This is a genomic window from Streptomyces shaanxiensis (assembly GCF_039537145.1).
Taxonomy (GTDB): domain Bacteria; phylum Actinomycetota; class Actinomycetes; order Streptomycetales; family Streptomycetaceae; genus Streptomyces; species Streptomyces shaanxiensis.
This window is the reverse complement of the sequence record NZ_BAAAZY010000010.1, coordinates 225,683-280,573: the sequence shown is the minus strand read 5'-3', so window position 1 is coordinate 280,573 and position 54,891 is coordinate 225,683. Positions and strand designations below refer to the sequence as shown.

57 protein-coding genes, 1 pseudogene and 1 riboswitch (2 of these 59 only partly in view) are annotated in these 54,891 nt (G+C 71.9%); of the genes and pseudogenes, 22 read left to right on the top strand and 36 right to left on the bottom strand.

All coding sequences use genetic code 11. The features are described 5' to 3' along the window. The 3 genes from ABD932_RS15365 to ABD932_RS15355 all read right to left on the bottom strand — a co-directional run. Positions 1-350, bottom strand: partial view of an ATP-binding protein gene (locus ABD932_RS15365; RefSeq protein WP_345012878.1) — the start only. Its footprint begins 712 nt before the window's first position; 350 of the gene's 1,062 nt are visible here — the first part of the coding sequence; it begins with the start codon at positions 348-350; its stop codon lies off the left edge, out of view. Between the two features lie 80 nt (positions 351-430). After that, positions 431-2,476 carry a phage holin family protein gene (locus ABD932_RS15360; protein ID WP_345012876.1) on the bottom strand — a complete coding sequence of 682 codons (2,046 nt, stop codon included), beginning with the start codon at positions 2,474-2,476 and terminating at the stop codon, positions 431-433. Positions 2,477-2,663: 187 nt separating this feature from the next. Further along, positions 2,664-3,071, bottom strand: coding sequence for a hypothetical protein (locus tag ABD932_RS15355; protein WP_250088841.1), 408 nt, complete (start codon positions 3,069-3,071; stop codon positions 2,664-2,666). An 84-nt stretch (positions 3,072-3,155) separates the two neighbouring features. Between ABD932_RS15355 and ABD932_RS15350 the strand changes: the two genes are divergently transcribed. Continuing rightward, a complete protein-coding gene (locus tag ABD932_RS15350) occupies positions 3,156-3,929 on the top strand; it encodes an MBL fold metallo-hydrolase (RefSeq protein ID WP_345012873.1) in 774 nt (257 codons plus the stop codon). Next, the gene (locus ABD932_RS15345; protein WP_345012871.1) at positions 3,926-4,546 is read left to right on the top strand and encodes a DedA family protein; all 621 of its coding nucleotides are present in this window, start codon (positions 3,926-3,928) and stop codon (positions 4,544-4,546) included. Before ABD932_RS15350 ends, ABD932_RS15345 begins: the two co-directional genes overlap by 4 nt. An 18-nt stretch (positions 4,547-4,564) precedes the next feature. On the opposite strand, the gene ABD932_RS15340 is transcribed toward ABD932_RS15345, so the two are convergent. The 4 genes from ABD932_RS15340 to ABD932_RS15325 all read right to left on the bottom strand — a co-directional run bounded on the left by ABD932_RS15340 (position 4,565) and on the right by ABD932_RS15325 (position 9,220). Beyond that, the gene (locus ABD932_RS15340; protein ID WP_345012869.1) at positions 4,565-5,647 is read right to left on the bottom strand and encodes an MBL fold metallo-hydrolase; all 1,083 of its coding nucleotides are present in this window, start codon (positions 5,645-5,647) and stop codon (positions 4,565-4,567) included. Next, a complete protein-coding gene (locus ABD932_RS15335; protein ID WP_345012867.1) occupies positions 5,644-6,891 on the bottom strand; it encodes an aminotransferase class I/II-fold pyridoxal phosphate-dependent enzyme in 1,248 nt (415 codons plus the stop codon). Before ABD932_RS15335 ends, ABD932_RS15340 begins: the two co-directional genes overlap by 4 nt. A 284-nt stretch (positions 6,892-7,175) precedes the next feature. Beyond that, complete coding sequence (locus ABD932_RS15330) at positions 7,176-8,168, bottom strand: hypothetical protein (RefSeq protein ID WP_345014488.1); 993 nt, start codon at positions 8,166-8,168, stop codon at positions 7,176-7,178. Positions 8,169-8,503: 335 nt separating this feature from the next. Next, positions 8,504-9,220, bottom strand: a complete 717-nt coding sequence (locus ABD932_RS15325; protein ID WP_345012865.1) for an ANTAR domain-containing response regulator — start codon at positions 9,218-9,220, stop codon at positions 8,504-8,506. Positions 9,221-9,341: 121 nt separating this feature from the next. Between ABD932_RS15325 and ABD932_RS15320 the strand changes: the two genes are divergently transcribed. Continuing rightward, complete coding sequence (locus ABD932_RS15320) at positions 9,342-10,451, top strand: PAS domain-containing protein (RefSeq protein WP_345012863.1); 1,110 nt, start codon at positions 9,342-9,344, stop codon at positions 10,449-10,451. Between the two features lie 83 nt (positions 10,452-10,534). Here ABD932_RS15320 and ABD932_RS15315 read toward each other — a convergent pair whose 3' ends face one another. After that, on the bottom strand, positions 10,535-11,326 hold the full coding sequence (locus tag ABD932_RS15315) for an RNA polymerase sigma factor SigF (RefSeq protein WP_345012861.1): 792 nt from the start codon (positions 11,324-11,326) through the stop codon (positions 10,535-10,537). 193 nt (positions 11,327-11,519) lie between these two features. Further along, a complete protein-coding gene (locus ABD932_RS15310) occupies positions 11,520-11,651 on the bottom strand; it encodes a hypothetical protein (protein ID WP_345012859.1) in 132 nt (43 codons plus the stop codon). A gap of 133 nt (positions 11,652-11,784) precedes the next feature. On the opposite strand from ABD932_RS15310, the gene ABD932_RS15305 reads away from it, so the two are divergent. The 5 genes from ABD932_RS15305 to ABD932_RS15285 all read left to right on the top strand — a co-directional run bounded on the left by ABD932_RS15305 (position 11,785) and on the right by ABD932_RS15285 (position 15,949). Then, entirely contained in the window at positions 11,785-12,183 is a 399-nt protein-coding gene (locus ABD932_RS15305) for a DUF2795 domain-containing protein (protein ID WP_345012857.1), read from the top strand. Positions 12,184-12,273: 90 nt separating this feature from the next. Then, a complete protein-coding gene (locus ABD932_RS15300; protein WP_345012855.1) occupies positions 12,274-12,636 on the top strand; it encodes a CBS domain-containing protein in 363 nt (120 codons plus the stop codon). After that, positions 12,633-13,289, top strand: a complete 657-nt coding sequence (locus ABD932_RS15295; protein ID WP_345012853.1) for a diguanylate cyclase — start codon at positions 12,633-12,635, stop codon at positions 13,287-13,289. Before ABD932_RS15300 ends, ABD932_RS15295 begins: the two co-directional genes overlap by 4 nt. Positions 13,290-13,295: 6 nt before the next feature. Next, positions 13,296-13,856 (top strand): type 1 glutamine amidotransferase domain-containing protein, encoded by a 561-nt coding sequence (locus ABD932_RS15290; RefSeq protein ID WP_345012850.1) that lies wholly within the window; start codon positions 13,296-13,298, stop codon positions 13,854-13,856. Next, a complete protein-coding gene (locus ABD932_RS15285) occupies positions 13,856-15,949 on the top strand; it encodes a catalase (RefSeq protein WP_345012847.1) in 2,094 nt (697 codons plus the stop codon). Before ABD932_RS15290 ends, ABD932_RS15285 begins: the two co-directional genes overlap by 1 nt. A 199-nt stretch (positions 15,950-16,148) precedes the next feature. Here the strand turns inward: ABD932_RS15285 and ABD932_RS15280 are convergent, their stop codons facing one another. The 3 genes from ABD932_RS15280 to ABD932_RS15270 all read right to left on the bottom strand — a co-directional run bounded on the left by ABD932_RS15280 (position 16,149) and on the right by ABD932_RS15270 (position 19,118). After that, entirely contained in the window at positions 16,149-16,415 is a 267-nt protein-coding gene (locus tag ABD932_RS15280; protein ID WP_250088969.1) for a DUF6158 family protein, read from the bottom strand. Positions 16,416-16,744: 329 nt separating this feature from the next. After that, on the bottom strand, positions 16,745-18,364 hold the full coding sequence (locus ABD932_RS15275) for an ABC-F family ATP-binding cassette domain-containing protein (protein WP_345012845.1): 1,620 nt from the start codon (positions 18,362-18,364) through the stop codon (positions 16,745-16,747). Positions 18,365-18,458: 94 nt separating this feature from the next. Next, positions 18,459-19,118: a histidine phosphatase family protein gene (locus ABD932_RS15270; RefSeq protein ID WP_345012843.1), complete on the bottom strand. Its 660-nt coding sequence runs from the start codon at positions 19,116-19,118 to the stop codon at positions 18,459-18,461. Positions 19,119-19,190: 72 nt separating this feature from the next. Here ABD932_RS15270 and ABD932_RS15265 point away from each other — a divergent pair, with 72 nt between their 5' ends. From ABD932_RS15265 to ABD932_RS15255, 3 genes and pseudogenes are all read left to right on the top strand, one after another. Then, positions 19,191-20,684 carry a bifunctional phosphatase PAP2/diacylglycerol kinase family protein gene (locus tag ABD932_RS15265; RefSeq protein ID WP_345012841.1) on the top strand — a complete coding sequence of 498 codons (1,494 nt, stop codon included), beginning with the start codon at positions 19,191-19,193 and terminating at the stop codon, positions 20,682-20,684. Between the two features lie 66 nt (positions 20,685-20,750). Then, positions 20,751-21,571: pseudogene (locus ABD932_RS15260) on the top strand (methyltransferase domain-containing protein). Positions 21,572-21,613: 42 nt separating this feature from the next. Continuing rightward, entirely contained in the window at positions 21,614-21,784 is a 171-nt protein-coding gene (locus tag ABD932_RS15255) for a hydrophobic protein (RefSeq protein ID WP_126396345.1), read from the top strand. Positions 21,785-21,808: 24 nt separating this feature from the next. On the opposite strand, the gene ABD932_RS15250 is transcribed toward ABD932_RS15255, so the two are convergent. The 13 genes from ABD932_RS15250 to ABD932_RS15190 form a co-directional block, all read right to left on the bottom strand. Beyond that, positions 21,809-22,093 carry a gas vesicle protein K gene (locus ABD932_RS15250; RefSeq protein WP_345012839.1) on the bottom strand — a complete coding sequence of 95 codons (285 nt, stop codon included), beginning with the start codon at positions 22,091-22,093 and terminating at the stop codon, positions 21,809-21,811. Further along, on the bottom strand, positions 22,090-22,278 hold the full coding sequence (locus tag ABD932_RS15245) for a gas vesicle protein (protein ID WP_345012837.1): 189 nt from the start codon (positions 22,276-22,278) through the stop codon (positions 22,090-22,092). Before ABD932_RS15245 ends, ABD932_RS15250 begins: the two co-directional genes overlap by 4 nt. Beyond that, positions 22,275-23,060: a GvpL/GvpF family gas vesicle protein gene (locus tag ABD932_RS15240; protein ID WP_345012835.1), complete on the bottom strand. Its 786-nt coding sequence runs from the start codon at positions 23,058-23,060 to the stop codon at positions 22,275-22,277. Before ABD932_RS15240 ends, ABD932_RS15245 begins: the two co-directional genes overlap by 4 nt. Next, entirely contained in the window at positions 23,057-23,383 is a 327-nt protein-coding gene (locus tag ABD932_RS15235) for a gas vesicle protein (protein WP_345012833.1), read from the bottom strand. Before ABD932_RS15235 ends, ABD932_RS15240 begins: the two co-directional genes overlap by 4 nt. Next, positions 23,380-24,534, bottom strand: a complete 1,155-nt coding sequence (locus ABD932_RS15230; RefSeq protein ID WP_345012831.1) for an SRPBCC family protein — start codon at positions 24,532-24,534, stop codon at positions 23,380-23,382. The genes ABD932_RS15235 and ABD932_RS15230 overlap by 4 nt, the downstream gene beginning before the upstream one ends. Continuing rightward, positions 24,531-25,283: a DNA primase gene (locus ABD932_RS15225; RefSeq protein WP_345014405.1), complete on the bottom strand. Its 753-nt coding sequence runs from the start codon at positions 25,281-25,283 to the stop codon at positions 24,531-24,533. The genes ABD932_RS15230 and ABD932_RS15225 overlap by 4 nt, the downstream gene beginning before the upstream one ends. Then, positions 25,283-25,543 (bottom strand): gas vesicle protein GvpG, encoded by a 261-nt coding sequence (locus tag ABD932_RS15220; protein WP_345012829.1) that lies wholly within the window; start codon positions 25,541-25,543, stop codon positions 25,283-25,285. Before ABD932_RS15220 ends, ABD932_RS15225 begins: the two co-directional genes overlap by 1 nt. A 10-nt stretch (positions 25,544-25,553) precedes the next feature. Beyond that, entirely contained in the window at positions 25,554-26,324 is a 771-nt protein-coding gene (locus ABD932_RS15215) for a GvpL/GvpF family gas vesicle protein (RefSeq protein ID WP_345012827.1), read from the bottom strand. Then, the gene (locus ABD932_RS15210) at positions 26,321-26,752 is read right to left on the bottom strand and encodes a gas vesicle structural protein GvpA (RefSeq protein WP_345012825.1); all 432 of its coding nucleotides are present in this window, start codon (positions 26,750-26,752) and stop codon (positions 26,321-26,323) included. The genes ABD932_RS15215 and ABD932_RS15210 overlap by 4 nt, the downstream gene beginning before the upstream one ends. 52 nt (positions 26,753-26,804) lie before the next feature. After that, positions 26,805-27,137 carry a gas vesicle protein GvpO gene (locus tag ABD932_RS15205; RefSeq protein ID WP_345012823.1) on the bottom strand — a complete coding sequence of 111 codons (333 nt, stop codon included), beginning with the start codon at positions 27,135-27,137 and terminating at the stop codon, positions 26,805-26,807. A gap of 59 nt (positions 27,138-27,196) precedes the next feature. Continuing rightward, positions 27,197-28,126 (bottom strand): non-homologous end-joining DNA ligase, encoded by a 930-nt coding sequence (ligD, locus tag ABD932_RS15200; protein ID WP_345012821.1) that lies wholly within the window; start codon positions 28,124-28,126, stop codon positions 27,197-27,199. Beyond that, positions 28,123-29,970, bottom strand: a complete 1,848-nt coding sequence (locus ABD932_RS15195; protein WP_345012819.1) for a transketolase — start codon at positions 29,968-29,970, stop codon at positions 28,123-28,125. The genes ligD and ABD932_RS15195 overlap by 4 nt, the downstream gene beginning before the upstream one ends. 246 nt (positions 29,971-30,216) lie before the next feature. After that, complete coding sequence (locus ABD932_RS15190; protein WP_345012817.1) at positions 30,217-31,692, bottom strand: NAD(P)/FAD-dependent oxidoreductase; 1,476 nt, start codon at positions 31,690-31,692, stop codon at positions 30,217-30,219. A gap of 399 nt (positions 31,693-32,091) precedes the next feature. Here ABD932_RS15190 and ABD932_RS15185 point away from each other — a divergent pair, with 399 nt between their 5' ends. Next, positions 32,092-33,183: an enolase C-terminal domain-like protein gene (locus tag ABD932_RS15185; protein WP_345012815.1), complete on the top strand. Its 1,092-nt coding sequence runs from the start codon at positions 32,092-32,094 to the stop codon at positions 33,181-33,183. 6 nt (positions 33,184-33,189) lie between these two features. Here the strand turns inward: ABD932_RS15185 and ABD932_RS15180 are convergent, their stop codons facing one another. Then, the gene (locus ABD932_RS15180; protein ID WP_345012813.1) at positions 33,190-33,696 is read right to left on the bottom strand and encodes a phage holin family protein; all 507 of its coding nucleotides are present in this window, start codon (positions 33,694-33,696) and stop codon (positions 33,190-33,192) included. Positions 33,697-33,793: 97 nt separating this feature from the next. Between ABD932_RS15180 and ABD932_RS15175 the strand changes: the two genes are divergently transcribed. Next, complete coding sequence (locus tag ABD932_RS15175; RefSeq protein WP_345012811.1) at positions 33,794-34,141, top strand: VOC family protein; 348 nt, start codon at positions 33,794-33,796, stop codon at positions 34,139-34,141. 18 nt (positions 34,142-34,159) lie between these two features. Here the strand turns inward: ABD932_RS15175 and ABD932_RS15170 are convergent, their stop codons facing one another. Next, on the bottom strand, positions 34,160-35,110 hold the full coding sequence (locus ABD932_RS15170; protein WP_345012809.1) for an arginase family protein: 951 nt from the start codon (positions 35,108-35,110) through the stop codon (positions 34,160-34,162). A 59-nt stretch (positions 35,111-35,169) separates the two neighbouring features. On the opposite strand from ABD932_RS15170, the gene ABD932_RS15165 reads away from it, so the two are divergent. Continuing rightward, on the top strand, positions 35,170-35,517 hold the full coding sequence (locus ABD932_RS15165) for a DUF6204 family protein (RefSeq protein ID WP_345012807.1): 348 nt from the start codon (positions 35,170-35,172) through the stop codon (positions 35,515-35,517). Here the strand turns inward: ABD932_RS15165 and ABD932_RS15160 are convergent. From ABD932_RS15160 to ABD932_RS15130, 7 genes are all read right to left on the bottom strand, one after another. Further along, positions 35,489-36,043, bottom strand: coding sequence for a GNAT family N-acetyltransferase (locus ABD932_RS15160; protein WP_345012805.1), 555 nt, complete (start codon positions 36,041-36,043; stop codon positions 35,489-35,491). The two genes, ABD932_RS15165 and ABD932_RS15160, sit on opposite strands and share 29 nt — an antisense overlap. Before the next feature lie 19 nt (positions 36,044-36,062). Further along, positions 36,063-36,317, bottom strand: coding sequence for a LapA family protein (locus ABD932_RS15155; RefSeq protein ID WP_175647673.1), 255 nt, complete (start codon positions 36,315-36,317; stop codon positions 36,063-36,065). Between the two features lie 68 nt (positions 36,318-36,385). Beyond that, on the bottom strand, positions 36,386-38,149 hold the full coding sequence (locus ABD932_RS15150) for a CocE/NonD family hydrolase (protein ID WP_345012802.1): 1,764 nt from the start codon (positions 38,147-38,149) through the stop codon (positions 36,386-36,388). Between the two features lie 144 nt (positions 38,150-38,293). Continuing rightward, positions 38,294-39,253 carry a S66 peptidase family protein gene (locus ABD932_RS15145; RefSeq protein ID WP_345012800.1) on the bottom strand — a complete coding sequence of 320 codons (960 nt, stop codon included), beginning with the start codon at positions 39,251-39,253 and terminating at the stop codon, positions 38,294-38,296. Next, positions 39,250-41,214 carry a S9 family peptidase gene (locus ABD932_RS15140; protein ID WP_345012798.1) on the bottom strand — a complete coding sequence of 655 codons (1,965 nt, stop codon included), beginning with the start codon at positions 41,212-41,214 and terminating at the stop codon, positions 39,250-39,252. The genes ABD932_RS15145 and ABD932_RS15140 overlap by 4 nt, the downstream gene beginning before the upstream one ends. A gap of 5 nt (positions 41,215-41,219) precedes the next feature. Continuing rightward, positions 41,220-42,524, bottom strand: a complete 1,305-nt coding sequence (locus ABD932_RS15135; protein ID WP_345012796.1) for a M20/M25/M40 family metallo-hydrolase — start codon at positions 42,522-42,524, stop codon at positions 41,220-41,222. Then, positions 42,517-43,350 (bottom strand): M55 family metallopeptidase, encoded by an 834-nt coding sequence (locus ABD932_RS15130; RefSeq protein WP_345012794.1) that lies wholly within the window; start codon positions 43,348-43,350, stop codon positions 42,517-42,519. The genes ABD932_RS15135 and ABD932_RS15130 overlap by 8 nt, the downstream gene beginning before the upstream one ends. Positions 43,351-43,450: 100 nt before the next feature. After that, positions 43,451-43,634, top strand: a riboswitch (cobalamin riboswitch). 30 nt (positions 43,635-43,664) lie between these two features. On the opposite strand from ABD932_RS15130, the gene ABD932_RS15125 reads away from it, so the two are divergent. The 7 genes from ABD932_RS15125 to ABD932_RS15095 all read left to right on the top strand — a co-directional run bounded on the left by ABD932_RS15125 (position 43,665) and on the right by ABD932_RS15095 (position 49,992). After that, on the top strand, positions 43,665-44,366 hold the full coding sequence (locus ABD932_RS15125; RefSeq protein ID WP_345012792.1) for an energy-coupling factor ABC transporter permease: 702 nt from the start codon (positions 43,665-43,667) through the stop codon (positions 44,364-44,366). Then, positions 44,363-44,722, top strand: a complete 360-nt coding sequence (locus ABD932_RS15120) for an energy-coupling factor ABC transporter substrate-binding protein (RefSeq protein WP_345012789.1) — start codon at positions 44,363-44,365, stop codon at positions 44,720-44,722. The genes ABD932_RS15125 and ABD932_RS15120 overlap by 4 nt, the downstream gene beginning before the upstream one ends. A gap of 6 nt (positions 44,723-44,728) precedes the next feature. Beyond that, entirely contained in the window at positions 44,729-45,478 is a 750-nt protein-coding gene (gene cbiQ / locus ABD932_RS15115) for a cobalt ECF transporter T component CbiQ (protein ID WP_345012787.1), read from the top strand. Beyond that, complete coding sequence (locus ABD932_RS15110) at positions 45,475-46,341, top strand: energy-coupling factor ABC transporter ATP-binding protein (RefSeq protein ID WP_345012785.1); 867 nt, start codon at positions 45,475-45,477, stop codon at positions 46,339-46,341. The genes cbiQ and ABD932_RS15110 overlap by 4 nt, the downstream gene beginning before the upstream one ends. 150 nt (positions 46,342-46,491) lie before the next feature. Continuing rightward, positions 46,492-47,919: a rifampin monooxygenase gene (gene rox / locus ABD932_RS15105; protein WP_345012783.1), complete on the top strand. Its 1,428-nt coding sequence runs from the start codon at positions 46,492-46,494 to the stop codon at positions 47,917-47,919. Positions 47,920-48,052: 133 nt separating this feature from the next. Then, positions 48,053-49,573, top strand: coding sequence for an APC family permease (locus ABD932_RS15100; protein ID WP_345012781.1), 1,521 nt, complete (start codon positions 48,053-48,055; stop codon positions 49,571-49,573). Between the two features lie 2 nt (positions 49,574-49,575). Beyond that, positions 49,576-49,992, top strand: coding sequence for a universal stress protein (locus ABD932_RS15095; protein ID WP_345012779.1), 417 nt, complete (start codon positions 49,576-49,578; stop codon positions 49,990-49,992). Between the two features lie 95 nt (positions 49,993-50,087). On the opposite strand, the gene ABD932_RS15090 is transcribed toward ABD932_RS15095, so the two are convergent. After that, positions 50,088-51,350, bottom strand: a complete 1,263-nt coding sequence (locus ABD932_RS15090) for a DUF418 domain-containing protein (protein WP_345012777.1) — start codon at positions 51,348-51,350, stop codon at positions 50,088-50,090. A 317-nt stretch (positions 51,351-51,667) separates the two neighbouring features. On the opposite strand from ABD932_RS15090, the gene ABD932_RS15085 reads away from it, so the two are divergent. Then, positions 51,668-53,455, top strand: a complete 1,788-nt coding sequence (locus ABD932_RS15085) for an ABC transporter ATP-binding protein (RefSeq protein WP_345012775.1) — start codon at positions 51,668-51,670, stop codon at positions 53,453-53,455. A gap of 520 nt (positions 53,456-53,975) precedes the next feature. Here ABD932_RS15085 and ABD932_RS15080 read toward each other — a convergent pair. Further along, positions 53,976-54,891: the 3' portion of a sensor histidine kinase gene (locus ABD932_RS15080; protein ID WP_345012773.1), read on the bottom strand. The gene runs 197 nt beyond the window's last position; 916 of the gene's 1,113 nt are visible here — the last part of the coding sequence; its start codon lies off the right edge, out of view — the gene reads right to left on this strand; it ends in the stop codon at positions 53,976-53,978.

The window sequence follows — 54,891 nt, the reverse complement described above, 5'->3', positions numbered from 1 at the left end:
TTGCCGATACGGCGGTCCAGGATCAGCGAGTAGAACGCCTTCTGCACATCCGGTGTGGCCGCGTTCAGCTCGTCCAGGAACAGGCAGTACGGCTCGTCGCGGGCGATCGCCTCCGGCGGGCAGAACACCGAGCGCCCGTCCCGGATCTGCGGCACGCCGATCAGGTCCTCCGGCGCGAGTTGCGTACCGAGCAGGCTCACGCACTCCAGCCCCAGGGACGCGGCGAAGTCCCTGACGAGGGAGGACTTTCCGATGCCGGGGGCGCCCCAGATGAAGACCGGCCGCACGGTGGCGAGGCCGAGCAGGAGTTCGGGGATACGGGCGGGCGTGACGGTGACGGCTGCCTGCAAAGCAGGGGCTCCTTGGGGGTGTTCGACTGGTTTGCGACTCGAACAGTGTGTGCCCACGGACTCTCGGACGCAGCCGATTTTCAGGCGGCCCGTTCCTCCGGCTGCGTTTCCAAGGGCACCTGAGGGCCGTTGGTTTCGCGCAGCCAGCGGCGCAGTACGCGGTGGACGTGCTCGGCGCCGGCGAGGTCCTCCCCGTCGTCGACCGGCGCGGAGAAGGCCAGCGGCGACAGCAGGAACGGCCTGCCCTGCGCCCCGCCGAGTCCGCCGTGCGAGCCGATCTGCTCCTCGAAGGCGAGCACCTCGCCGTCGGCGGGGTCGTACGCGGAGTTGACCATGATGTCGGCGGTGTTCGGGAACGAGTGCGTACGGCGCACGGCGTCGGCGGCGCCCGGCCCGAAGGCCTCCAACGGCCCGGGATCGTCGTCCAGTCGGTCCAGCGGGATCTCGGCGCCGTACGCGCCGAGCACGACCCCGCCGTGCTCCTCGCTGCGGACGAGCAGGAAGCCGATGCCGGGGTGGTTGGCGAGCGTGGTGAGCAGCGCCGGGTGGCGGGCGTCGATCTCCTCCCTGGTCATGCGGTGCGGCACGTCCGGGAAGGAGACCAGGCCGAGGTTGCCGGAGGCCAGCACGATCGGCTCGGAGCGGCGGCGCGAGGGGCGGTGCTGCTCGCCGCCCTCCTCGACGGGCCGGCGCAGTGCCGCGCGTACCGCCGCGCGGGCCTCGGCGCCGCTGTGGGTGCGCTGCGCCCTGCGCGGCACGGGCAGTCCGCAGCCGGCCCGCACCAGGTCGCCGAGGCCCAGGCCGTAGCGCGAGCGGAAGGTCTCCCCGGGGCTCTGTCCGTGGTCCGACAGCACGACGATGCGGTACGGCCGCGGGGCGTGCTCGGCGACCTTCTCGATCAACGCGAGCGCGCGGTCCAGGCGTTCGAGGACCTTCTCGGCGTCGCGGCTCGAGGGGCCGGAGTGGTGGGCCACTTCGTCGTACGCCACGAGGTCGGCGTAGACGGCGGTGCGGCCGGCGAACATGTCGCCCATCACCGCGGCGACGACGACGTCCCGTTCCACGACGGTCGCGAAGGCGCGGACGAAGGGGTAGAGGCCGCCGCGGGAGACCCTCGGCCGGACCTTTCGGACCCGGGCCCGGATCGACTGGCCGATCTCACGGCCGACCTCGGCGATGAAGGACAGGGCGGTGCGCACGGCGTTGGCCGGATCGGAGAAGTAGGCGAAGTAGCCGGCCCGGGAGCGGTTCTCCCGGCCGCGCCGTCTGGTCGCGATGGACAGCACGAGGGCCTGTTCGTCGGCGCCGCCGCTGAAGAGGTTGCCGCGGCTGGCGCCGTCGGCGCTGAGGAGCCCGCCGTCGCCGGTGCGGTCGATGGCGCGGCGCTGGAGTTCGGCGGCGCTGGTCGGGCGGTTGCAGACCATCACCTCGCGGCCGGCCTTCTCGTACCAGCGGAACGCGGGGACGTCATGGTTGCTGCCGTGCAGGATGCCGAGCTGGCTGGCGCCGGTCTGGCTGGACCAGTCGGTGCGCCAGGGGGTGAGCCGGTGGGTGGGCGGGGCGCCGGCCTCGGCTGTGTCGTCGCTGTCGCCGTCGCCCAGCCAGCGGGCGATGGTGGGCATCAGGTCCTTGCCGACGGCGTCGAGGAGGACGTCGTGGCCGACGCCGTCGAGCTGCAGGAAGACGGTGCCGGGGCTCGCCGGGCCGGGGGGCAGGGCGCCGCGGCGGCGGTCGGCGAGACGGTACAGACGGCGCCGGTACGCGTCGTCGTCCCGTACGGCCAGGGCGGCGCCGGTGGCGGAGGCGACCGCGGACATCACGGCGGCGACGATGACGGCGGTCTCGGGAGCGGCCTCGCTGTCGCCGGAGGGGACCAGGCGCAGCGCGATGATCAGCAGCGAGCCATTGAGGAAGAACACCAGCAGGCCGAGCACGAGGGCGGGCACGAGGAGCAGGAGCCGTACGAGCAGAGGCCAGAAGATCGCCGAGAGCAGACCGAACGCACCGGCGCCCAGGGCCGCGGTGACGGCGATACGGGTGGCGCTGTCGCCGTCCGCCGACTGCAGCTGGAAGTCGGGCAGGATCCCGGCGAGCACGAGCATCGTGACGGTGGACACGGCCCACACGGCAACGCTCCGCCCGACCTGACTGGCAACCCGCCGCCAACGCCTACCACGCACGCCCAGCCCACCTCAGTTCCCGACCCGCGTCGAGGCACGGGCCCCTACGCCCCAGCCTGGCACACGCCTCCGACAACGCACGGTGCACGACCCCGGTTCCCGGGGGACCACGGTCCACCGTCGGTCGTGATCCTCAGCGGCCGTCGTAGCCGGCCGTCGGCATCGACAGCCTGCGGTGCACCCGGGCCTTCATCTGGGCGTCGTACAACGGCTCCGCGCGCCCCACCGTCTCCACCCGCACCCCGCGCCGGGCGCACTCCGCGGTGAACTCCTCGACGGACGACAAGGCGCTCTCCAGCACCCTCCGGCTGGGCGCCACGAACAGGTCGAGGCCGGGCCGGACGCCTTCCCACAGCACGCTGTGGTCGGCCCGCAGCCGTCGTACGAGGAGCTCGCGCGCGACGACGTACCCGTGCTCGGCGGCCCAGTGCGCGCACATCGCGTGCTGGCTGCGGGAGTCCACCAGGAAGGGGTCGGCGTCCAGCTCTTCGAGCGGCGTCAGACTGGCGATCGCCGTGACGCGCACTATGGATGACCCCATGGCGTCCCCCTCACCTCCGGGTTTCGCCGCCGACCCTACTCCAGCCCGTACGCTTCGGGGAGTCGCGCGAAGGAGGCAAAGAAGGTGCCGGTGGAGGTCACCTGGTGGGGTCACGCCACCTGCACGGTCGAGGATTCGAACGTGCGCGTGCTCACCGATCCCTTGTTCGCGCGCCGGCTCGCACACCTGCGCCGCCGCCGGGGCGACCTGCCACCACCCGACGCCTGGCGCGCGGACGTCGCCGTGGTCTCCCACCTGCACGCCGACCACCTGCACGTCCCGTCCCTGGCCAGGCTGGCGCAGGGCACCCGCCTGCTCGTGCCCGCAGGCGCGTCCCGCGCGGTGCCGGGGCTGCGCCGCCTCACGCAGCTGCGGGTGACCGAGATGGCGCCCGGGGACGTCACGTCGGTGGGCAGGGTGACCGTAAGGGCCGTGCCCGCGCTGCACGACGGGCGGCGACTGCCCGTCGGCCCGCACCGTTCCCCCGCCCTCGGCTACGTCATCGAGGGCGAGGGACGCACCTACTTCGCCGGGGACACCGGCCTGTTCGAGTCGATGGCGAAGGAGGTCGGTCCGGTCGACGTGACACTGCTGCCGGTGGGCGGCTGGGGGCCGTATCTCGGGGAAGGCCATCTGGACGCCGGGCGGGCGGCCGAGGCACTGGCGCGGCTCGTCCCGCGCAGTGCGGTGCCCGTGCACTACGGCACGTACTGGCCGATCGGCATGGACGCCGTACGCCCCCATGAATTCCACGCGCCCGGCGACGAGTTCGCGCGGCTCGCGGCCGAGCGCGCGCCCGGCGTGTCGGTGCACCGGCTCGCGCACGGGGAGAGCGTGCGCCTGGAGGTGGCCCGGTGACGGTGTTGGCCACCACCGCGACGGTGGTGCCGACCGAGTCGACACAGCAGGCGATCGGCTATCCGACGCTGTTCCTGCTGGTGCTGATCGGGGCCCTGGTGCCCATCGTGCCGACGGGGGCGCTGGTGAGTTCGGCGGCGGTGGTGGCGTTTCACCAGACGGCGCCGTTCTCGCTGGCCCTGGTGTTCGTGACGGCGTCGACGGCCGCGTTCCTGGGCGACGCGACGCTGTACTGGCTGGGCAGGCGCGGCATGGGTTCGAAGAACGGCTCGCGCTGGCTGGAGGCGATCCGCTCGCGCGCGCCGGAGGAGCGGCTCACTCAGGCCCAGGAGAAGCTCGCCGAGCACGGTGTGGCCGTGCTGGTGCTGTCGCGGCTGGTGCCGGCGGGGCGGCTGCCGGTGATGCTGGCGTGTCTGCTGGCGAAGTGGCCGGTGCGGCGCTTCGTCCGCGGGAACCTTCCGGCTTGCCTGGCCTGGGCCGTGACGTACCAGTTGATCGGGATCCTCGGGGGCTCGCTGTTCGCGGAGCCCTGGGAGGGCGTGGTAGCGGCGGTCGTACTCACCGTTGCGATCAGTGTGGCACCGAGTGTGTGGAGACGGGTTCGATCTGCCAGGTGATGTCTGAGGTTGCGATCCTCACCCGGCGACCTCAAGCACACGTGACCCGCCGACCGGCAGATCCCACAGGTGCTCCCGTGCCAGTCCCGCCCTCTCCCACGCCGCACGCACGCGCGTGAGCGGTTCCAGGACCGGCTCCGCCGACAGGACGAACGTCGCCCAGTGCATCGGCGCCATCCTCAGCGCGCCCAGATCCTGGGCGGCACGCACCGCCTCCTCCGGGTCGCAGTGGACGTCGCTGAGCCACCAGCGGGGGTCGTAGGCGCCGATGGGGAGCAGGGCGAGGTCGATGCCGGGGTAGCGCTCGCCGATGCGGGTGAACCAGTGGCCGTAGCCGGTGTCGCCGGCGAAGTACACGCGCTGTCCGTCGGGGGCGGTGAGCACCCAGCCGCCCCACAGGCTGCGGCAGGTGTCGATGAGGGTGCGCTTGGACCAGTGGTGGGCGGGCACGAAGTCGAAGCGGACGCCGGACAGTTCGGCCGCCTCCCACCAGTCCAGGTCGGTGACCCGCGTGAACCGGCGGCGACGGAACCAGGAGGCCAGGCCGGCCGGCGCGAACACGGGGGTGTCGCGCGGGAGTCGGCGCAGCGTGGGCGCGTCCAGGTGGTCGTAGTGGTTGTGGCTGATGACGACCGCGTCCACACGCGGCAGGGCGCTCCACGCGATGCCCACGGGGGTGATACGGGCCGGGGTGCCGAGGATGCGGCGCGACCAGACCGGGTCGGTCAGGACGGTCAGCCCGCCGATCCGGACGACCCAACTGGCGTGCCCCGCCCAGGAGACGGCGATCGTGCGCGCGTCGACACGTGGCAGCGGGCCCGGCTCGAAGGGCAGCCGCGGGATGTCGGCGAGGCCCTCGCGGCCGGGGCGTACGGCGCCCTCGCGGGCGAAGCGGGCGAGGGTCTTGATGCCGGGGAGCGGGGCGGTGAGACGGTCGTGGAAGGTGCGCGGCCACGCCCGGAGTTCGCCCAGCGGGCGGGGTGCGGCGAGCGGCGGGTACGGGGGCGCGAAGGCCGATGGGTCCGCCGGAGTGTCGGCGTCCTGCGTGGTGGTGCTCGGGTCAGTCGTACGCGTGGTGGTCGACTCGGACTGCTGCGTCATCGAGGAGGCTCCCATCGCTGAGCGTCGTCACGGAGATCGTCGAAGACCGACTTCAAGTGGATCAACGCGCGCTGCACGTGTGGCAGTTCCAACGGCGCGGGCGAGGTGATGCATTCCGCGCGTTCGCCTTCGGTGCCCGCGAGCAGCGGTCCGGTGGACAGCCGCACGCGCAGCGCCTGGAGGTCGTCGCCGAAGCGGTGCCCGCCCGGTGCCGGCATGCCGAGCCGGGCGGCGAGGAAGTCCTCCAGGTCCTGCGCGTCCCCCACGCCGTGCGAGGACAGCCCGGCGCGCAGGGGGGCGAGGTCGACGTACAGGTGCCGCCCGGCCTGCGGGGGCCGCGCGAGAGCCCCCGCACCCACGGCCGCGGCGTGCGCGGCGGCGGCCACGCGCGCGTGCAGGCGTACGGCGGCGGTGACCCGCGCCGTGACCGGCTCGGGTTCCGTGAGCGCGTACCCGGCCGCGAGGGCGACGGGGCCGGCGACGCGGGCGCCGAGCGCGGTGAGCACGTCCAGCACGCGCGCGTGGATGCCGTCGCCGTCCTCGCCCGCGGGGAACCGGGCGACCGCGGCCGGCCAGCCCGGCGGGAGGTGAGCGCCGGCCAGGTCCGTGACGACGGTGACCTGCTCGGGCAGCATCTCGGCGGGGCTGAGCAGCACGGTGTCGTGCGGGGAGTGCACGGTGTCGCGCCATGTCTCGTCGCTGACCAGGTGCAGCCCTTCCCCGGTGGCCGCCTCCAGGGTTTCGTGCAGGGTCTCGGGCGGGGCAACCGTGGCCGTGGGGTCGTCCGCGACGGACAGCACGAGCAGCCGCGGGTCACCGCCCTCGGCACGGACCCGGCGGACGGTCTCCAGCAGGGCGTACGGGTCCGGGACACCGCCGCACTCGGCCGGTGTCGGCACATGGAAGACGGGTCTGCCCAACAGGCGTGCGTACGGCGCCCACCAGGCGGCACAGGGCCGCGGCACCAGCACGTCGCCGCCGATCGCAAAGGTCAGCGCGAGCAGCAGGGCGGGGGCGCCGGGGCCGGCCACGGCCCGCTCGGGCTCGGTCGGCAGGCCACGCCGTGCCCAGTAGCCGCACGCGGCCTCCAGGAGTGCGGGGCCGCCCCCGATCGGTTCGCTCTCGGACCGCCCCGCGGCCGCGGCGAGCACGGCGGCCGACTCGGGCAGCACGGGCAGCCCGTCGTCCGGGAGCGGCGGCCCGTAACGGACGGGGCCGTGGCCTTCGGGGTCCGTCCGGCGCATCGGTGCCTCCGCGCTGTGCCTGGTGCCTGGGTGGTTCGTCGTGGTCGGCCGCTCCGTGCGGGTCGGTGTGCCGTGCCGCGCGTGGTACGGGCTCTGAGGTTCCTACGGTGCGGGGGCCGCACGGTGTGCCGTGTGCTCCTCGCGCTCTGCGTACCCATCGTCGCGCGACGCCATGGGCGCCCGCCGGGGTTTCGCCCGTCGCGGTGTCGGCTGTCGCGCTGTCGGCTGTCGCGCTGTCGGACGTCCCGGGTCGACGCGGTCGGCCAGACGCGTGGCCGTGAGGATCAGTCCTCCGTGGCGGGCGTCTTGCGGCGCAGCCGGTACACCGCGCCACCCAGGGCACCCGCGATCAGGACGCCGCCGGCGACCAGGGCGGGCACGGAGTCGGTGAAGGCACCGCCCGCACCGGCCCGCACACCCTGCTGCACGGCCTCGCTGTCACAGTCTTCCGAGTGTCCCTCGCCCTTGTCCCAGAGGGCCTCGGTCTCCTCCTCGTAGGGCTCGGTCAGATGGGGCGCGGACCCGTCCGGACGGGATTCGGCGCAGGGACGACGGTTGCCGGGGCCGGTGTCGAGGCCGGTGCCAGTGTCGGCGTCAGGGCCGGTTTCGGGGCCGGTGCCTGTGTCGTCCGTGCCGCCCTCGGTGCCCTCCTCACCGGCCTCGCTGCCGTCCGTACCTCCCTGAGAGCCTCCCTCCGCGCCGTCCTTGCCGCCCTCCGCGCCCTCCTTGCCGCCCTCGCCGCCGTCCTTGCCACCAGCGCCGTCCTTGCCGCCCCCAACGCCGCCCTCGGCGCCGTCCTTGCCGCCCTCCGCGCCGTCCTTGCCGCCACCACCGCTGTCCTTGCCACCACCGCTGTCGCGGGTCACCATGAACGTCGCGCTCCACGGCTTGCCCTCCCCTCCGGACGCCGCCGGGCAGGTTCCGTCGACCGTCCACGCGGAGTCGGATCCGACCGCGTCCGGGTCACCCTCGAAGTTCTCGGCCGGGGGGACCCGGGCGGTGCCGCTGTAGGCGGCCCCCGCCGCCTTCTCCTCGCTCCCTGAGACCCGCTTCAGCTGGACGGTGCCCTCCTCGAACGCCTGCGAGGTGGCGTCGATGGTGGCGGGCGCGTTCCCCTCGAGGGGGTCGCAGGAGACGGATACGGTGACGCTCCCGCCCGGGGAGACGGTGCCGGGGCTGACCTCCGCGGCCGGGTCCGCCAAGGCGGCCGAGGCGGCGAAACCCAGGACGACACCGATCAGAGCGGCGACGGACAGGGCACGGGCGGTGCGGCGCATGGGGTGGACTCCTTCGGCCGACGGCTGCGGGGGTACGGCGGTCGTGCCCCCGCAGCCATGACAGCCCGCCCGGCGCCCGGGCGCGCGCGGCCGGACACCATTCGCGGGACGGGGGCGGCCGAGCGGGTGACGCCGGGAGACGGGCCGAGCCGCTCCCGGCGAGTTGGGTTTCCAAACCGTTGCGACCACGGGCAGGTCCGGCTTCCGTACCGACACCGCCGCAGCGAGTCCGGTTTCCGAACCGAGTCCGCCGCAGCGAGTCCAGTTCCCGAACCGAGTCCGCCACCACGAGCCGGCCCCCGAACCAAGCCCGCTGTTCCGCCCCACCTCACCCGTCAGTTCATCAACGCCGCCAAGTCCCGCTCCAAGCCCCGCCCCCGCCTGCTGACGACGCCGGACGCGACGTCCGCCAGCTTGCGGTTGGTGCCCTGGGAGATGCGGCGCAGTACGCCGAAGGCGGCGTCGGCGTCGCAGCCGAGGACGTGCATGACGATGCCGCACGCCTGGTCGACGACGGGCCGGGAGCGCAGAGCGGTGCCGAGGTGGCCGAGCTCGGTGAGCGCGGCACGGTAGGAGCGGTCTCGGACCAGGCAGCTCGCGGCGAGGTCGCCGAGGGCCTGCACAGGCCCGTGCGAGGCGTTCTCCAGGGCGCCCGGCCGGAAGCTGTAGAGACTGAGCGTCACCGTGAGCCCGGAGCGGCGGAACGGCAGCGTGACGCTGGAGCGCACGCCCGAGTCGAGCGCCATGGCGCGGTACTCCGGCCAGCGCTCGTCGCGCAGCAGGTCGGCCGAGTCGACGGCCTCGCCACGTTCCAGCGCGTCCGGAATGGGTCCGTCCCCGGAGCGCAACTGCACGGCGACGAGCCCGGCGAGGTCGGGATGGGTGACGGCGGCGGGCCGTTCGGCTCCCGCCTCGCACACCATGCTGCTCGCCCCGCAGCAGTCGGCGGTGCAGCGCACGGCCTGCTCGACCAACTCGGACAGCCTGCGCCCGGGAAGGGCGGCTTCGGCCGACTCGTCACCCCAGCGATCCATTTGTTCATGAGCGGGCATTCTCAACTCCTCCTCTTTTGTGCGCGTGCCCCGTCCCGGGCGGGGAAAACAACGGGCGAACAGAGCAGGCCAGTTGCTCCTCGGCGCCCCGAAACGCCTTGTCACCAGCTAGGTTCGTCCCATGGCGCAGACGGACGAATTCGGTGAGGAGCTCGTGGACTTCGTGCGCCGCGTCGCGGAGCTCAAGGCGGCGCGATCCGTGTCGGAGGGGGATCTGCCGACCGTCCTCGACGCGGCCATCTTCGAACTCGACCACGTCGCCGACCAGTTGTGGCCGTGGTACGAGCGGCTGTCCTCGGGCGGGCAGCCCCGTACGACGTCCGCCGACCGCCAGGAACAGCACCTGCTGCGCGCGGTCTTCCAGCGGTTTCCGCTGCCGGTGGCGCTGGTGGACCGGGAGACGGTGGTGCGTCGGCTGAACTTCGCGGCGACGTCCTTCACGGGCGTCCGGGCGGGCTATGCGACGGGCCGCCCGCTGACCGGTTTCCTCGCCCACGCCGACCGGGTGGCGTTCCGTTCCCAGGCCGCGGCGGTGGCCCGCGGCGAGGGGGACCGCAGCCTCACCGTGCACCTCCAACAGCATCCGTCCGCACCGGTCCACGCCACCCTGACCGCCGTACGCCCGAGCGGCGAGCCGCACACCACGGTCCTGGTGGTGCTGCAACCCGGCGGACCGACCCCGGCCGCCACGCCGACGGCCCAGGTTCCCGACCTCACCGAGACGACCCGGCACGCGGCCCTGACGGACCTCCAGGACGAGATGACCACGGCCCTCCTCACGGCACCGCGCGGCGACCGCGAGGCAGTCGTCCGACAGGCGGCCAAGGTCCTGCACGGCCGCTTCGCCGACTGGGTGATCGCCGACACGGGTACCCCCCGGATGTCCCGTACGGCGGTGCTGGCCCCCTCGGAGAAGGAGGCGGCCGCGCTCACGGAACAGGACCCGGCCACCTGCCCCCTGGTCACGGAGACCACCCGCACCGGATCCCCGTCCCTCCAGGTACGCCCCGAGGACCCGGACTCCTTCGGCAGAACCACGGAAGGCGCCCCCGTCCTCGTGCAGACGAACGTGACGTCACTGCTCTGCGTGCCCCTGAGTGTCGACGGCACCGTCCAGGGCGTACTCACCCTCTTCAGATGCGGAGCCCGCCCGCCGTTCTCCATGGCGGAGGCGAAGGCCATGGACACGATGTCCCGCCACATGGCACTCGCGGTGACGGCAACGCCCTGAAGCGGCGCGGGCTGTCCGCGCGGCCGGCCACAGCGGACCGGCAGTGCGCGGACAGCCCGCACCCCTACGGCGAGACCCGACCCTCAGGCCACGTCACTCAGTACCTGCTCCCGCACCCGACTGCAGCACCGGCTGATCAGCCGGGACACATGCATCTGCGAGATTCCCAACTGCTCGGCGATGCGGCTCTGGGTCATGTCCCCGAAGAACCGCATGTACAGAATCGCCCGCTCACGCTCGGGCAGCGCGGCAAGCCGTGGCTTGACGGCCTCCCGGTCGACGACCGTGTCCAGCGCCGGGTCGGCGGAGCCCAGCGCATCGCTCAACGAGTACCCGTCATCGCTGCCGGGCAGCTCCGCGTCCAGCGACAGGGCGGTGAAACTCTCCAGCGCCTCGAGGCCGGTCCGGACGTCGGCCTCGGTCATGTCCGCGTGCTCGGCGATCTCGGCGGCGGTCGGCCGGCGACCGGAGACGGTCTGCAGGTCCTGGACGGCGAACCGGACCCGGTTGCGCAGGTCCTGCACCCGGCGCGGCACGTGCAGCGTCCACATGTGGTCGCGGAAGTGCCGCTTGATCTCGCCGGTGATGGTGGGCACGGCATAGCTCTCGAAGGCGTTGCCGCGCTCCGGGTCGTATCGGTCGACGGCCTTGACCAGCCCGAGGGCGGCGACCTGCCGCAGATCCTCGAAGCTCTCGCCGCGGCTGCGGAACCGTCCGGCGAGCCGGTCGGCCATGGGCAGCCACGATTCGACGATCCGGTCTCGGACGGTGTCGCGCTGCTGCCCCTCGGGCAGCGTGGCGAGCCTGCGGAAGTCCTCCGCGGTGTCGGGGGCGTCGTCGTGCGGGTGGTGCTTCGCGCTCACTGAAGTGGGCATGGTGCGTCGCAACTCCCTAGAATGTGCTCTGGGTTGGACGGTCACCGCGGGAGTTGAGGGCGCGTACCGGAACCGGACACACCCGTGGCGGGGAATCGCCGCTCCCACGGACGTGCCTCCTGTCCGAAGCACTGATGGTTCGCCTGCCCCCCTGCCCGCGCCGCAAACACCGTGCGGGTGGACCGACCGCTCCTCAGCGCCCCAGCGCCGCCCCCTCCGGCCCGTCGTCTTCCTGTTCCTTGGGCAGGAGCAGTTCCTCGTAGCGGCCCAGAGCCAGCACCACGCCGAGCATGAGAAGCGGGAGGAGCACAGCGATCAGTGCCATGGGACCGGTCCTTCCCCGGAACGTGCGTGGGGGGTGGTGAACGCCGGGTCACCCGGGTTCCGGGGTGCAAACCCTGTGTCGGCCCCCTGTCATCGGGTACGCGGTGCGCAGCCCCGAAGATCTGGAGGGAGTCATGCAGCGAGGCAGTGACCGGCTGAGCGTTCACCGTGACGACGAGATGAAGCACGAACTGCAGGGTCTGCTGCGGTCCGGGCACCCCACGCGGACCGAGGAGTGGCACGACCCCGAGCCGTCCGCGGAGGACGATCCGCAGGTCGCGGGCGGGCCGGTGGCACCGGGGACGTCGGCGTCCATGGAGGCGGTCCGGCTCGAACTGGCGCGGATCCTGCGCCGCGGTACCTTCCCGGCGAGCCCCCGGGAGCTGATGGGTGAGCTGCGCCGCGGGTACGCGCCCGACGCCCTTGTCGAGTCGCTGGAGCGCCTGCCGCGTTCCACGCGCTACGCCAACGTCCAGGAGCTGGCCGAGGACCTGACCGGGTCCGGGCGGTCCGCCCGGCGAAGGAACACGTGAAGGGCTCGGCCGGGCGGGTACGGCGGGCGACATCGCACCGACACGTACGTGGTACCCGCACCGGCCGGGTGAGTGCAGGAGGGGCCGGTGATGGCTGACTTCGTGAGGGACGTGATGACTCCGGGCGTGGTCGCCGTCCGCCCGGACGCCTCGCTCGTCGAGGCGGCGCGGCTCCTGGGCACGCAGGACATCGGCGATGTGGTGGTGGCCGACGGTCAACAGATCGTGGGCGTGCTCACCGACCGTGACATCACGGTGCGGGCGGTCGCGGACAGCGCCGATCCGCTCGCGCTGAGCGTCCGGTCGGCGTGCACCCGGGACCCGGTGGTGATCGGCCCGGGCGAGCGGGTGTCCGCAGCGGTCTCGCTGATGCGCGAGCACGCCGTACGGCGGCTGCCCGTCGTCGAGGACGGTCTGCCGGTCGGCGTCATCAGCCTCGGTGACCTGCCATGAGCCGCGACCAGGCCGCCCGGATCAGCCCTCCCGGTGTCACCGTCGACGTCGGCGAGGCCACGGCCCGCTACCTGCTGTACGGGCTCCTGCCGAGCTGGTTCGTACCGGGCGTGGCCGACTGGTGGATGCACCGGCGGACCCGGATCGAGGAGACGACCGGCACCAAGGAGTCGCTCATCCACGCGTTGATGATGACCGAGGTCGGCATCCCCATCGCGCTGACCCTGCGCTACGAGGTCAACCCGCTGCTGCTGACCGTGCAGCTGGGCGCGACCGCGGCGCACGAGGCGACCGCGTTGTGGGACGTACGCACGGCCGTCCACAGCGACCGCGAGGTCAAACCCGTCGAGCAGCACATCCACAGCTTCCTGGAGTCGTTGCCGTTCGGCGCGCTGGCCTCACTGATGTGTCTGCACGCCGACCAGGTGGCGTCCCTGCTGCGTGGCGGGCGCGGCACCCCCGACGCGTGGCGTCTGGTACCGCGCCGGCCGCCGCTGTCCCGCGGCTACCTGGCGGGCATCGCGGCCGCGGTCGGCACCTGCGTCGTGCTGCCCTACGGCGAGGAACTGCTGCGGTGCGTGCGCACGGGCCGGCGGGACAGGAAGCGCGCGAAGCACCACGAGGCCCGTTTCGGGACCACGAAAGGACATTGAGAAATCATGCGTATCGCTTTTCTGACCGCACCTGAGGGCGTCGAGGAGGTCGAGCTCACGGATCCCTGGCGGGCGGCGGTGGACGCCGGCCACGAGCCGGTGCTCGTGTCCACGAAGCCCGGCACGATCCAGGCGTTCCACCATCTCGACAAGGCGGACAAGTTCCCGGTCCAGGAGGTCGTGGGCGAGACGTCGGCGGACTCCTTCGGTGCGCTGGTGCTGCCCGGCGGCGTCGCCAACCCGGACTACCTGCGGACGAACCGCAAGGCCGTCGCGTTCGTGCGGGACTTCTTCGAGCAGGGCAGGCCGGTCGCCGCGATCTGTCATGCCGCGTGGACGCTGGTGGAGGCGGACGTCGTACGCGGCCGGGTGCTGACGTCCTGGCCCAGTGTGCGGACCGACATCCGCAACGCGGGCGGCACATGGGTCGACGAGCAGGTACGGATCTGCGACCACGGCCCGAACAAGCTGGTCACCAGTCGTAAGCCGGACGATCTGAAGGCTTTCTGCGAGACGTTCCTCGAGGTGTTCGCCCGGGAGTCCAGGAAGTCCGAGGAGGCCGTCTGATGGGTGACCGCAAGCAGGAGCAACGGGAGGCCTTCCGCGCGGACGACCCGGCCGCCGGGCCGCTGACCACCGACCAGGGTGTGGAGGTCGACCACACCGACGACTCGCTGGCCGCCGGCGAACGCGGGCCGACGCTGATGGAGGACTTCCACTTCCGGGAGAAGCTCACCCACTTCGACCACGAGCGGATCCCGGAACGGGTGGTGCACGCGCGGGGCGCGGGGGCGTACGGCTACTTCGAACCGTACGAGTCCTGCGCGGAGTTCACGCGTGCCGCCTTTCTCCAGGACCCGTCCGTGCAGACGCCGGTCTTCGTGCGGTTCTCCACCGTGCAGGGGCCGCGCGGCTCGGCCGACACCGTGCGGGACGTGCGCGGATTCGCTACCAAGTTCTATACGTCGGAGGGCAATTACGACCTGGTCGGGAACAACTTCCCGGTCTTCTTCATCCAGGACGGCATCAAGTTTCCCGACTTCGTGCACGCGGTGAAGCCGGAGCCGCACAACGACATCCCGACGGGTGCCTCCGCGCACGACACGCTCTGGGACTTCGTGTCGCTCCAGCCGGAGACCCTGCACGCGATCATGTGGCTGATGTCGGACCGGGCGATCCCGCGCAGCTACCGCATGATGCAGGGCTTCGGCGTGCACACCTTCCGGTTCGTGAACGCGGACGGGAAGGGCACGTTCGTGAAGTTCCACTGGAAGCCGAAGCTGGGCGTGCACTCGCTGGTGTGGGACGAGGCGCAGGAGTGCCAGGGCCGTGACCCGGACTTCAACCGGCGGGACCTGTGGGACGCCATCGAGGCGGGCGAGTACCCCGAGTGGGAACTCGGCGTCCAGCTCGTACCGGAGGAGGACGAGTTCGCCTTCGACTTCGATCTGCTCGACGCCACGAAGATCATTCCCGAGGAGCAGGTGCCGGTACGGCCGGTCGGCCGCATGGTGCTGAATCGCAACCCGGAGAATTTCTTCGCGGAGACCGAACAGGTCGCCTTCCACACCGCGAACGTCGTCCCCGGTGTCGACTTCACCAACGACCCGCTGCTCCAGGCCCGCAACTTCTCCTACCTGGACACACAGTTGATCCGACTCGGCGGCCCCAACTTCGCCCAGCTGCCGGTGAACCGTCCGGTGGCCCCCGTACGCACGAATCAACGCGACGGCTACCACCAGAGCGCGCTGCACAGCGGCACGAACTACTTCCCCAACTCCCTCGGCGGCGGCTGCCCCGCGCACGCCGGCGCCGGTGCAAACGCGTACACGCACTACGCCGAGCGCGTCGACGGCGCCAAGATCCGGCGCCGCAGCCCGAGTTTCGAGGACCACTACACCCAGCCCGCGATGTTCTGGAACAGCATGGCGGACTGGGAGAAGCGGCACATCGTCGCGGCTTTCCGGTTCGAGCTCGGCAAGGTCGGCACGATGGCGGTGCGGGCCCGGACGGTCGAGCATCTCGCCAAGGTCAACGGCGACCTGGCCGCCCAGGTGGCGCGCGGAGTCGGGGTGCCGGAGCCGTCGGGGACGGAGGCGGCGGACAAGCTCTCCTCCCCCGCGCTGAGCCTGGATTCCCTGGGCGGCGACGGCTCGGTCCGCACCCGGCAGATCGCCGTTCTCGTCGCCGACGGTGTCGACACCGCACAGGTCACGTCGGTGCGTGAGTCCCTTGCGGCCCAGGGCGCGATCGTCGAGGCCCTGGCGCCCACGGACGGTTCGGTGACGGGCGCCGACGGTGACCGGTTCGCGGTCGACCGCGCGCTGCCGACCGTCGCCTCCGTGCTCTACGACGCCGTGCTGCTGCCCGGCGGGCCCGTGGGCACCCCGGCCACGGCCGCGGACCAGGACGCGATGCGCTTCGTCCGGGACGCCTACCGGCACGGCAAGCCGGTCGGCGCGCTCGGGTCCGGGGTGGGCGTCCTGTCCGCCCTGGAGCCGGAGGGCGTACGGCTGTCCGCCGAGTTCCATCACACGGTGGCCGACCAGGGAGTGGTGACGGACACCTCACCGGGCCCGGCGAGCGAGGACTTCCTGCACGCCTTCACCGCCGCCCTGTCGGCCCACCGGCACTGGGGGCGGCCGCCGGTGCGGCACTGAGGCCGCGGGCGCCGGGCCGCGGGGACTGCGAGGCCGGGGGCGCCGGGGCCGAGGGAGCGGGTCGAAGGACCAGCGGGTGCCATGCCGCCCGGCGCGCCTTCTCGGCGCACGAGCCCAGGACGGGCCCGCCGACGGCATGCCACTCGACCCCGACGAGCGCAGCCTGCCGCCCCGCCCCGCCCTTCGCCGACCGCTCAGGTCATGCCGGGCTGCCCGTGGTGCGGTCTCGGGCGCCCTCGCGGGTACGGCCCGAGGCCACGGTGCGGCGCGGGTTGCGGCGGAGGTACTCGCCCTCCAGCTGCGCCATGCGTTCGTTGTGGGCCCGCAGCGCGTCGTTCGAGCCGTAGAGAAGCGTGTCGTGGCGCGTCCGGTGGATGGTCTCCAGCTCCTTCATGAGCTGCTGGTCGTCCAGCCGGCCGGGGTCGACTCCGGTCATGGTGGTGCCCCGCTCGTCGTGGTCGGTCATGCGGTCCGGGTACCCGCCCGTCGAGCGGGAGAGAGCCATGGATCTCGCCTTCCTGCATCCACTGTACGAACAGCCCGGCCCCTGGGCTCCGTGTGCGTCGGCGCCTCCCGGCGGCATGGTCCGAGCTGGGCGAGCTTGGGCCGCGACCACGCGACCTGCCGGGCCGTACAGGACGCGCCGGGGGAACGGGTGCCCGCCTCCGAGCCGCACGGCGCCTACGGCCTCGTGATCTTCGCCCGCGCGGGTGAGTGGTCCTGGGCTCTGCCCCCTGGACCCCCGCTCCTCAAACGCCGGAGGCGCTGAATTTGGCTGGTGGCGGGGGCGAGAACCTACCGCGCCCGCTCCACCCTCCGCTCATCCCACACCGGCTCCGGCGTCTCGCGGACCTTCCCGTCACTGCCGAAGACCAGGTACCGGTCGAAGGAGCGCGCGAACCAGCGGTCGTGGGTGACCGCCAGCACCGTGCCCTCGAACGCCTCCAGCCCCTCCTGGAGCGCCTCGGCGGATTCCAGGTCGAGGTTGTCGGTCGGCTCGTCGAGGAGCAGGGCCGTGACGCCCTCCAGCTCCAGCAGGAGGATCTGGAAGCGGGCCTGCTGGCCGCCGGAGAGCCGGTCGAACGCCTGCTCGGCCTGCTGGGTGAGCTCGTAGCGGCGCAGACGGGACATCGCCGCGCCCCGGTCCTGGGCGTGCTCCTTCCACAGAATGTCGAGGAGCGTGCGTCCGACCAGCTCGGGGTGCGCGTGCGTCTGGGCGAAGTGGCCGGGCACCACGCGCGCGCCCAGTTTCCACGCCCCCGTGTGCGCCACGTCCTCCCCCGCCAGCAGCCGCAGGAAGTGCGACTTGCCGGAGCCGTTGGAGCCGAGGACGGCGACGCGTTCGCCGTAGAAGACCTCCAGGGAGAACGGCTTCATCAGGCCCGTGAGCTCCAGCCCCTCGCAGGTGACGGCCCTCACCCCGGTGCGGCCGCCCTTCAACCGCATCCGGATGTCCTGCTCGCGCGGCGGCTCCGGCGGCGGTCCGGCCTCCTCGTACTTGCGCAGCCGGGTCTGGGCGGCCCGGTAGCGGGACGCCATGTCGGGGCTGTTCTCGGCGGCCTGACGGAGTGTCAGCACCAGCTTCTTCAGCTGGGCGTGCTTCTCGTCCCAGCGCTTGCGCAACTCCTCGAAGCGGGCGAAGCGGGCCTGCCTGGCCTCGTGGTAGGTGGCGAAGCCGCCGCCGTGCACCCAGGCGTCCGCGCCGGCGGGGGAAGGCTCCACCGACACGATCTTCTCGGCGGCACGGGCGAGGAGTTCGCGGTCGTGGGAGACGAAGAGGACCGTCTTACGGGTCTCCTTCAGCCGCTCCTCCAGCCAGCGCTTGCCGGGCACGTCGAGGTAGTTGTCCGGCTCGTCGAGCAGCAGCACCTCGTCGGTGCCGCGCAGCAGTGCCTCCAGCACCAGCCGCTTCTGCTCGCCGCCCGACAGGGTGCGCACCTGCCGCCACTGCGCCTTGTCGTACGGCACCCCGAGCGCGGCGGTCGTGCACATGTCCCACAGCGTCTCGGCCTCGTAGCCACGCGCCTCGGCCCAGTCGGCGAGCGCCTGCGCGTACTTCAGCTGGGCGGCCTCGTCGTCGACGGTCATGATGGCGTGCTCGGCGGCGTCGACGGCCTTCGCGGCCTCGCGGATACGGGGCGGCGCGACCGACACCAGCAGGTCACGTACGGTCGTCTCGTCCCGTACGGACCCCACGAACTGCCGCATCACGCCGAGACCGCCACTGACGGTGACGGTGCCGCCGTGCGGTTTCAGCTCCCCGGAGATCAGCCGCAGCAGGGTCGTCTTCCCGGCACCGTTGGGCCCGACCAGCGCCACGACGGCCCCTTCCCCCACCCGGAAGGACACGTCGCCGAGCAACGCCCTCCCGTCGGGGAGGTAGTACTCGAGGTGCGCGGCTTCCAGATGTCCCATGGGGCCGCATTCTGCGGGCTGCCGCGGAGCCCGAGCAAACCCTTATCCCAGGACCAGCCCCACTCGACCCGCACCCGGCGTCAAAGCCGCACCCCTACGGCGCGTCCCCGACCACGGGCCACCCCGCAGGCCCACCCTCCCCCGCGGGAGTCACGACCGCCCCGGCCCACGCCAGCGCCTTCCATCCATCCGCGGGCGACCCTTCGAGGATCACCACTCCCGTGTTCTCCAGCGGATGCGCCGCGGCGAACGGGACGTCGACATTGACCGCCCTGGCCGCCGTCCACACACGGATCGCGGCACCGTGGCTGACCATGGCGACGACCCGAGCGCCGCTGTCCGCGGCCTCCGCCACCACCGCGTCATACCGCGCCAGCGCCTCCGCCCCGCTCTCACCGCCCGGCATCCGCAGCTCCGTGTCGCCGGCCGCCCAGGCGAACGCGGTCTTCATGTAGAGCGCGCCCTGCTCGGTGTCACCGGGCAGCATCTCCAGGTCGCCGGCGGACAGCTCGCGGATGCCGTCGCGCACGATCACGTCGAGGCCGCGGGCGGCGGCCAGCGGGGCCGCGGTGCGCTGGGTGCGGGTCAGGGTGGAGACGTAGATCGCCTCGATGTCCTCGTCGGCGAGGGCCTCGGGGAGGGTGGCGGCCTGCCGTTCGCCGAGGTCGGTCAGGCCCGGGCCGGGGACGGCCGTGTCGAGCAGGTGGTCCAGGTTCGACGGGGTCTGGCCGTGGCGTATGAGGAGCAGGCGCATGCAGAGGTTCCTTCGTGTGTCGGTCACCGTCGGCCGGACAGCAATCGGCCACATCAGGGTACCCAGCCCTGTATGAGCCCAGACGTCGACCTCACCGTCCCCAAGCCCGGCCGGCACGCCCTGCGCGACCGGCTCCTCGCCCTCGACTCCCGGCTGTTCGAGTTCGCCGCCGAGCAGCACTGGCCGTATGCCGAGCGGGTGCTGCCCCGGCTGAGCCGGAGCGCGAACCACGGGGTGCTGTGGTTCGCGGTGGCCGCCGCCATCGCCGCCGGCCGGACTCCACGGGGCCGTCGGGCCGCGGCGCGCGGCCTAGCCTCGCTGAGCTTGGCCTCGCTGACCATCAACACGCTCGGCAAGCGGTCGGTACGTCGCCCCCGGCCCGTCCTGGACCCCGTACCGCTGGTCCGGCAGCTGAAGCGGCAGCCGATCACCACCTCGTTCCCTTCCGGGCACGCCGCGTCGGCGGCCGCGTTCGCGACCGGTGTCGCCCTGGAGTCGCCCACGTGGGGCCTGGTCGTGGCCCCGATCGCCTGGTCGGTCGCGCTGTCCCGGGTGTATACGGGCGTCCACTTCCCGAGCGACGTGCTGGCGGGCGCGGCCCTGGGCGCGGGTGCCGCGTTCGCCGTACGGGGCATGGTGCCCACCCGCGACCGGCTGATCCCGCCGGCCCGGCCGCGTACGGACGTGCCGGCGCTGCCGGACGGAGACGGCCTGGTCATGGTGGCCAACAAGGGGTCGGGCACCTCCGACCGGGTGCACGCCCTGCTGGACTCGCTGCCGCGCGCCGAGGTCGTCGAGTGCGAACCGGCCGACACCCGCGCCGAGTTGCAGAAGGCGGCGGCCCGCGCCCGGGTGCTCGGCGTGTGCGGCGGCGACGGCACGGTGAACACGGCCGCCGAGGTGGCCCTGCGGCACGGTCTGCCCCTCGCGGTGCTGCCCGGCGGCACCCTGAACCACTTCGCGCAGGACCTGGGCGTGGAGGACGAACGCGATCTGAGCCGGGCCGTCCAGCGCGGCCAGGCCGTACGCGTGGACGTGGGCCGGTTCACCTGCGACGGACGGCAGGGCCTGTTCCTCAACACCTGCAGCCTGGGCGTGTATCCGGAACTGGTGCGCCGGCGGGACCACTTCTCGCCCCGCATCGGCGCCTGGCCGGCCGGAGTGCTGGCGGCCCTGCGCGTGCTGCGCGCCGAACGCCACCCCCTGCACGCCGAAGTCGCGGGCCGCAGCCACCCGTTGTGGCTGCTGTTCGCCGGGAACGGCACCTACCACCGGGTGGGCCTCGCCCCCGCCCGGCGCCTGGACCTCGCGGACGGCGTGCTCGACGTGCGGGTCGTGCACGGCGGGCGCAGGCCCGCCCTGCGCCTTCTCGCGGCCGCCCTCGCGGGCCCGCTGACCCGCTCGCCGGCCCATGCGGCGGTCCAGGTGGCCCGGCTGCGCCTGTCGGGGGTCACGCCGGGCGCGCTCCTCGCCTACGACGGGGAAGTCACCGAGGTGGGGGGCGAGGTGACGCTGGAGAAGCTGCCGGAGGCGCTGACGGTCTACCGCCCGTTGCCCGGAAACTGATCATCCATCAGTCCACATAGCAAAACGTAGGTCTCATCATTCGACATACGCGCGTACCGTGCAGCCATGTCGAAACCACGGGAAACCGCCGTCTACACGCACGGGCACCACGAGTCCGTGCTGCGTTCGCACACCTGGCGCACCGCGGCCAACTCCGCGGCCTACCTGCTCGGTTCGCTGCAGCCGCACATGCGGATCCTGGATGTCGGCTGCGGCCCGGGCACGATCACCGCCGACCTGGCGGCCCTGGTCCCCGACGGGCACGTCACCGGTGTCGACCGGGCACCGGGGATCCTGGAGCAGGCCGGGGACACGGCCGCCGGACGCGGCCTGGCGAACGTCGAGTTCGCGTCGCGGACGTGCACGCCCTGGACTTCCCGGACGACACGTTCTGCGTCGTCCACGCCCACCAGGTGCTGCAGCACGTCGGTGATCCGGTGGCCGCCCTGCGCGAGATGCGACGGGTGACCAGGCCGGGCGGCCTCATCGCGGTGCGCGACTCGGACTACGCGGCCATGACCTGGTATCCGGCGTCCCCAGGGATGGACGACTGGCTGGATCTGTACCGCCGGGTCGCCCGCGCCAACGGCGGCGAGCCGGACGCCGGGCGCCGGCTGAAGTCCTGGGCACTGCACGCGGGGCTCACCGACATCACGGCCACGTCGAGCACCTGGACCTTCTCGGCGCCCGACGAGCGGGCCTGGTGGAGCGGTCTGTGGGCGGACCGGACGCTGGCCTCGGCGTATGCCGAGCGGGCCACGGAGGGCGGGCACGCGAGCGCGGAGCAGTTGCGGGCCGTGTCGGAGGCCTGGCGGGAATGGGGGCAGCGGGAGGACGGCTGGTTCAGCGTGCTGCACGGAGAGATTCTGTGCCGTAAGGACGCCTGAATCTCCGAATTCGGGTTACCCGGAGTGCAGGAGGTTCACATTATGGTTCCCATCCTTCTTGTCCTGCTCCTTGCACTGCTTCTCTTCGGTGCTGGATTCGCAGTCGAGCTGCTTTGGTATATCGCGATCGCAGTGCTTGTGCTGTGGTTGCTGGGATTCCTGCTGCGCGGCACCACCGCGGCCGGGAGCAGGGGCCGCTGGTACCGGTGGTAAATCGGTCCCGGTACCGGCGATGACTCACTCCCGGGGAAGCAGCGGCCCGAGCGGCCCGAGGTCCAGATTCAGGTCCTCGGGCCGCAGGCCGTAGCGCTCACGCAGCTCGGTCATGCGCTCGTCGAGCAGCATCAGGGTGAGACCGATCCGCTCCTCCTGCTCCTCGCTCAGGTCGCCCTCGTCGAAGCGGCGCAGCGCCTGTCGTTCCATGAGCTGGCGCAGCAACTCCACGACCGTCAGGACGAGTTTCACCAGGTCGCGTTCCACGGTGTCGGGTTCGAGGTCCAGTCGGCCTCGCTGTGACGTCATGTCAACTCTCTCCAGGGCGACGGGACCTGCTCGTTGACGGAGCTGATCAGCGCGTTCAGGTCGATGCGGACGAGGTCGACGTCGGCGATGCGCAGAGTGATGTCTCCCGTGACGACGACTCCCCCGGCGAGCAGCCGGTCGAGCAGGTCCACGAGGGCGATCTCGCGACGTTCGACGACGGTCACGGCTCCACCTCCGGCTCCTCCGTGAACTCCCCCGTGAAGGAATAGGCCGCCCAGGGCCCGGTGAGTTCCACCCGAATACCCGGGGAATCGTCCTTCTCCCGGTCCACAAGCTCCACGAATTCCTCGGAATCCGCGCGCGGGACCAGATAGGCGGCGTTGAGCACATTCTGCCCGGAGGCCCCGGAAAGCGCGGTGTTCTGCGGGGCGTGCAGCCGGGAATCCTCGCCGAAAGCGGAGAGCTTTTCGTGCAGTCGGCCGGCGAATGCGGCGGCCTTCTGCCATAGGTCCTCATGGGCCCGTGTCTGCATTCGGCGCTGTCGCAGATAGTCACGGCCGGACGCGACCTCGGCCCCCGCCCGGCCGGTCCTCGCAGGCTCCGCGGCCTCCGGCTCGGCGTACACCTTGACGCCCCACTCGACCCGTCCCTCCAGCCGGTCGAGCACGCGCCGGAAGGCCTCCTCGCGGGCCTCCATCATGGTCCGTACGCCACTGTCGTCCCGGAAGACGGTGGCGAGCCGCAGCGGCAGCGGGGTCGTGACGACGGTGAGCGCGTCGATGACCTGCTGGTGCGCGCGGGCCGTGGCGGTGAGCCAGTCGAGGTCCTCCAGATGGGCACGGAGCGGCTCCTCGGCGAAGTCCGCCTCCGGCACCGTACTGACGACGGCGACCAGGCCGTGGTGCGTGAGCTGTTTCGGCGGCGCCCCTGCCACCCCCGTCAGCTGGGCCTGGAGCGCGGAGCGAAAGGGGTGGCAGACGGCGTAGACGTAGCGCAGTGCGGTCATGGGGCCTCCTCCTGCTCCCGGGCGGGCTCCAGCTGGGCCAGGCGCTCGCGCAACTCGGCGTTCTCCCGGGCGAGTTCCTTGCGGCGGGCGCCGGAGGACAGCGCCGGGTCGTCCTCCCACCAGTCGATGCCCATCTCCTTCGCCTTGTCGACCGAGGCGACGATGAGACGCAGCTTGATGGTGAGGAGTTCGATGTCGAGCAGATTGATGCGGATGTCGCCCGCGATGACTATGCCCTTGTCGAGCACCCTTTCCAGGATGTCGGCGAGGTTGGCGCCGCTGCCCTGGCCGTAGGGCTCGGGCAGCCGGCTGGGCATCGTCATCGTCGGCTCCCGCCACCGGCGTACTCGGGTTCATCCTCGTCCTCGTTCTCGGGCTCCTCCTCGTACGCGTCCTCGGGTTCCTCTTCGCCCCCTCGCCCCGCGTCCCCGCCCTCGACATCTTCGTCTTCCTCTTCCTCTTCCTCTTCCTCGTACTCGCCCTCGGGCTCCTCGTCCTCGGGCTCCTCGCCCTCGGGCTCCTCGCCCTCGGGCTCCTCGTCCTCGGCGTACTCACCGTTCTCGCCCTTCTCCTCGTCCTCGTCGTACTCCTCCTCTTCCTCCTCCGCGACCGCGTCCTCATGGCTGCGCACGACCTCGCCGTCGCGGATCTCGCCGCGCCAGCCGTCCTCGGCCTCTCCCTTGAGGGTGATGAAGCGGACGTAGTTCTTCAGGTCGAGGCGCAACCGGCGGCCCTGCGAACGCCAGATGTTGCCGGTCTTCTCGAACAGGCCCGAGGGGTAGTACTCGACGACCACCAGGACACGGGTGAGGTTGTCGTCGAGCCGGTGGAAGGAGACGACGCCCTTCGTGGTGCCCTTCGCGCCCTCCGACTTCCAGGCGATCCGGTCGTCCGGCACCTGCTCGGTGGTGTGCGCCTTCCAGCTGCGGTTGGACCAGAAGACCTTGAGCTGCCAGTCGGAGGTCGTGTCGTCGGCGCGGTTCGCGCTCTTCACGCCCTTCGCGAAGGTGCTGAAGTCCTGGTACTGGGTCCACTGGTCGTACGCGGTGCGCAGCGGCACGCCGACGTCGACGTACTCGATGATGACGGTGGGCTTCTTGCCGACCGAGCCCTTGCGTTTGCCCTTGCCGCCGCCGAGGTTCTTGAACGCGCCGACCACCTTGTCCTTGACCTGGCCGGCGCCGACCTCCAAGGCGCTGCGCAGCGGGCTCTTGCCGCCGGCGAGCTTGCGGCCACCCTCGAGCGCGAGCTTGGCCAGACCCGGGCTGTTGCCCTCGGCGACGTCGTTCAGCTTGACCGTGGCCTCGCCGAGCTTGCGCCCCGCGCCGACCAGCAGCCGCTGGGTCTGCGCGGCGAGGTACTCCTGCAGCTCGGCCTTGAGCCGGTCGGCGGCCTCGCTGTGGGCCACGCCGGCGAGTGGTTGCTTCGCGGCTCCGCCGGCAGCGGAACTCGCGGATCCGAGCGTCTCGGTCATCGACCGTCACCGCCCTTCGACTGGCGCGCCCGGCCGCCGCCGGCGGATCCGCGAGCCCCGGGCGTCTTCCTGGTGGTCGACTTGCCGGTCCCGCTCCGCTTCGCCGCCGCCTTCTTGGGCGCTGTCCTGCCGGCGGTGGTCTTCTTCGCCGCCGTCTTCTTCGCGGGCGCCTTCTTGGCCGCCTTCTTGGCGGTCTTCTTCGGCGCGGCCCGCTTAGCCGTCGCCTTCCGGGACGGCTCCTCGGCCTCGGGCTCCTCGGGCTCCTCGGGCTCCTCGGGCTCCTCGTCCTCCTCGGCCTCCTCGGCCTCCTCGCGTCCCTCGGACTCCTCCGGCTCGTCGCCGTCCTCGTCCTCCGCGCGCGGCTCCTCGTCCTCGGGCTCCTCCTCGGCTTCGGCTTCCTCGTCCTCCGCGTCGAGATCCGGCGTCGGCACCGCGCCCGACAGCTGCTCGCGCACCTCTGCGGTGCGTCCGTGCAGCCGGTCGGAGAGCGCGTCGAGCTGACGCTCGACCAAGGCGCCGGAGGCCGCCTCGCCGACACCGCGCAGGTCCTCGCGCAGCTGGTCCCCGATCTCCTTGAACTGAGGGTTCTTCAGGAGCTGTTGGGACACCAGGTCCGTGACGGCCCGCGGACTCAGATGCATCCGCTTGCCGGCCACGGCACTGCCGATGGCCAACGCCAGTTTCAGTTTCTTCGTCCGTCCGAGGACGTATCCGGCCCCTATCGCGAGGCCCAGTCCCACTCGGTTCATCATGCCGTCCCGTCGCTGTTCCCGTAGTCTGCGCGCAGGCCGATCTCCAGCCGGTCGAGGAGTTCGTCCTCACGGCGGTCGAACTCCTCCTCGTCGATCTCGCCCGCCGTCAACTGCTCCTCCAGCAGCGCCAGTTCGGCCCGCACGGCGGCCGGGTCGTAGTAGATGCGCTCCGCCTCGCGCAGCACCTGTCTCATCACCCATCCGCTGCCGCGCACCGGGGCGAACGGCAGCAGCAGCACCTCTCCGATCAGTCCCACCGCCGCCACCTCACTCCTTCGCTGTTTCGCCGCCGGACATACTGTCCGCGGGCTCGGCGGGGCCGGGCTCGACGAAGCTGTACGGCGGCAGCGGGCCGTTGACCCGCACTTCGAGGTGCGGATGGCCCTCGCGGAGCTGGTCGACGGCGGTCAGGAACGTCTCGACCTCGTCGCGGCCGACCAGGAACGACACGTTGGCGAGCCAGCCGGTGGAGTCGGGGCCCACACTGACCGCGTGCGCGGCCGGTTCCAGGGTGTGCTGCACATCGGTCGCGTCCTCGGCCTCCTGGGCCTTGACCGCGGCGGCCACCATCTCGCCGAGCCGGAGCCGGTCGTCGTAGGTGCCGCCGCCGGCCTGCCGGTTGGCCTCCGTCATGGCCCGGATCTCCGGGTTCGAGGCCAGCACGTGGTGCAGCACGGCCTCCTCGGCGTGCGTGGCCTTCACGTTGTACTCGACCTTGCCGTCCAGGGCGGAGAGCCGCTCCCGGTAGTGCTCGGCGCGCTCGGCGAGTACGCCGGTGACCGTGTCGTCGTCGGGGGCGACGCTGCCGAACCTCATGGGCAGTACGCAGCCGGTGGCACCCGCCTCGGCGAGCACGTTCGAGTGGGCGAGCAGTTCCCTGCGCTTGGGACGCAGGTCCTCGGGGGCGTCGCTGACCAGGGCGGCCAGCGGCCCCGCCTTCAGGACACGCACGGGGCGCGGCGGCTCGCCCACACCGCCGACGTCCTTCGAAAGGGCGGGATGCGAGCTCGCGGTGATGCCGTACACGTACGTACTCACTCCTGCTCCTCCTTCCTGCGCGACGTGGTGGACTTGCGGGTGCGCTGCCTGGGCCGCTCCTCCTCGCTGCCTTCCTCACGTGCCTGCTTGAAGGCGCCGGAGATGGTCTCGGCGGCGCCTGACAGGGCCCCCTTGGACTTGCCGCGCGCGCCGGACTCGGTGATCTCGCCGACCAGGTCGGGCAGGCCTGGCGCCTTGCGCGGCCCGGCCTCCAGGTCGAGCCGGTTGCACGCCTCGGCGAAGCGCAGATAGGTGTCGACGCTGGCCACGACGACACGGATGTCGATCTTCAGGATCTCGATGCCGACCAGGGAAACCCGGATGAATGCGTCGATGACGAGTCCCCTGTCGAGGACGAGCTCCAGAACGTCGTAGAGGCCGCTGCTGCCGCCTCCGCCGCCGGTCTGCTGTGCCGGTACAACGGTCATGCCGGACCTTCCTCCTTTTCTCGGGACGGTGTGCCGGGCGTGGGCGGGCGGCCTACCGGCCGCCGGGCCTTCGTGCGTCGGAACGCCCTCGTTCGTAGCGGCGTACGCGCCGGTACCCCGCGAGCTGTCCTTGGGGGTCGAGATCGACCTGGTAGCTCGCCATCAGACTCATCGTGTCGGGGACGCGGGCCAGCTCCAGGACCTCTATCTCGAGCGTCCAGCCGTCCTCCGTGTGCTCGAAGGACGTCACTGTCTCCGCGTTCATGCCGGTGAGTTCGGCGAGCTGGGCCCGCGCCTGACGCAGCACCTCCATCGGGGCCGGCTGTTCTTCCGCCCCGCCCGAGTCCCGTCTGGATGACTTGGGTGTGTTCTGTGAATCATTCATGGGCGCCACCCGCGCCGAGTGACCTGGAAGGCGCCGGTCAAACACGCTGCTCGGTTTCTTCAGCCGCGCAGTGCGTCGAGCCTGCGCCTGGCCGGGCCCAGGGCGCGGCCCCGGTCCAGCAGCCCGGACCAGGGGTCGGTGCGGGCCTGCTCCACGGCGTCGGCGATGCTCCAGCGGCGGGCGTCCAGCTCCGGGTCGTCCAGTTCTGCCCAGGTCAGCGGCGTGGCGACGGAGGCGCCGGGCCGGGCCCGGACGGTGTAGGGCACGACGGCGGTCTGGGCGTAGGCGTTGCGCTGCACGTCAAGGTAGAGACGGTCGCCGCGGTCCTTCTTGCGGGCGGCCGTGGTGAACCGGTCCGGGTGGGCGGCCTCCAGCACCCCGGCGACGTCCTTGGCGAAGTCCCGGACCTCGTCGAAGTCGTGGTGCCCGTTCAGCGGTACGACGATGTGCAGCCCGCGCGAGCCGGTGGTCATCGGGGCCGAGGGCAGCCTCAGTTCGTCGAGCAGCTCGCCGAGCAGCTCGGCGGCCTCTCTGACCTGCACGAAGGAGTCATCGGCCGGGTCGAGGTCGAAGACCATCCGGTCGGGGCGGTTGATGTCATTGGTGCGGGAGAGCCAGCGGTGCAGGGTGAGGCAGGCCTGGTCGGTGAGGAAGACGAGGCCCGCGGTGTCGTCGCAGACCGTGTGACAGACGGTGCCGTCCTCCTTGGGCACCTCGAAGCGGGTGATCCAGTCCGGGTAGTGGTCCGGCGTGTTCTTCTGCATGAACCGGGGGCCGTCGAGACCGTCCGGGTACCGCTCCAGCATCAGCGGGCGGCCGCGCAGATGCGGCAGCATGAAGGCGGCGACGGACCGGTAGTACTCGACGAGGTCGCCCTTGGTGTACTCCTTCGCGCCCCCGCCGCCGGGAAAGAGCACCTTGCCGACGCGTTTGACCTCGACGCTGCGGCGCCCCGCCCGCACCTTCTTCGTATCGTCGTCGCCGCTCACCGCACGACCGCCTCCTCCACCAGCAGCTTCCCCGCGGCGGCGATGGACGCGGCGTCGATGCCCGCGGTGTGCAGCTGCTGGTCCGGCGAGGCGGATCCCGGCATCCGGCGGACGGCCAGGCGCACCAGCCGGGGCACCGGGCGCCCGTCGAGGAACGCGTCGAGGACGGCGTCGCCTATGCCACCCTCCTCACGGTGGTCCTCCACGGTGAGCAGACAGCCGGTGTCCTCGGCGGCCCGGCGCAGCGTGGACCGGTCGACGGGCTTGACCGAGTACAGATCCACGACCCGCACCTGGATCCCGTCACGGTCCAGGGCGTCGGCCGCGGCGAGCGCCTCGTGCACGGTGACGCCGGCGGCGACCACGGTCAGCCGGTCCCGGTCACTCGCGCGCAGCACCTTGCTGCCGCCGACGGGGAACTCCTCGTCGGGGCCGTAGATGACCGGGCTGTCGCCGCGCGAGGTGCGCAGATAGCGGACGCCCTCCAGGCCGGCCATGGCGGCGACGAGCTGCGCGGTCTGGTTGGCGTCGCACGGGTACAGCACGGTCGAACCGTGCACGGCCCGCATCATCGCCAGGTCCTCCAGGCCCATCTGGCTCGGCCCGTCCTGCCCGATCGCGACGCCGGCGTGCGAGCCGACGAGGTTGATGCCGGCACCGCTGACCGCCGCCATGCGCACGAAATCGTGGGCGCGGGTGAGGAAGGCGGCGAAGGTGGCGGCGTACGGCACCCAGCCGCGCGCCGCGAGCCCCACCGCGGCGGCGACCATCTGCTGCTCGGCGATGTAGCACTCGAAGTAGCGCTCCGGGTGTTCCTTGGCGAAGAACTCGGCGCGGGTGGAGTCGCCGACCTCGCCGTCGAGGGCGACGATGTCACCGCGCCCGGTGCCCAGAGCGGCAAGCGCCTCGCCGTAGGCGTTGCGCGTGGCGACCTCCTCCCCCTTCTCCCAGCGGGGCAGGTCGAGGTGCCCGGCGCGCACGGCGTGCAGCACGCGGGCGGCGGGCGGCTCATGGACGTGGATGCGGATGTCACGCTCCCCGCCGAGTTCGGCGACGGCCTCGTCGGGCTCCGGCAGGGGCTTTCCGTGCAGTCCCTCCCGGTCCTGGACGGCCTCGACACCCTTGCCCTTGAGGGTGCGGGCGAGGATCACGGTGGGCTGCCCGGCGGTCGACCTGGCCTCCGCGTACGCCCGGTCGACGGCGTCCACGTCATGCCCGTCCACCTCGACGGTGTGCCAGCCGAACGCCTGGAAGCGACGGGCGTAGGCGTCCAGGTCATGGCCGTGCCGGGTCGGGCCGCGCTGGCCCAGCCGGTTCACGTCGACGATCGCGGTGAGATTGTCCAGATGCTCGTACGCCGCGTGCTCGGCGGCCTCCCACACGGACCCTTCGGCGAGCTCGCTGTCCCCGCACAGCACCCACACCCGGTACCCGACCCGGTCGAGCCGCTTGCCGGCCAGTGCGATCCCCACCCCGATCGGCAGCCCCTGCCCCAGCGAACCGGTCGCGGTCTCCACCCACGGCACCTGGCGCGGGGTGGGGTGCCCTTCGAGCCGGCTGCCGAGCTTGCGGAAGGTGAGCAGCTCACCGTCCTCGATGGCGCCGGCCGCCTTGTAGGCGGCGTACAGCAGGGGCGAGGCGTGCCCCTTGGAGAGGACGAAGCGGTCGTTTCCGGGGTGGGCCGGCCGGTCGAAGTCGTAGCGCAGGTGGTTCGCGAGGAGTACGGCCGTCAGATCGGCCGCGGACATCGACGACGTCGGATGCCCCGACCCCGCGGCGGCGGAGGCCCGCACACTGTCCACGCGCAACTGCTGGGCCAGCTCGACGAGTTCGGAGGTGTTCATGAGGCTCCTTCCGAGGGGTGGTGAGAGTGGTGTGCGGGCTCGCCGGGGTGCGGCTTGTGGACTGCGGGGGCGTCGGCGGGCGGCTCGTGCGCGGCTCGCAGATCGGAGCGCGTGACGGGGCCGGGGGGTTCGGGGTGCCTGGCGGCGTCGGGGTCCTGAACAGGGTCGGGACGCCCGGCGGAAGCGGGTGTGTCTTCGGGTCGTTTCCTCGGGGGCTCGCCGACCGCCCGACTCTTCTCGGTCATCTCAGCCTTCTCGGATCTCGGCCTCGTGTGTCAACTCGGCCTGGTCTGTTTTCGCGGCCTGCTCTGCCCTCTCGGCCTGATCTGTCTTCGCGGGCTTGTCCGTCTTGGGCTTGTCCGTCTTGAGCTCGTCCGTCTTGGGCTCGTCCGTCGTCGCGGTCTTTGCGGAATCAGCGGCTCCCGGCCCCCGGACCAGCTCCGGCGACGCGGTGTCCAGCGGCACCGACCACGACCGTACGAGTCCCAACTGCACGGCCTGGCGCGGCAGTACGGCGTCCAGGAGCCAGTCGGCGGCGACGCGGATGCGGTTGCCGGGCATCGCGGCGAGGTGGTAGCCGCGGGTGACCGCGCCCGCCGCCACGCCGGACAGCGGGACACCGAGCGGGTTGGCGGCCGCCTTGACGCCGCCCAGGTCCACGACGAAGCCCATGTCGCGGTGGCGGTAGGGACGCCGCTCGCCGATGCCCAGGGACGCGGCGACGTTGTGGGCCACGGTCTTGCCGTGCCGCCAGGCGTGCTGGGCGGTCATCGGCGTGTACTGGCCGGGCCGCTCCAGGTCGGGCACGGCGGCCCCGTCCCCCGCGGCGAACAGCTCGGGCCGGCCCGGCACTTGGAGGTACGGGTCGACGAGCAGGCGGCCCCGCTCCAGGGGCAGCCCGAGGGACTCGGCGAGCGGATCGGGCCGTACGCCGACGCACCACACCAGCGTGCGGGTGTCGACGAACTCGCCGTCGGTCAGCAGGACCCCGCTGTGCGTGGCCTCCTTCACGGAGGTGCCCATCCGCACCTCCACGCCCCGCTGCCGCAGCACCCGGTCGGCGGTGCGCGACAGGTGCTCGCCCAGCTCGGGCAGGACGCGTTCGGCGATGTCGAGCAGCAGCCAGCGCGGCCGCATACGTGCTCGCAGCGGGTGTTTGCGCACCTGGGCGTCGGTGAACAGCTTCCCCTGCGCGGCGACCTCGGTGCCGGTGTATCCGGCGCCCACGACGACGAACGTGCACCGTGCCGCGCAGCTCTCGGGGTCGTCGGCGCCAGCCGCCAGCTCCACCTGCCGGGTCACGTGATCGCGCAGATAGAGCGCCTCGGGAAGGCCCCGGAAGCCGTGCGCGTGCTCGGCGACACCGGGAATGGGCAACAGCTTGTTGACGCTGCCCGCGGCGAGGATCAGCCGGTCGAAGGACAGGGTCCCGGCGTCGCCCTCGGGTCCGGTGTAGTGCACGGTGTGGGCGTCCAGGTCCAGGGCGTCGGCTTCGCCCAGCACGAGCCGTACGTGGGGCAGGGTGCCGGAGAGCGACACGGTCACCCGTCGTGGTTCCAGGATGCCGGCGGCGACCTGGGGCAGCAGGGGCAGATACAGGAAGTAGTCGGTCGGGTTCAGCAGGGTGATGTCGGCCTTGCCACGGGCGATCCGGGACAGCGTGCGGGCCGCCCGGTACCCGGCGAATCCGGCGCCGACGATCACGATGCGGGGTCGACTCACGGTTAGCCTCCGGGGCTGTCGCGTACCTCGGGAGCCTTCCGCGTCCCCCTGGCCAAGGCGGCCAAACGTCGACCAGGACGCCCTGGGCCTCCGGCACACGGACCCGCCCGGCCGGGGTTTCCGGCACACGGACCCCGCCCGGCCCGCGTTTCGGACACGCCGACCGACCCAGCCCGGCATCCAGCAGGCCGGCCGATCCAGCCCCCGCCCCCCCCCCTTTCCGGACGTCAACCCGCCGCCCCGGGTTTCCGGCCGGACCTCCGGGTACCCGGAACGGCGACCCGCCCCGCCGCCGACGCGGCAGCCCCGGAGGTGTCCCCCCATGCCCCAGTACGGCTCCTTCTTTCGTGCGGTCGCCGAGCGGTGTGCCTCGACGGTGACGAGGGACGGTTTCGCGCGATGAAGCTGAATCTCCCCGTAGTCTCCGTCTACACGGTGCCCACCGACGCCCCCGAGGCCGACGGCACGCTGGCCTGGAACTCCACGACCGTGGTGATCGTCGAGGTCACGGCGGGCGATGCGACCGGCACGGGCTGGACGTACGGCCCGGCGGCGATCGGCGACTTCCTGCGCGATCACCTGGCGCCGCTCGTCGTGCACCGCAGCGCCCTGGACATCCCGGCCGTGCACGACGCGATGTCCCGCGCGATCCGTGACGCGGGTCGGCCGGGCATCGCCGCGTGTGCGATCTCGGCGCTGGACATCGCCCTGTGGGACCTCAAGGCACGCCTCCTGGAACTGCCGCTGGCCCGGCTGCTGGGCACCTGCCGCGAGCGCGTCCCCGTGTACGGCAGCGGCGGCTTCACGACGTACCACGACACCCACCTGGCGGCGCAGTTGAACGGCTGGGTGCACGGTCAGCACATCCCGCGCGTGAAGATCAGGATCGGCGAGGACCGGGGCCGCGCGATCCTGCGCGACATGTCCCGCGTGCAGGCGGCACGCCAAGTGATCGGCTCCGAGGCCGAGTTGTACGTGGACGCGGGCGGCGCCTACACCCGCAAACAGGCGATCCGGGTCGGCCACGCCCTCGCCGAGCACGGCGTCGGGTGGTTCGAGGAGCCCGTGCCCTCGGACGACCTCACCGGCCTGCGACTGATCCGCGACACCCTGCCGTGCGACGTCACGGCCGGCGAATACGGCTACGACCTCCCGTACTTCGCCCGCATGATCACCGCGGGCTCGGTCGACTGCCTCCAGATCGACGCCACACGCTGCGGCGGGCTGACGGAGTTCCTCCGCGCCGCCGCCCTCGCCCAGGCCCATGGCCTGGAGGTCTCGGCACACCGCGCCCCGCACGCCCACGCCGCGGTGTCCGCCGCGATCCCCAACCTCCGCCACATCGACTGGTTCCACGACCACGTCCGCATGGAGGACATGTTCTTCGACGGTGCCCTGGACCCGACGGGCGGCACGGTCACCCCGGCGCGGGGCATCGGCCACGGGTTGACGCTGCGGACGGAGGAGGTGCGGGAGTACCGGGTGGCGTGAACGCCGTCAGGCCCGGTGGTGCGGCTGCTCGGGGTCGATGTCGTCCGGGTGCGGCGGCCGCGCGTCGGGCATGTCCGGCGCCCCCGCCTCGGGCGGGCCGGGCGGCATCGGAGGGTACGGCGTGCCGAGCCCGCTCGGCGGAGCGGCCGCAGCCGTGTCACCGACGCTGCGCCCATGGGCTGCGGCGGCCTCGGCCCGGTGCTCCGGCGTCGGCCGGGACGCCGAGGGGTGTGCCGCGCTCCGCAGCGCATACGCCACCGCGCCCAGGATCACCGCGGTGATCAGCGCGGCGGCCCAGTCCGGCAGCCCGGCCGCGAGGGCCAGCCCCAGGGCGAGAGCGAGGGCCGCACCCGCGTACAGGGCGACGGCGCCCGAGCCCGCGTACAGCATGGCCCGGCGGCGCTGCCTGCGCGTCTGCTCGCGCAGTTCGTCACGCACGGTCTCGCGCGCCACCTGCGCCAGCTCTTCGACCAAGTGCTTGTCGAGATGATCAAGGTGATCCAAGCGGTCCATGCCCGCCGAGTACCCGTACAGGGGTACGCGTAACGGGGAGTGAGGGGATCGCGTGAAACGATCTCCCTGCCCGGCCGCCTCCAACTAGGCTCTCCGCATGGACATTCTGGGAGCCACGCTGCGCGTATGCGTCGACGACCTGGAGACCGCGGTCCCCTTCTACGAACGACTCTCCGGCGCCACCGCCCTGCGCTTCGAACGCGGCGGTGTCCAGGTGGCGGCCGTCGGCTGCTTCCTGCTGATGAGCGGCCCGGAGGCCGAGCTGGAGGTGCTGCGCAAGGTCGCGGCGACGATCGCCGTCAAGGACGTCGAGGAGACCCACCAGGTGCTCAGCGAGCTGGGCGCGCACATCGTCGCGGGTCCGTTGCCGACGCCGGTGGGCCGCAATCTGATCGCGATGCATCCGGACGGCACGATCTACGAGTACGCGGACCGTCAGGCGTGATCCGTCAGGCGTGATCCGTCAGGCCGCGTCGTTCGTGGTGTCGAGGGCCGACACCACGATGTCCGTGAGCAGCGCCCCCGCCGTTCCCTCCGGGTCCAGATCGGGGTCGTAGATCGTGATGTTGAGCCCGACGCAGTGTCCCGACGCGAGCAACGGCCGTAGCAGCGCCACGAGTTCGTCGGGGGTGAGACCGTCCGGGTCCGGGCTGTCGACGGCGGGCATGACGGACGGGTCGAGGACGTCGGCGTCCAGATGCACCCAGAAGCCGTCCAGCTGGGGGATCTCGAAGGCCTGCCGGGTGACGCTCGCGAGTGCCTCCGCACCCCACTCCCGCAGGTCCCCCACGGTCACCACGGGAATCTTCAGGTCGGCGAGCTCGGCCCGGTCCTCCTCGAAGTAGTCCCGGATACCGAAGTACCGCACGTCCTCGTCCCGCAGGTAGGGCTTCAGTCCCTCCAGGTTCGTCAGGTCCTCCTGCCCCCGCCCGGTGGCGAGGGCGACCTCCTCACCGCCCGCCGCGCCGACCCTCCCCCACCCTTCGGGCGGGGGGACCCCCATCTCGCTTCGCTCGGAGTTCCCCGGATGCCGGAAGTCGGGCGAGGCGTCCAGCACGGCGAGCCCGTACCGGCCCATGCGGCGCAGCGCGAGAGCGGCGCCGAGGTTGATGGAGCAGTCGCCGCCCAGCACTACCGGGAAGTCCCCGGCGCGCACATGGTGCTCGATGCGGTCGGCGAGCTTGCGGGTGTAGGAGGCGAGAGCGGCGGCGTTGAAGACGCCGTCGCCCTCCCTCCAGTCCCCTCGGTCGTACCGCGGCGGCACCACCACCCCGCCCTCCAGCGCCCGCAGCCGCTGCACGATCCGCTGCTCACGCAGCGCACCGGCGAGCTTGTGGCAGCCGGGCACGGTGCCCGGGGCGGGCGGGCGCAGGCCCAGGTTGGAAGGGGCGTCGAGCACGACGAAATTCCGCATGCGAGTCATCCTCTCCGACGTACAGTCGGCCCTCAACGCCATTACGAGGGAGCGGGAGCATGAGCGAGCAGCACACCTACCGGGTGATCGTCCGGGGCACCTGGGACGGCCTCACCGACGAGGCCCGGGCGCGGTTGCTCGCCGAGGCCCCCGAGCACGGCATGACCAGCATGCGCTTCACCGAGGAGGGGTCGCTCTCCTACGAGCCCTCCCCGCTCAAGCACTTCTCGATGCGCTACGTGGTGGTCTCGGACGCGGCCGACGGCGAGGATATGGCCGGCGCGATCGCGGAGGACCGGGCCGAGACGGCGCTCCGGGAGCTGGGCTACGGCTTCGGCGAGCTGAGGTCGACGGTCACCGACCTCGACACGATGAAGATCAACCGGAAGTCCGCATCTCGGCGGTGATGGCCCATCGCTCGTGGTCCCGCCATGCCCCGTCGATGAAGAGCATGCTCGGCGAGAAGCCCTCCAGACGGAAGCCGCAGGCACGGGCCAGGGCGATCGAGGCGGTGTTGGCGGGCTGGACGTTGATCTCCAGCCGGTGCAGCCGCAGCGGCCCGAAGGCGTGGCCGATCACGAGGTCGAGCCCTTCCCGCATCAGGCCGCGCCCGGCAGCGTGGGCGAAGGCGCCGTAGCCGAGGGCGCCGCTCTGGAAGGCGCCCTCGACGATGTTGTTGATGTTGATGAACCCGGCGATGTCCCCGCCGTCGTCCTTCTCGCAGACCAGGAACCCCGCCTTGGTGGGGTCCTCGATCAGCCGCCCGGCGTAGGCGGAGTAGGCCGCGGCGCTGTCCGGCGGGAAGAGCCACGGGTGGTGCAGTGCCTTGCTGTCCCGGGCGCGCGCGGTGAACTCGGCGGCGTCCTGGTAGGTGAAGTGACGTATGCCCACGCGAGGGCCTTCAGCGAGGTAACGGGACGCGGGGTGAGGCATTGCGCCAGCCTACGACCCGCTAACGGCGCCGTCGCATGAAGTACGCCCCGAACAGCGCGCCGATGACACCCATGCCCAGCAGCGCCAGCCACAGCGGCATCGTCACCAGCGGGACCAGCAGCCGGATCTCGGTCTCACGGGTGTTCTCGAAGATGAAGACCAGCGCGAGGGCGACGAGCACCAGCACGGTGATCCTGGCAGGGGTCATCGCCCCGGCCAGGCCACCCCGCTTCTCGCCGGCCCTCGTGCGGCTCTCCGACGTCTTCGCGGTCATACGACAAGGATGCTCCCGAAGCCGCGATCACGCACGGTGAGCGGTCGGTGTGCCGGCCTCGCGGCCCCTCAGTCGATCACCGGGAGCCGCAGCACCCCCGTGTCCTCGGGTGTGCCGGCCACGGTCACCGGCTTGATCCCCCGGTTCCCGAAGTACGCGTCGTCACTCGCCGCGATCACGAACCGCAGCCGGTGCCCCTTCTCGTACCGGTGCACGATCCCCGGCAGCGTCACGGTGAAGGACCGCGTGACGTCCGGTACACGCACCGGCGCGACCAGCCGGTGCACCAGCGTCTGGCTGCCGTCGGGCGCGACGTCGTACAGCTTGGCGAACAGCACGAGCTTGTCGGCGGCGTCCCCGGAGTGCTGGGTCCGCTCGGCCTTCGGGGAGACGACCTTCAGGGTGGCCCGGGGCGCCCCCACCACGTCGGTGGTGCGGGCGAGCGGCTCGCTGGTCCAGCCGAGGTAGGTGCCCTTGGTGTCGTACGGCGCCGGGTCGGGGATCCCTATGGCCCCGGCCAGCGAGCTCTCCGAATGGCTCGTGGGGACGAGCCAGTTGGTGTAAGTGCGGCTGCCGCGCGCCACCTTCCGCCGGTTGTCGACGAGTTTGCCGTCGCCTGAGAGGTAGAGCGTCCGGGAGGGCTCGGGGACCCGGTCGGCGGTGGCGTAGGTGCCGCCCGGGTCGGTGATCCAGTCGCGGTAGTAGGCGAAGGCCGGTCCGGTGTCGACGTTCTGCTTGCGCAGGTAGCGGTCGAACCAGGCGAGGATGCGCCGGCCGACGTAGCTGGTCTCCAAGTTGCCCTGGCCGAGGTTGAGTTCACCGGTGGCCGGGTCGGTGAGTCCGCCGCTGTGGCCCCAGGACTGCCAGATCATCTTCGTCGGCGTCCCCTGGGCCTTGAGCGTCTTGTACGTCGCCGTCGCCTCGTTGAGGTTGAAGAGGCTGTCGGCCTGGCCCTGGACGAGGAGGGTGGGTGCCTTGACGCGGTTCAGGTACGACACCGGCGAGACACTGCGGGCGTAGGCGAGCAGTTCGGCCGTCTGTTTCGCCGGATAGCGGCCGGAGTTGAGGGTGCGGATCGTGTCGCAGGCCTTGGTGACGAAGTGCAGGCAGGCGAGGGAGTTGATGCGGGACGGGTCGAGGTTCGGTGCCAGCAGGGGCTGGCCCTCCCCTATGAGGTAGAAGCCGTTGGCCCACTGCCATTTGAAGGCGCCGGGCACGCCCGTGCTGCCGGCGGCGTTGTTCGGGTCGAGGGAGTGGACGAGGTCGTTCCAGGTGATCATCGGGACGAGCGCGTCGACCCGCTGGTCGATGGCGGCCGTGGCCAGCTGAATCGCCCCGCCGTAGGAGCCGCCCGCCATGCCGACACGCGGGTCGCCGGGGGCGTCGAGGGTGACGAAGTCGGCCTTCGTGCCGTCGTCGGCGGCGCGCCCTCCGCCGAGGAAGTCGATCAGCCGTGAGGCGGCGACGCCGTCGATGGTGGGGTCGTCGAGGGAGATCAGGCAGCCGGACCTGCCGAAGCCGAGCCCGGAGTAGATGAGGGAGACGTATCCGCGCTGTGCGAAGGCCTTGCCGATGGCGTCGGTCGAGCCGTCGGACTTGCTGCCGCCGAAGCCGTTGGTGGCGAGGACGGCGGGTGCGCGGTGAGCGCGGTCGACACCGGCAGGCCGGTACAGGTCCGCGTCCACGGTGCAGGTGCGGCCGCCGGCCTGGACGGTGAACTTCAGCGCGGTGACGGTGTACGGGCCGACCGCGGCGGCCGGGGCGGTGAGGGCGAGGGGGATGGTGAGCGTGGCGCCGAGGACGAGAGCGAGTGGGGCTCGGGATCTGGGCACACGACGGGACACAAAGACCTCCACACTGAGGGCAGCCCTGCATACCGACCAGTAAGTACTGGCCGGTTGTCATGGTGTGACACGTGTCAGGCGTGGTCAATCGACGTGACGGAGGTTTCTTGACGGAAATTCAGTGAACGCCGGTCAGGCGAGGGCGGGCTCGTCGAGAGTCAAGGTGCCCGCCTCGGCGTCGAGTTCGGCACCCACACCGAACGGAATCGTCAGCGCACCTTCACAGTGCCCGAACCCGAACTCCTCCACAACGGGCACACCGAGGCCACCCAACCGGTCCAGGAGCAGCGCACGCATCCGCTCGTACGGCTCGCACTCCTGCCACGAGCCGAGCAGCACGCCCCGCACGCCGTCGAGGAAGCCGGCGCGCAGGAGTTGGGTGAGGTAGCGGTCGAGCCGATACGTCTCCTCGCCGACGTCCTCCAGGCACAGCAGGCCGCCGCGTGCGGAGGTCCGGGCGTGCGGGGTGCCCAGCTCGGCGGCGAGCAGACAGAGGCAGCCGCCGAGGGTGACACCCCGCGCCCTGCCCGGGACCAGGGCGGACCCGGCGGAGGTGATCGTGCGCACCGACTCGGGCTCGAACAGCGTGGCTCTCAGGTGCTCCTGTGCCCGCGCGCTCTTGATGAAGTCGATGCCCGCCGCCATCGGCCCGTGCAGCGTGGCCAGGCCCAGCCGCGTGGCGAACGCCTCGTGCAGCACGGTGATGTCGCTGAAGCCGACGAACACCTTGGGCCCGGCCGCCCGCATCGCCTCCCAGTCGAGCAGGTCGACCATGCGCTGGACGCCGTATCCGCCCCGGGCGCACAGCACCGCGTCGACGGACGGATCGCACCAGGCGCGCTGGAGGTCGGCGGCCCGGTCGGCGTCCGTGCCCGCGAGATAGTCCAACTCGCCGTGGCGGTCGAGCACATGCGGGGCCACCACCGGGTCGAGATCCCAGCCGCGCAGCACGTCGAGCCCGGCCTGGAGCCGCTCCTCGGGCACGGGCCCGCTGGGCGCGACGACGGCCACGCGGGCGCCGGGGGCGAGCCGGGACGGTCGTACGAGGGGCCGTACGAGCGGCTGCGCGAGTGGCCGTACCGGCTCGGTCACTTGGTGAGCTCCAGCTTCGGGATCCCGGGCGGGTTCAGCCCGAAGACCTGGGCGTACAGGGAGAGTTCGGACTCCAGGACGCAGATCATCGTCTCCGCCCGCCTGAACCCGTGGCCCTCCCCCTCGAAGGCGATGTAGGCGTGCGGTACCGGGCGCCCCACCATGCGGGCAAGGAACCGCTCGCACTGCGCGGGCGGGCAGATCACGTCGTCCAGGCCCTGCAGCAGCAGGAAGGGCACGGTGAGGCGGTCGGCGTGCGCGGCGGGCGAGCGCTCCGCGTACCGTCCGGGCACCTCGGCGAGCGGGCCGACGAGGGTCTCCAGGTAACGGGACTCGAAGTCATGGGTCTCGCCCGAGCCCCAGCCGGCCAGGTCGAGGATGGGATAGACGATCGTGCCGCAGGCGTAGACGTCGGTCGTGGTGAGCGACGCCGCCGCGGTCCAGCCGCCCGCGCTGCCGCCCCGGACGGCGAGCCGGTCGCGGTCGGCGGTGCCCTCGTCGGCGAGGGCCAGCGCGACGGCCGCACAGTCCTCGACGTCCACCACGCCCCACTGCTCGCGCAGCCGGTTGCGGTACTCCCGCCCGTACCCGCTGGAGCCGCCGTAGTTGACCTCGGCGACACCGATGCCACGCGAGGTGAAGTAGGCGATGGCCAGGTCGAGCACGAGGGGCGCCCGGTCGGTGGGGCCGCCGTGCGCCCACACGACGTACGGCGGCGGCGTACCGCTGGGGGCCGTGCAGCCGGGGTTGTGGGGCGGGTAGATGTGCGCGTGGACGTTCTGCCCGGCGGGGCCGGTGAAGGTGCGGATCTGCGGCTCGGGGTAGTGGGCGGGGTCCACCGCGTCGTCGTGCTCGGCCCCGATCACCCGGGACCGGCCGGTCCGTGTGTCGAGTTCGACCACCTCGTAGGCGCTGCGGGGGCTCGCGCCCACGGCCACCACACGCTCCCCGTTCACCGCGAGCGTGGGCGCGAACTCGGTCCAGGGGCCGGCCGCGTCGACGATCTCGCCGGTCTCGGGATCCAGTACACCGAGGGCGGTCGAGCCACGTCCGTGCACGACGGCGATCAGCCCGCCCGCCAGCGGCGCGAACCAGCGCAGGCCGAGCTTCCACAGCGGTCCGCCGAACTCCTCCTCGCGCGGACAGAGCGGTTCGCCGTCCCGGTAGAGGTTCCACCAGCCGCTGCGGTCGCTCGCGTACAGCAGCCGGCCGTCGGCCGACCAGTCGACCTGCGCGATCGACTCCTCCGGGCCCCCGGCAACGGTCTGCGGGCGCCCGAAAGTGCCGTCGGGGCCGACATCGGCGACGAGCAGTTCCGTACCGTCCCACGGCATCCGCGGATGGTCCCAGGCGAGCCACACCGCGCGCCGCCCGTCGGGCGAGATCCGGGGGCCGGTGACGAACCGGTGCCGGTCGTCGATGAGTTCGCGTACGGCATCCCGGTCCTCGGCCGCCGAGCCGTCCAGCGGGACCGCGGCCAGGACGCGCCGCACATCGGTCGGCCCCGCCCCCGTGAACTCCTCAAGCACGCACCACACTTCACCGAGTCCGAGCCGCACCTGCGGCTCCACCCAGCGCAGTCCGCCGCCCACCGGCGACACGGGAGTGAGCGGACGCGGCTCGCCGCCCTCCTCGTACCGGTAGAGCCGCTGGTCGGCGAAGTTGACGAAGACGACGAGCCACCGGCCGTCCACCATCGCGCCCGCCCAGGGCTGTCCGCCGTACTCGACGACCCGGCTGCGCACATTCCACTCGGCGGGCAGCACCGACTCCTCGCAGCGGTCGGCCCGCCGCCGCACCAGCGTGCGCCGCCCGCCCTGCGTGGGCCGCGGCTCGGTCCACCACGCCTCGTCGCCCACGAAGCCCACATACTCGGGGCGCCCGTCGTGCGCGGCGGCGATGGCCGCGTCGATGGGCGAGGGCCAGGAACCGTACGCCAGCGTCCGCACTGTCTCCCCCAACTCTCCTAGGCCGTGCGCAGAAAACGGTCGAGAACGCGGACGCCGAAGTGCAGTGCCTCGATGGGCACCCGCTCGTCGACGCCGTGGAACATGGCCCCGTAGTCGTAGCCCTCCGGCAGCCTCAGCGGCGAGAAGCCGTAGCCGGTGATGCCGAGCCGGGAGAACTGCTTGGCGTCCGTGCCGCCCGGCATGCAGTACGGCACCACGATCCCCTCGGGCGCGAACTCCTCGACGGCGGCCCGCATACGGGCGTACGTCGGCGAGTCCACCGGCGACTGGAGGGCCACCTCGTGGTGGTGGAACTCCCAGTCCACGTCCGGCCCGGTGAGTTCATCGATGGTCGCGCGGAACTCGTCCTCGAAGCCAGGCAGATACCGGCCGTCGACGTATGCCACGGCCTCCCCCGGGATCACGTTGATCTTGTAACCGGCTTCCAGCATGGTCGGGTTGGCGCTGTTGCGGACGGTCGCCTCGACCAGCTTGGCCGCGGGGCCGAGCTTCTCCAGCAGGCCGTCCACGTCGTCCAGGCCGGCGTCGAGGCCGTACAGCGCGGCGAGTTCGGTCAGGGCGGCGCGGACCGTCGGCGTCAGCCGCAGCGGCCACTCGTGGGCGCCGATCCGCGTGACGGCCGCGGCGAGGCGGGTCACCGCGTTCTCCCGGTTGGGCCGGGAGCCGTGCGCGGCCCGCCCGTGTGCCGTGAGCTTGAGCCAGCCGGTGCCGCGTTCCCCGGCCGCGAGGGGGTAGATCTGCCGCCCGCCGCCGTCGTGGAAGGTGAACGCGCCGGACTCGCTGATGCCCTCGGTGCAGCCCTCGAACAGCCCGGCGTGCCGGTCCGCGAGGAACCCGGAGCCGTCCTCGGCGCTTGCCTCCTCGTCGGCGGTGAACGCGATCACGACGTCCCGGCGGGGCCGGACGCCCTCGCGGGCCCAGGCCCGGACGACGGCCAGGATCATCGCGTCCATGTTCTTCATGTCGACCGCGCCCCGGCCCCACACGACCCCGTCGCGGATCTCCCCGGAGAAGGGGTGCACGCTCCACTCGTCGGCCTGGGCGGGCACCACGTCCAGGTGACCGTGGACGAGCAGCGCGTCCGCCGACGGGTCGGTGCCCTCGATGCGGGCGACGACGTTCGTACGGCCCTCGGTGCGCTCCAGCAGGGTGGGTTCCAGACCCGCCTCGGCCAGCCGTGCGGCGGCGTACTCGGCGGCGGGGCGCTCCCGGCAGTCACCGCCACCCCGGTTGGTGGTGTCGATGCGGATGAGGTCGGAGGTGAACGTCACGACCTCGTCCAGCGCCTGCCCGTCAGCCATACTGCTCCTCCACCGCGGCCGAGACGATCGTGGTGACCGCCTTGAAGGTACGGATTCCCTCGTACATGCGCTCGCTGGTGTACGCCACCTTTCGCTCCCCGATCCGGTCGACGCCGGGGACCACGGTGGCGGCCATCGCGAGATGCTCGGCGTCGAACTCGACGGCCACGGTGAACGGACCGGCGCTCACCGGCTGCTGACGGACCGCCAGCGCGGCCGCCTCCTTGGCCGCGGCACGGATGTCGGCGGCGGTCCTGGCCGGCGTTCGGCACACGGCCGCGTACCGCGACACATGGTCCTTGACGGCGACCTTCAGCGCCTCGGGCGCGTACCCGAGCGCGTCCTCGCAGGCCACGTCGTCGCCGGTGACGAGGACGACGGGGACGCCGTACTCGGCGACGACGTGCGCGTTCAGCAGCCCCTCGCTCGCCCGTACGTCGTTCAGCCACACCCCTGTGATCTGGTTCGCGAGGTAGGTGTGCGCGAGGACACCCTCCATCCCGGCGCCCGCGTGGTAACCGACGAAGGCGATGCCGTCCACGTCGCCGTGCTGCACGCCCTCGACCATGGACAGCGCCTTGTGCCGGCCGGTGAGCATCTCGGCCCGCTCGTCGAGCCGTTCGAGCAGCAGATTGCGCATGCTCCAGTGGGCCTCGTTGATGAGGACGGAGTCGGCGCCCCCGTCGAAGAAGCCCAGCACGGCGGCGTCGACGTCCGAGGTGAACATCCCCCGGCACCGCTCCCACTGCGGCGTCCCCGGCAGCACGTCGCCCGGCCAGGTCACGCCGGTGGCGCCCTCCATGTCGGCGCTGATGAGGATCTTCATGTTCCGTCACGTTACGCGCCGACGAGGGAACCCGCCATGAAGGGGACGAACGCCACTTTCACGCCCCCCAGGCGCGCTTGTCAGCCACCCTGTGCGGGCACTACTGTCACCACGCCTTGGTGAACGGGAAATCCGGTGTGATGCCGGTGCGGCCCTCGCCACTGTGAATCGGGAAGTCCGGCTCCAGCCCTCACGGGCAGCCACTGGGTCCTAGGACCCGGGAAGGCGGAGCACGGGCGGTGGTACCCGTCAGCCAGGAGACCGGCCAAGGCGCGTCAACCATCCACGAGGTGCTGGAGAGGGTCTGCTGAGCCATGCACATAGCCGAGGGTTTCCTCCCGCCGGCGCACGCGGTCGCCTGGGGCGTCGCGTCCGCGCCGTTCGTAGTCCACGGAGTCCGGTCACTCACCCGTGAGGTCAGGGAGCACCCGGAGAGCACACTGCTCCTCGGCGCCTCCGGAGCCTTCACCTTCGTCCTGTCCGCGCTGAAGCTGCCCTCGGTGACCGGCAGCTGCTCGCATCCCACCGGCACGGGGCTCGGCGCCATCCTGTTCCGGCCACCGATCATGGCGGTCCTGGGCACCATCACCCTGCTCTTCCAGGCGCTGCTGCTCGCGCACGGCGGTCTGACCACGCTCGGCGCCAACGTCTTCTCGATGGCGATCGTCGGCCCCTGGGCCGGATACGCGATCTACAAACTGCTGCGCCGCTACGACGTGCCGCTGATGGTCGCCGTCTTCTTCGGGGCGTTCCTCGCCGACCTGTCCACCTACTGCGTCACCAGCGTCCAGCTGGCGCTCGCCTTCCCCGACCCGAGCAGCGGATTCCTGGGCGCGCTCGGCAAGTTCGGGTCCATCTTCGCCATCACCCAGATCCCGCTCGCGGTCAGCGAGGGACTGCTCACGGTGCTCGTGATGCGGCTGCTGGTGCAGTCCAGCAAGGGGGAACTGACCCGGCTGGGCGTGCTCCTCACCAAGAAGCAGTCCGCGACCCAGACCGAGGCGGTGGCCCGATGAGCAAGAACACGAAGATCAACGTCCTGCTGCTGCTCGTCGTGGCCGCCCTCGCCGTGCTGCCGCTGGCCCTGGGCCTCGGCGACCACAAGGAGGAGCCGTTCACGGGCGCCGACGGCGAGGCGGAGACGGCGATCACCGAGATCAAGCCGGACTACGAGCCCTGGTTCTCGCCGCTGTACGAGCCGCCGTCGGGTGAGATCGAGTCGGCCCTGTTCTCCCTCCAGGCAGCGCTCGGCGCCGGTGTCCTCGCCTACTACTTCGGGCTGCACCGCGGGCGGCGGCAGGGAGAACAGCGGGCGCTCGCCCAGCGGGAGACCGAGGCCACACCGGACGAGTCCCCCGCCGAACGGGCCTGAGCCCGCGTGCTGCCGATCGACGCGGCGGCGCACAGCAGTCGCTGGCGCCGCCGTCACCCCGTGGACAAGGCCGTGCTCGGGCTCGGCCTCACCGTGCTCGCCGTCTCGCTGCCGCCCTGGCCGGGAGCCGCGCTGATCCTGGTCACCGCCCTGACCGTGCTCCTGGGTCCGGCGGGCGTGCCCGCGCGGCGGCTGTGGCGTGCCTACCGTGTGCCGTTGGGCTTCTGCGTGACCGGTGCGCTGACTCTGCTCGTCCAGGTCGGCGGGCCCGAGGGCTTCGTGTCCCTCGCCGAGGACGGCGGGCTGCGGGCCGGAGAGCTGCTGCTGCGCACCTCGGCCGCCTCGCTCGGGGTGCTGCTGTTCGCGTTCACCACCCCGATGTCCGACCTGCTGCCCCGTCTGGTGAAGGCCGGGGTGCCCGCGCCCGTCGTGGACGTCGCCCTGGTCACGTATCGCATGAGCTTCCTGCTGCTGGACTCCGTCCGCCGCATCCGGGAGGCACAGGCAGCCCGGCTCGGGCACACCGACCGGGCCGCGGAGTGGCGTTCACTGGCCGGCCTCGGCGCCACCGCCTTCATACGGGCCTTCGACCGGGCCACCCGGCTCCAGGCCGGGCTCGCCGGGCGCGGCTACGACGGCACCCTGCGCGTCCTGGTGCCCGAGGCCCGCGTCTCCGTCCGCTTCACGGCCGCTAGTTGCGCCCTCCTCGCAGCGCTGGCCGCCCTCACCCTCGTACTGGAAAGGGCCCTGCCATGAGCGAGCCCACCGCCCTGGTCGCCCTGCGGGGCGCGTCCTACGCCTACGAGGACGGGCCCCTCGTCCTCAGCGACCTCGACTTCGACGTGCACGAGGGGCGCGCGCTTGCGCTGCTCGGGCGCAACGGCACCGGCAAGACCACGCTGATGCGGCTGCTCAGTGGCGGTCTGCGCCCGGACTCCGGCCGGCTGACGGTGGAGGGTGAGCGGGTCGCGTACGACCGCAAGGGGCTGACCCGGCTGCGGACGACCGTCCAGCTGGTGGTGCAGGACCCCGACGACCAGCTCTTCGCCGCGTCCGTCGCCCAGGACGTCTCCTTCGGCCCGCTGAACCTGGGCCTGCCCGACGCCGAGGTACGGGCGCGGGTCGACGAGGCGCTCGCCGCCCTGGACATCACGGCGCTGGCCGACCGGCCCACGCACCTGCTGTCGTACGGCCAGCGCAAGCGCACCGCCATCGCCGGCGCCGTGGCGATGCGGCCCCGTGTGCTGATCCTGGACGAGCCGACCGCCGGGCTCGACCCCGACGGCCAGGAACGCCTGCTCGCCACCCTCGGCGGGCTGCGCGCGTCCGGCACCACGGTCGTGATGGCCACCCACGACGTCGACCTGGCCCTGCGCTGGGCCGACGAGACGGCCCTCCTCACCCCGTCCGGGGTACGCACCGGCCCCGCGGCCACGATGCTGTCCCGCACCGAACTCCTCCGGCAGGCGGGGCTGCGGTTGCCGTGGGGCATCGCGGCAACACAACTGCTGCGCGCGCACGGGCTGTTGGAGGACACGGCACCCGGTCCACGCGACGCGGAGGAACTGGCCGCACTGGCGGCGGCCCACGCCGCTCCCGCGATGCCTGCCGACGGCTGACACATCGACAGTCTTCGGCAGACGTCCGCAAAAAGGGAAAGGCAAGGAGGTCACCGACTCCTTGCCACTCTCAACATATAGCGCACTGGGGGCCTTGCGGCAAGGCCCTGCTCGTACTGCAGAATCTCCGCTCGACGACAGGGGGTTCTGATGATCGACGTGATCGTTGCCGGTGGCGGACCGACCGGTTTGATGCTGGCCTGCGAGCTTCGGCTGCATGGTGTGCAGGTGGTCGTGCTGGAGAAGGAGGCGGAGCCGACCAAGGTGGTCCGCGCGCTCGGTCTGCATGTGCGCAGCATCGAAGTCATGGCCCAGCGCGGTCTGCTGGAGCAGTTCCTCGCGCATGGCCGGCAGATCGCGGTGGGCGGGTTCTTCGCCGGCATCACCAAGGGATGGCCCGACCGGCTGGACACCGCGCACTCGTACGTCCTCGGCATCCCGCAGCCCGTTGTCGATCGCCTGCTCGCCGAGCGCGCCACTGAGCTCGGGGCCGAGATCCGGCGCGGCTGCGAACTGATCGGGCTGAGCCAGGACGACGAGGGAGTGAGTGTCGAGCTGGCCGACGGCACCCGGCTGCGCTCGCGCCACCTCGTCGGCTGCGACGGCGGTCGCAGTACGGTGCGCAAGCTGCTCGGCGTCGGGTTCCCCGGCGAGCCGAGCAGGGTCGAGACGCTGATCGGCGAGATGGCGGTGGCCGAGGAGCCGGAGACGGTGGCGGCCGTGGTCGCCGAAGTCCGCAAGACCCACAAGCGGTTCGGTCTGGTGCCGTTCGGGGAGGGAGTGTTCCGCGTCGTCGTGCCCGCCGAGGGGGTGGCCGAGGACCGCACGCTCGCGCCGACCCTCGACGAGGTCAAGCAGCAGCTGCGGAACGTCGCCGGCACCGACTTCGGCGTGCACTCACCGCGCTGGCTGTCCCGCTTCGGCGACGCCACCCGGCAGGCGGAGCGCTACCGGGTCGACCGGGTGCTGCTGGCGGGCGACGCGGCGCACATCCACCCGCCGACCGGCGGGCAGGGCCTCAACCTGGGCATCCAGGACGCGTTCAACCTCGGCTGGAAGCTGGCCGCCGAGGTGAACGGCTGGGCACCGGGAGGGCTGCTGGACAGCTACCACACCGAGCGGCACCCGGTGGCCGCCGACGTGCTGGACAACACACGCGCGCAGATGCAGCTGATGTCCACCGAGCCGGGTCCCCAGGCCGTGCGCCGACTGGTGTCGGAGCTGATGGACTTCGACGAGGTGAACCGGTATCTGATCGAGAAGATCACGGCGATCGGGGTCCGCTACGACTTCGGTGAGGGACACCGACTGCTCGGCAGGCGGCTGCGGGACGTGGAGCTGAAGCGGGGACACCTCTACGCGCTGATGCACGGCGGGCGCGGGCTGCTGCTCGACCAGACCGGCCGGCTCTCGGTGGCGGGCTGGACGGACCGGGTCGACCACGTCGTCGACGTCAGCGAGGAGCTGGACGTCCCCGCGGTGCTGCTGCGGCCGGACGGCCATGTGGCGTGGGTGGGCGAGGACCAGGAGGAGCTGCTCGGCACGCTGCCGCGGTGGTTCGGCGCCGCGACGGGCTGAGCCCGCGGCTGTGAGCGGCCGTCCGTCGTGGGGTGGGCACACGGGTGATACACCCCGCGACCGGACGGCAAAGCCCCGGCAGATCCCATGCCTCCCTGTTTGATGAGGTCACCCACGACCGAAGCGAGGGAGCATGGCCGACGGCACCACGGACACCCGCCCGCCCGACGGGCTGAAGGCCAACGCGATCGGGTTCGTCGACGCGCTCGTCATCGGTCTGAACGCCACCTCGCCCGCGTACTCGCTGGCCGCGGCGATCGGCCCGGTCGTGGCCCTCGTGGGTGTCTACGCGCCCGGCGTCATGCTCGCGTCGTTCGTGCCGATGCTGCTGATCGCGTCGGCGTTCTACTACCTCAACAGGGTCGACCAGGACTGCGGGACGACCTTCTCGTGGGTCACCCGGGCGATGGGTCCGTGGGCGGGGTGGCTCGGCGGTTGGGCCATCACGATGACCGGGGTCCTGGTGGTCGGTTCGCTGGCGGACGTCGCGGTGACGTTCGCCCTGCTGGCCTTCGGGCTCGACAGCTGGGTCGAGAACGAGTTCGTGCGCCAACTGCTCACGGTGCTGCTCATCCTGGTGATGACGGCCGTGTGCGTCATCGGCACGGAGGTTTCGGCCCGGGTGCAGAACATCCTCATCCTGGCGCAGGTCGTCTGCCTGATCGCGTTCGCCGTGGTGGCGCTGTACCGGGTCTACGCCGACACCGGCACGCTCGACTCCACCGACCCGTCGATCAGCTGGCTGGACCCGTTCGGGGCCGGAGGCGCCGAGCTGACCGCGGGCCTGCTGCTGGGCGTGTTCATCTACTGGGGCTGGGAGTCGGCGGTCAACCTCACCGAGGAGGTCGAGGACTCCGCCACCGCCCCCGGCAAGGCGGCCGTATGGTCGACGGTCATCCTGCTGGTGACCTATGTGTCGGTCGCCTACGCCGTCGTGGCCTACGCCGGACCGGCGTTCCTGGCCGAGAACGCCGAGGAGGAGGAGTTCATCTTCGCCCTGCTCGCCGACGAGGCGATGGGCGGCTGGGACTGGGTCGTGCTGCTGGCGGTCTCGACCTCCGGCCTGGCATCGACGCAGACGACGATCATCCCCGCCTCCCGCACGGCGCTGTCCATGGCACGCCGGCACGCGCTGCCGGACCACTTCGCCCACATCCACTCCCGGTTCCGCACCCCCGACGTGAGTACGTGGTGGGTCGCCGGCATCGCCATCGCCTGGTACCTGGTCGTTCGCCAGATCAGCGAGAACGCCCTCTTCGACTCGCTGACCGCGCTGTCCCTGCTGATCGCGTTCTACTACGCGCTCACGGGCATCGCGTGCGCGGTCTACTACCGCCGCCACCTCACCGAGAGCCTGCACCACTTCGTCCTCATCGGCCTCGGCCCCCTGGTCGGCGCCGGACTGCTGGTCTGGCTGCTGGTCGAGTCGGTCGGCGACATGTCCGACCCCGCGAACTCCTACAGCGGTGTCTCGTGGTTCGGGCTCGGTCCGCCGCTGGTCATCGGCATCGGTATCGCCCTCGTGGGTGTGGTCCTCATGGTCGTGTGGCGCCTGATGGCTCCTGTCTTCTGGTCGGAGCGGCCAGAGGTCGCCGACCCCGATCTCGTCCACGGCCAGGACCACGGCCACGGCCACGGCGACAAGGAGCGCTGAACATGTCGGTCGTTCTCGGATACGACGAGTCCCCCGGCGCGGTCCGCGCACTGCGCGTCGCCATCGAGGTATCGGCCGCGTTCGGTGAGCCGCTGGTGCTGGTCTACGGCGCCGCGGCACCGGGCTCCGTCGGTGAGGAGTACGCGGCTCACCGCGATGCCCTCCACGAGGCCGGACGCGCCGCGCTCGGTCACGCGGTCGAGGCCGCCGAGGAGGCCGGCGTGCGGACCACCGTGGAGATCATCGACGCGAAACCCGCCGAGGCGCTGATCAACGCCGCGGCACGCCATGCGGCGAGATGCATCGTGGTCGGCAGCTGGGGCGAGAGCCCTCTTCGCGGTGCCCTGCTGGGCTCCACGCCGCACAAACTGCTCCACCTGTCGCCCACCCCGGTGCTGTGCGTGCCCACGGAGTCCTGACCCGGATGGGCGTTGGGTCGGCAGTGCGGCAGATGCTGGATCCATGAGCGGCCCGGCCGGGGTGGAGTGTGGAGGTTCACACCCCGGCCCGGGTCTCATCGGATGTGCTTCGCCGGCTTGGTGGCGGCGTTGAGCAGGTACTCCAGGGGGCCGCGGCGGAAGAAGCGGGACCAGATCGCGGCGAACAGGATGGCTCCGAGGACGTACATGATCAGGGGCAGCCAGGACTGCTGGGTGCCGGTTCCGGCGGGCGTGGACAGTGCGGACTGTGCGAGGAAGTGGCCGACGTAGGCGGTCAGGGACATGGTGCCCACGGCAATGACCGGCTTGGCCAGGCGGCGCAGTCGCGGCAGACGGTCCATCGCCACCGTCGCGCCCACGATCACGAGGATCGCGATTCCGACGCTGCCGATGATGTCGAACGTGGTGCCGCTGTGCGGCCCGGCCTTCAGGAGAAACGACGCGGGCATGTCGGGGAACGACCCTGCGTCAGTGGGCATCGACCCGCTGCCGGTGGGCATCGACCCGGAGCCGCCGGACGACGGCCCGTCTTCCGCGAGGCTCCGCAACGCGCCCTTGCCGGCGAGCAGCAGGGACATGCCGTAGGCGGCCGCGGTGAGGGTGGCGCCGAGCGCGGCCAGGCGCTTCTGGATGGTGCCGCAGGAGAGGTCGAGGCGGCCCAGCGCCATGCCCGCGATGACGAACGACATCCAGGTGAGCGCCGGGTAGAAGCCGGTGAGCAGCAGATCGAGGACGCCGACCTCGCTGAGGTGGCGGAGCGGGTCGTAGGTGTTGATGCTCTGCTGGACCGACGGGGTCAGCAGCGAGGTGAGGACGAACGCCAGCTGCGGTGTGACGAGGGCGAACGCGGCCGCGATGATCGCGAGGGTCCTGGCGCTCAGTCGCACCAGGGGCAGGGCGAGGAGGAAGTAGACGCCGTAGAAGCCGAGGATGATCACGCCCCCGTACTCCATCGCCATCACGGTGCCCAGCGCCAGCAGGATCACGGCGCGGATCGCGATGCGGGCCCTCGCCTGCCGGCCCGCCAGGCCGGTCTTGGGCTCGCGGCGGCCGGCGAGCAGCATCAGGGAGAACCCGGCGAGGGTGGCGAACAGGACCGACGAGTGGCCGTCCGACATGTATCGGATCCAGCTGGCGACGCCAGTCGTGGCGGACAGCGGGGGGCCGATGTGCACGACGTACATGCCGAACACCGCCAGCGCGCGGGCCAGGTCCACCCCGACGAGGCGTCCCATCGAAGGACCGGGCGAGGCCGGGGAATCGGGGGAGGTCTGGGGCGGCGGAGGCGAGTTCTCCTGCGGAGCTGACGTCTCCTGCGGCGGCTGTGTCTGTGTCATGGGGCGAATCTCGCGTGGGAGTCCGGGGGCGGACCATCCGGCAGTCTTCGGGCTCTCCCCCGCCGATCGGCGGGTACCGCCCTGCCGATCGGCGGAGTCTCGTCCTGACCGGTCGGTCCGGTGCGACCGGACGGGCGGTGTTGTTCAGCCACTTGGCGGGGGTGGACCCGACGGTTGCCGGATGGGCGCGTGGCGGCCGGGCTTGAAGGCTGCAGGCATGACAGACCGCGCCGACACAAGGAGCGCGAGGACTGCCCCGGCACTTCGGCCCGCGTACCGGGTTGTGACGCCGCGACACCGCAGAAGAAGGGAACTTCGTGAACACCGCATCCGCTCCGATGACGGATGAGCCGTCCCTGTCCGCCCGGGAGACGATCAAGGCACTGGGCGCGTATGTGCGGCCGCACCGGTGGGCGGTCGCCCTCGGTCTGTTGTGCGCCCTGGTCGGGGCCGCCGGGGGACTGCTGCAGCCGCTGGCCACGAAGGCGCTGGTGGACCGGCTGGCCTCCGGCGAGACCATCGCCGGGATCCTGATCGCGCTCACCGTGCTGGTGGTGCTGGGCACGGCGGTCGAGGCGTTCGGCGCGTACGTGCTGGAGCGGACGGCGGAGTCGGTGGTCCTGGCCGCGCGACGCACCCTTGTGGGGCGGCTGTTGCGGTTGCGGATCTCGGAGTGGGAGCGGATCCCGCCGGGTGATCTGATGTCCCGGGTCACTTCGGACACGACGCTGCTGCGGGCGGTCAGCACCCACGCGGTCGTCTCCGCGGCCACCGGCGCGGTGGCCTTCGTCGCGGCGGTCGTGGTGATGGCGTTCCTGGACGTCGTGCTGCTGGGTGTGACGCTCGGTGTGATCGTGTTGGTCGGTGGGGCCGCCGCGTTGGTGATGCCACAGATCGCGCGGGCCACCGAGCGGTCGCAGGAGGCGGTCGGGGAGATCTCCGTCGGATTGGAGCGGTCTCTCGGGGCGTTTCGCACGGTGAAGGCGTCCGGTGCCGAGGAGCGGGAGACCGCCCGGGTGGAGGCGGCGGCACGGCGGGCCTGGCGGCACGGTGTGAAGAGCGCGAAGTGGGAGGCCGTGGCCGGCTCGGCCGACGAACTCGCCGTACAGCTGGCCTTCCTCGCGGTGCTCGCCGTCGGCGGGGCGCGGGTGGCGTCCGGGGAGATCCCCGTGTCCACCCTCATCGCCTTCCTGCTGTACCTCTTCTATCTGATCGAGCCGGTGTCCAAGCTGGTCGACGCCGTGACCTCCTACCAGGAGGGGGCGGCCGCGATCTCCCGCATCGCGGCCGTGGAACGCCTCTCGACGGAATCGCCCGCTCGGCAGGCGGACGCCCTGCCCCGGCAGGGGACAGCCGCGCCGGGTCCGGCGTCGGTCCGTTTCGAGGACGTGTCCTTCCGCTACCGCCCGGGCCTGCCGTACACCCACCAGCAGGTGAGTTTCGAGGTGCCCGGTGCCGGGATGACGGCCTTCGTCGGTCCTTCCGGCGCGGGCAAGTCGACGGTCTTCGCGCTCATCGAGCGGTTCTACGAAGCCACCGGCGGCCGGGTCCTGGTGGACGGCGAGGACGTACGGGACTGGTGCCTCGGCGAGCTGCGGTCCGCCATCGGGTACGTGGAGCAGGACGCTCCGGTACTGGCCGGCACGCTACGGGAGAACCTGGTCTTCGCGGCGCCCGGCGCGACGGACGACGCCCTCCGCGACGTCCTGGCCCGCACGAAGCTCGACACCCTCGTCGAGCGTCTGCCTCACGGCCTGGACACCCCGGTCGGCCACCGCGGCTCGAAGCTGTCGGGCGGTGAGCGGCAGCGCATCGCCATCGCCCGCGCCGTACTGCGCAAGCCCCGCCTGCTGCTGTTGGACGAGGCGACCTCGCAACTCGACGCCGTCAACGAGCTCGCGCTGCGGGACGTCATCGCGGACGTGGCCCGGGAGACCACTGTGCTGGTGGTGGCCCACCGCCTGTCGACGGTGACAGGCGCCGACCGGATCGTCGTCATGGACGCCGGCCGGGTCCGGGCCGTGGGCACCCATGAGGAACTGGTGGACCAGGACCGGCTGTACGCGCGGCTGGCGGCCACCCAGCTCCTGGCCCCCGCGCGGTGACCCACCACACGCGGGGTTGTCCGGTCGTCCACTGCCCCAGTCCCGGCCGGACAACCTCACGCACCGACACCCAAGGGAACCAAGACCGCGAAAGTCCCCCTATGCGCACCGAGTCGGCCATCCGTTGCAGACGTGGGCTATGGGACTGGCTGACCCAGCCGACTGCGCTGTTCGGCGGCGTGTACGGGCTCCTGGTGTCGAGGGGAGTGGTGCGCGCGGTCCTCGCCGAATGGCCGCTGGTAGTAGCGGCGTTGCCCACCACACTGCTGCTGTGGGGGGGCGGGCCTTGGCTGGTGGCACTCCACAGGCATCGAGTACGTCGCCTTCGGAATCAACACCGTCCTGCTCCTGGGCTGGGGCCTGCGGGATCCTCAACGGGCTGACGCGGCACCGGACACGCTCAGGATGGGGAGCTGGACAAGAGGCAAGCCGGCGGAGCACGGTCCAGGGGCGTCGCCGCCCGCTGCCGGCCGAGGCTCACGTGTGAGCCGCGTGAGCCGCAAGCCGACAGAACAGCATGTCAGTCCGCGCTCAGGGGAACCCACAGCCGCACCCGGTAGCCGCCCTGAGCAGTCGGGCCCGCGTCCAGAGTGCCGTGCAGGATCTCGGCCCGTTCCCGCAGGCCGACCAAGCCCTGCTGCGAACCGGGCAAGGAGAGGGAGGGGCGCGTGGGAGGGGTGTTGGTGACGGTCACTCCGATACCGTCCCCGTCCTGCCACAGCTCGACGCGAGCATTGGCGCCGGGGGCGTGCTTGCGGACGTTGGTCAGCGCCTCCTGAACCGTGCGGTAAAGGGCGCGTTGGGCGGGTGTGCCCACGGTGGGCGGCAGCTCACCCGTCAGCTCCGTGTGAGTGCCGCTGGATTCGACCAGTTTGCGCAGGTCGGCCAAGGTGGGCTGCGGCGTCAGCTCGGTGGATTTGCCGCCGGAGGCACGCAGCAGCGTGACCATGGTGCGCAGCTCGTCGAGGGTGGTGACGCTCAGCGAACGGATCGTGCGGGCGGCCTCCTTGGCGTCCGCGTCCTTGGCGGCGACCTGCAACGCCCCGGCCCGTACGGCGATCAGGCTGACCTGGTGGGAGACCACGTCGTGCATCTCGCGGGCCAGCTGGGCGCGTTCACGGGCGAGCACGGCCTGGGCGTGCAGGGTCCGCTCGTGCTCCCTGGCCTCCTCGACCTCGGCCAGCCGCCGCGCCAGGTCCCGTCGTGCCTGGAGAAGCTGTCCGAACAGGACCGGGGCGACGCTGGTTGCCAGGCTGTACACGAAGAAAACCAGCGTCATGGTCCGGTACTCCGCGGCCAGGGGCCACGGAGTACTGCTCGCGACGGCGGCCAGGACGACGCACACCGCGAGGAGACGGCGGTTGCGGGAGCGTTCGGCCAGCGTGAACAGCGCCGCGAGCACAGCGACGGCGACATCCTGCATCAGCGCGATGGGC

Excerpts from the sequence above, each read along its gene's own strand:
- ABD932_RS15160 (WP_345012805.1), bottom strand. The coding sequence starts at position 36,043 with ATGCCTCACCCCGCGTCCCGTTACCTCGCTGAAGGCCCTCGCGTGGGC.
- ABD932_RS15185 (WP_345012815.1), top strand. The coding sequence starts at position 32,092 with ATGAAGCTGAATCTCCCCGTAGTCTCCGTCTACACGGTGCCCACCGAC.
- ABD932_RS15300 (WP_345012855.1), top strand. The coding sequence starts at position 12,274 with ATGGCTGACTTCGTGAGGGACGTGATGACTCCGGGCGTGGTCGCCGTC.
- ABD932_RS15340 (WP_345012869.1), bottom strand. The coding sequence starts at position 5,647 with ATGACGCAGCAGTCCGAGTCGACCACCACGCGTACGACTGACCCGAGC.
- ABD932_RS15320 (WP_345012863.1), top strand. The coding sequence starts at position 9,342 with ATGGCGCAGACGGACGAATTCGGTGAGGAGCTCGTGGACTTCGTGCGC.
- ABD932_RS15130 (WP_345012794.1), bottom strand. The coding sequence starts at position 43,350 with ATGAAGATCCTCATCAGCGCCGACATGGAGGGCGCCACCGGCGTGACC.
- ABD932_RS15225 (WP_345014405.1), bottom strand. The coding sequence starts at position 25,283 with ATGAACCGAGTGGGACTGGGCCTCGCGATAGGGGCCGGATACGTCCTC.
- ABD932_RS15125 (WP_345012792.1), top strand. The coding sequence starts at position 43,665 with ATGCACATAGCCGAGGGTTTCCTCCCGCCGGCGCACGCGGTCGCCTGG.
- ABD932_RS15290 (WP_345012850.1), top strand. The coding sequence starts at position 13,296 with ATGCGTATCGCTTTTCTGACCGCACCTGAGGGCGTCGAGGAGGTCGAG.
- ABD932_RS15255 (WP_126396345.1), top strand. The coding sequence starts at position 21,614 with ATGGTTCCCATCCTTCTTGTCCTGCTCCTTGCACTGCTTCTCTTCGGT.
- ABD932_RS15205 (WP_345012823.1), bottom strand. The coding sequence starts at position 27,137 with ATGAATGATTCACAGAACACACCCAAGTCATCCAGACGGGACTCGGGC.
- ABD932_RS15330 (WP_345014488.1), bottom strand. The coding sequence starts at position 8,168 with ATGCGCCGCACCGCCCGTGCCCTGTCCGTCGCCGCTCTGATCGGTGTC.
- rox (WP_345012783.1), top strand. The coding sequence starts at position 46,492 with ATGATCGACGTGATCGTTGCCGGTGGCGGACCGACCGGTTTGATGCTG.
- ABD932_RS15280 (WP_250088969.1), bottom strand. The coding sequence starts at position 16,415 with ATGACCGACCACGACGAGCGGGGCACCACCATGACCGGAGTCGACCCC.
- ABD932_RS15270 (WP_345012843.1), bottom strand. The coding sequence starts at position 19,118 with ATGCGCCTGCTCCTCATACGCCACGGCCAGACCCCGTCGAACCTGGAC.
- ABD932_RS15165 (WP_345012807.1), top strand. The coding sequence starts at position 35,170 with ATGAGCGAGCAGCACACCTACCGGGTGATCGTCCGGGGCACCTGGGAC.
- ABD932_RS15265 (WP_345012841.1), top strand. The coding sequence starts at position 19,191 with ATGAGCCCAGACGTCGACCTCACCGTCCCCAAGCCCGGCCGGCACGCC.
- ABD932_RS15230 (WP_345012831.1), bottom strand. The coding sequence starts at position 24,534 with ATGACCGAGACGCTCGGATCCGCGAGTTCCGCTGCCGGCGGAGCCGCG.
- ABD932_RS15120 (WP_345012789.1), top strand. The coding sequence starts at position 44,363 with ATGAGCAAGAACACGAAGATCAACGTCCTGCTGCTGCTCGTCGTGGCC.
- ABD932_RS15170 (WP_345012809.1), bottom strand. The coding sequence starts at position 35,110 with ATGCGGAATTTCGTCGTGCTCGACGCCCCTTCCAACCTGGGCCTGCGC.
- ABD932_RS15325 (WP_345012865.1), bottom strand. The coding sequence starts at position 9,220 with ATGCCCGCTCATGAACAAATGGATCGCTGGGGTGACGAGTCGGCCGAA.
- ABD932_RS15335 (WP_345012867.1), bottom strand. The coding sequence starts at position 6,891 with ATGCGCCGGACGGACCCCGAAGGCCACGGCCCCGTCCGTTACGGGCCG.
- ABD932_RS15180 (WP_345012813.1), bottom strand. The coding sequence starts at position 33,696 with ATGGACCGCTTGGATCACCTTGATCATCTCGACAAGCACTTGGTCGAA.
- ABD932_RS15210 (WP_345012825.1), bottom strand. The coding sequence starts at position 26,752 with ATGACCGTTGTACCGGCACAGCAGACCGGCGGCGGAGGCGGCAGCAGC.
- ABD932_RS15305 (WP_345012857.1), top strand. The coding sequence starts at position 11,785 with ATGCAGCGAGGCAGTGACCGGCTGAGCGTTCACCGTGACGACGAGATG.
- ABD932_RS15095 (WP_345012779.1), top strand. The coding sequence starts at position 49,576 with ATGTCGGTCGTTCTCGGATACGACGAGTCCCCCGGCGCGGTCCGCGCA.
- ABD932_RS15285 (WP_345012847.1), top strand. The coding sequence starts at position 13,856 with ATGGGTGACCGCAAGCAGGAGCAACGGGAGGCCTTCCGCGCGGACGAC.
- ABD932_RS15315 (WP_345012861.1), bottom strand. The coding sequence starts at position 11,326 with ATGCCCACTTCAGTGAGCGCGAAGCACCACCCGCACGACGACGCCCCC.
- ABD932_RS15310 (WP_345012859.1), bottom strand. The coding sequence starts at position 11,651 with ATGGCACTGATCGCTGTGCTCCTCCCGCTTCTCATGCTCGGCGTGGTG.
- ABD932_RS15090 (WP_345012777.1), bottom strand. The coding sequence starts at position 51,350 with ATGACACAGACACAGCCGCCGCAGGAGACGTCAGCTCCGCAGGAGAAC.
- ABD932_RS15295 (WP_345012853.1), top strand. The coding sequence starts at position 12,633 with ATGAGCCGCGACCAGGCCGCCCGGATCAGCCCTCCCGGTGTCACCGTC.
- ABD932_RS15175 (WP_345012811.1), top strand. The coding sequence starts at position 33,794 with ATGGACATTCTGGGAGCCACGCTGCGCGTATGCGTCGACGACCTGGAG.
- ABD932_RS15355 (WP_250088841.1), bottom strand. The coding sequence starts at position 3,071 with ATGGGGTCATCCATAGTGCGCGTCACGGCGATCGCCAGTCTGACGCCG.
- ABD932_RS15110 (WP_345012785.1), top strand. The coding sequence starts at position 45,475 with ATGAGCGAGCCCACCGCCCTGGTCGCCCTGCGGGGCGCGTCCTACGCC.
- ABD932_RS15135 (WP_345012796.1), bottom strand. The coding sequence starts at position 42,524 with ATGGCTGACGGGCAGGCGCTGGACGAGGTCGTGACGTTCACCTCCGAC.
- ABD932_RS15195 (WP_345012819.1), bottom strand. The coding sequence starts at position 29,970 with ATGAACACCTCCGAACTCGTCGAGCTGGCCCAGCAGTTGCGCGTGGAC.
- ABD932_RS15100 (WP_345012781.1), top strand. The coding sequence starts at position 48,053 with ATGGCCGACGGCACCACGGACACCCGCCCGCCCGACGGGCTGAAGGCC.
- ABD932_RS15275 (WP_345012845.1), bottom strand. The coding sequence starts at position 18,364 with ATGGGACATCTGGAAGCCGCGCACCTCGAGTACTACCTCCCCGACGGG.
- ABD932_RS15250 (WP_345012839.1), bottom strand. The coding sequence starts at position 22,093 with ATGACGTCACAGCGAGGCCGACTGGACCTCGAACCCGACACCGTGGAA.
- ABD932_RS15240 (WP_345012835.1), bottom strand. The coding sequence starts at position 23,060 with ATGACCGCACTGCGCTACGTCTACGCCGTCTGCCACCCCTTTCGCTCC.
- ABD932_RS15235 (WP_345012833.1), bottom strand. The coding sequence starts at position 23,383 with ATGACGATGCCCAGCCGGCTGCCCGAGCCCTACGGCCAGGGCAGCGGC.
- ABD932_RS15155 (WP_175647673.1), bottom strand. The coding sequence starts at position 36,317 with ATGACCGCGAAGACGTCGGAGAGCCGCACGAGGGCCGGCGAGAAGCGG.